Genomic DNA, 56,707 nt, shown 5'->3' with positions numbered 1-56,707 from the left:
TGTCGGGGCCGAAGATGGCGCCGTACACCGTGTGGAACTGGACGATGACCCATGAGACGGGTGTCGTGATGAAGCTGAAGAGGCTGGCAATCGTGTCCACTAATCATGCTCCTTGGGCATGGGACGAGGTCTCTGCGGCCGGGCTCGGGGGAAGCTCGGAAGCAGGCTTCTCGGGCTTCGCTTCGATGGCCGGTGCGGCGGAGGGCCCGCCCTTGCGTGCGCGCCAGGCGTTGCGCAGCCTTTCGTGCCACCGCGGGCGCTTACGCGGAGGGACATGGTCCACACCGCCGAGCGACCACGGATTGCACCGGAGGATGCGCCAGGCGGTGAGTGCCGTTCCCTTGACCGCACCGTGCCGGTCGATGGCCGTATAGCCGTAGTGGGAGCACGACGGGTAGTACTTGCACACCGGCCCCAGCAGTGGACTGATCGTCCACTGGTACAGCTTGATCAGAGCCAGCAGCGGGTACTTCATCGCGCGCCCCCTCCCAGCAGCCGCTCCAGGGCGGCGTCCAGGTCTCGGGCCAGCTGTGCGTGGTCTGCGTCACCCGCTCCGGGCAGCGCTCGTACGACTACCAGGCTACCGGGGGGGAACAGGGTGACTCGGTCACGCATCAGATGACGCAGTCTGCGCTTCACTTTGTTGCGCACGACCGCACCACCCACGGCCTTGCTCACGACGAAACCCGCACGCGTCGGGGGAGCGCTCTCCCCAGGCGCGTGCGGGTCCGTGGCACCGCTACGAAGGTGGACGACGAGGGTTGGGCGGCCTGCCCGGCGCCCTCGTCGTACCGCGGTCGCGAAGTCCTCGCGCCGCCTCAGCCGGTTCTCGGTGGGCAGCACGATGTCATGACCTGACCGGGATCAGGCGGACAGTTGGGCGCGACCCTTGCTGCGGCGGGACGCGAGGATCGCGCGGCCGGCACGGGTGCGCATACGCAGCCGGAAGCCGTGGGTCTTCGCGCGACGACGGTTGTTCGGCTGGAAGGTGCGCTTGCTCACTCGGGGGCTCCAGAAGAAATCGGTAGTGGCGGGGTGCCGTCCTGGCTGTCACCGTGCGCCCACGAGTAGCTCGCTTCACGCCCGAGTGCACCGCTTCCCGATCACCCAGGTGATCTGTGCCCATCGGAGGCAGGCGGCAGCAGCCATCGACAACTCGACCTGGTTACGGTACGCGCGGCCGGGCCGTCCGGTCAAACCGGGGCCAGCCGAGAGACACTGTCCACAGGCTGGGGACAACAACTTGAACCCTACCCGCCGCGCTGACTACCGTGGCTGGACTCCGATTCGTTCCCTTGTCCCACTCACCACCCGATTCAGATCCCTATCCGTCCCCCGGACCACACGTTCGTGGGACCTGTGAGAGAGCGTGCCCTGTGGCTGACGTACCTGCCGATCTTGCCGCAGTGTGGCCACGCGTACTGGAGCAGCTCCTGGGGGAGGGCCGCGGTCAGGGCGTCGAGGTGAAGGACGAGCACTGGATCCGGCGCTGCCAGCCGCTGGCGCTGGTCGCCGACACCGCGTTGCTCGCCGTACCGAACGAATTCGCGAAGGGCGTACTGGAGGGCCGTCTGGCGCCGGTCGTCAGCGAGACGCTGAGCCGCGAGTGCGGCCGGCCCATCCGGATCGCGATCACTGTGGACGACTCGGCGGGCGAACCGCCGGCGCCCCCCGCGCAGCAGGCGCCCGCGTCGCGTTACGAGGAGCAGGAACTGCCCTCGGGGCCGTACGAGGGCTACGGCCGCCACCGCGGGCCCGACCAGATGCCGGGCACCGAGCCGGGTGGCGAGCAGTCCCCGCAGGGCCGCCCGGACCAGCTCCCGACCGCCCGCCCGGCCTACCCGTCGGAGTACCAGCGCCCCGAGCCCGGCGCCTGGCCGCGCCCCGGGCAGGACGACTACGGCTGGCAGCAGCCGCGGCTCGGCTTCCCCGACCGCGATCCGTACGCGTCGCCGTCGTCCCAGGACGGTTACGGCTCCGGGGCGGACTCGTACGGCTCGCCGTCGCAGGACTACCGGCCGCAGGGCAGGGACCGGCCGTCGTACGGGCAGCAGCGCGGTGACTACGACGCCCCGCGCGCGCCCTACGAGCCGTCCCGCCCGGACTACGACTCCGGCCGGAGCGAGTACGACTCCTCCCGGACCGAGTACGACCAGCGCGACCCGGTCCGCCGTGAGCTGCCCGACCCGTCGGCGCACCGTGGCGGCCACGGCCGCCCGGACATGTCCGGCCCGCCCGCCGGGCAGCCGGCGAAGGGAAGCGGGCCCGGGGAGCCGACCGCGCGACTGAACCCCAAATACCTGTTCGACACGTTCGTCATCGGCGCGTCGAACCGGTTCGCGCACGCGGCGGCGGTCGCGGTCGCCGAGGCGCCGGCGAAGGCGTACAACCCCCTGTTCATCTACGGGGAGTCGGGGCTCGGCAAGACGCACCTGCTGCACGCGATCGGGCACTACGCGCGCAGCCTCTATCCGGGCACGCGCGTGCGGTACGTGAGCTCGGAGGAGTTCACCAACGAGTTCATCAACTCGATCCGCGACGGCAAGGGTGACAGCTTCCGCAAGCGGTACCGCGAGATGGACATCCTGCTCGTCGACGACATCCAGTTCCTGGCGGACAAGGAGTCGACGCAGGAGGAGTTCTTCCACACGTTCAACACGCTCCACAACGCCAACAAGCAGATCGTGCTGTCGAGCGACCGGCCGCCCAAGCAGCTGGTGACGCTGGAGGACCGGCTGCGGAACCGTTTCGAGTGGGGTCTGATCACCGACGTCCAGCCGCCCGAGCTGGAGACGCGGATCGCGATCCTGCGCAAGAAGGCGGTCCAGGAGCAGCTGAACGCGCCGCCGGAGGTGCTGGAGTTCATCGCCTCCCGGATCTCGCGGAACATCCGTGAGCTGGAGGGTGCGCTGATCCGGGTGACGGCGTTCGCCTCGCTCAACCGGCAGCCGGTGGACCTGGGCCTGACCGAGATCGTCCTGAAGGATCTGATCCCCGGTGGCGAGGATTCGACGCCGGAGATCACCGCGCCGGCCATCATGGCGGCGACCGCGGACTACTTCGGGCTGACGGTCGAGGACCTGTGCGGCAGCTCGCGGGGCCGCCAGCTGGTCACGGCCCGGCAGATCGCCATGTACCTGTGCCGCGAGCTGACGGACCTGTCGCTGCCGAAGATCGGCGCGCAGTTCGGCGGCCGCGACCACACGACCGTCATGCACGCCGACCGCAAGATCCGCGCGCTGATGGCCGAGCGGCGCTCGATCTACAACCAGGTCACCGAGCTGACGAACCGCATCAAGAACGGCTGAGGCGGCCAGAGGCGGGCAGGTCGCACGCCGAACCGGCACCGAGGGCGCCCCGGGAGCTGTCCCGGGGCGCCCTCCGGCGTTTCCCGGGAGCCGTCCCAGGGGGAGCCGTCCCGGCGGGGTCCCGCTGCGGAGCCGTAGCAGCAGGGCGTGTCTGACGCTCCGAGCCGTCGCGGCAGGGCCCGTCCTCGCCGCTCCGAGCCGTCGCGGCGGGGCCCGTCCTCGCCGCTCCGAGCCGTTCCAGCAGGGCCCGTCCTCGCCCGCTCCGGACCGTTCCGATAGGTGTGCCCCCGCCGCTCCGCACCGTTCAAGCCGGCACGCCCGGCGGCCGACGGCCCGCCCGCTCGGCCCGCTCGCTTCGCCCGCTCAAGGTGCGCGCTTCGGCGTCAGGAGGCCGCTCGTCGGGGGCCGACGGCCGGTGTTCCAGGGCTCCGCGAGCCGCGGACAGCCCGGTGGGCCGTTCCTCCCGTGTCATCCGGTGTTCGAATACTTGCCGGGTTACGGCCACTCTCCACAGATTCGGTGACTTTCTTCCGTCCACACCCTGGGGACTGCGGAGTTGTCCCAAACTGCGTCCACAGGGAGGCTGGCCCTGCGGCCTCCGCCCAGCTCAGAGGCCTGTGGATTCGTGGACAAAGAATCTCCACAGCCTGTGGATAACTTCAGGGGCCTCGACCTGTGGACGAGGTTGTCCACGGGCAACCCACAGGTCGAGGGTGGTTGTCCCCAGTGATCAGCCGCTTCTCCACATGGTTGTCCACTGTTCGGCAACCCGATGGCCCCGGTCACCACGTCGAGTGAAAGGCGTCACACGATGCTGCCGGATTGGGGTGTGGGAAACCCGGGTATTCCTGGGGACACAGCTGGGGAGAACTGCCCCCACCCTGTGGGCGCTGTGTGCAGAACTTTTTGTTCTCCACAGACAGGCCCGGTTGTCCACCGGCTCCACCCACAGGCCCGGTGGATAAAATTCGTGCTCTGAGCTGGGAAAACGGGGTTATCCACGGTATCCACAGGCCCTACTACTACTCCCGACTAGAGATAGCTGGGAAACCGCTTCGAAGCGGGGCCTGTGCACAACTCGCCGTCTCGAGCCCGGCTGCCCCCCGGACCGACTTGACCCCGACGGGCACCTACTGTCAGTGCCGTGCGTCAGACTGGTCCCCGGTGCTCCGCCCGTCGCAGTGGGCGGTGGCACCGAGTCGGAGGACTCAGTAGCAACAGCAGGAGGCGGCTTACGGTGAAGATCCGGGTGGAACGCGACGTACTCGCGGAGGCAGTGGCCTGGGCGGCCCGCAGCCTCCCGGCCCGTCCGCCGGCGCCTGTCCTCGCCGGCCTTCTGCTGAAGGCCGAGGACGGCCAGCTGAGCCTGTCGGGTTTCGACTACGAGGTCTCCGCCCGGGTGAACGTCGACGCGGAGGTCGAGGAGGAGGGCACCGTCCTCGTCTCCGGCCGCCTGCTGGCCGACATCTCCCGGGCCCTGCCCAACCGGCCGGTGGAGATTTCCACAGACGGTGTACGGGCGACCGTGGTCTGCGGCTCCTCCCGGTTCACCCTCCACACCCTTCCGGTGGAGGAGTACCCGGCGCTGCCTCAGATGCCGAACGCGACCGGCACCGTCCCCGGCGAGGTCTTCGCCGCCGCCGTGTCCCAGGTGGCCATCGCCGCCGGCCGCGACGACACGCTTCCGGTGCTCACCGGTGTCCGCATCGAGATCGAGGGCGACACGGTCACCCTGGCCTCCACCGACCGCTACCGCTTCGCGGTCCGCGAGTTCCTGTGGAAGCCGGAGAACCCGGACGCCTCCGCGGTCGCCCTGGTCCCCGCCAAGACGCTGCTGGACACCGCCAAGTCGCTCGGTGCCGGTGACAGCGTCACGCTGGCGCTGTCCGGCTCGGGTGCCGGTGAGGGCCTGATCGGTTTCGAGGGCGCGGGCCGGCGTACGACCACGCGGCTCCTCGAGGGCGACCTGCCGAAGTACCGGACGCTGTTCCCGACCGAGTTCAACTCCGTCGCCGTGATCGAGACCGCCCCCTTCGTGGAGGCCGTCAAGCGCGTGGCGCTGGTCGCCGAGCGGAACACCCCGGTGCGGCTGAGCTTCGAGCAGGGTGTGCTGATCCTCGAGGCCGGGTCCAGCGACGACGCACAGGCTGTGGAAAGGGTCGACGCCCAGCTGGAGGGCGACGACATCTCGATCGCCTTCAACCCGACGTTCCTGCTGGACGGCCTGAGCGCGATCGACTCCCCGGTCGCCCAGCTGGCGTTCACGACGTCCACGAAGCCGGCGCTGCTCAGCGGGAGGCCGTCGGTGGACGCGGAGGCCGACGACGCGTACAAGTACCTGATCATGCCGGTGCGCCTCAGCGGCTGAGCGGCCGGTGATCGTCCACAGGCCGGTGGGAAACCGTCCCGGCCTGTGGAAGGAATCCGCAGGTGAGGGGCGACGGATGAGCACGTATGCCCACAGCTGTGCGTGACCGGGCGGGTTTAGGCTCGGCTCGGCACTCCGGTGCCTGTCACGCCACACAGCGACCTAAGGAACACAACTGATGGAGCTCGGTCTCGTCGGCCTCGGCAAGATGGGCGGCAACATGCGTGAGCGGATCCGCCGCGCGGGCCACACCGTCCTCGGATACGACCGCAACGCCGACCTCGCGGACGTCCACAGCCTGGAAGAACTCGTGGGCAAGCTCAGCGGCCCGCGCGTCGTCTGGGTGATGGTCCCGGCCGGCGAGCCCACGCAGTCGACCATCGACCAGCTCGCCGAGCTGCTGGAGCCCGGTGACGTGGTCGTGGACGGTGGCAACTCCCGCTGGACGGACGACGAGAAGCACGCCGCGGAGCTGGCGGCCAAGGGCATAGGCTTCGTCGACTGCGGCGTCTCCGGCGGCGTCTGGGGCCTGGAGAACGGGTACGCGCTGATGTACGGCGGCGACGCCGAGAACGTCGCCAAGGTGCAGCCCGTCTTCGACGCGCTCAAGCCGGAGGGTGACTTCGGCGCGGTGCACGCTGGCCGGGTCGGCGCGGGCCACTTCGCGAAGATGGTCCACAACGGCATCGAGTACGCGATGATGCAGGCCTACGCCGAGGGCTGGGAGCTGCTGGAGAAGGTCGACTCCGTGGAGAACGTCCGCGAGGTCTTCCGCTCCTGGCAGGAGGGCACCGTCATCCGCTCCTGGCTGCTGGACCTCGCGGTCAACGCCCTGGACGACGACGAGCACCTGGAAGGCCTGCGCGGTTACGCACAGGACTCCGGTGAGGGACGCTGGACCGTGGAGGCCGCGATCGACAACGCGGTGCCGCTGCCCGCGATCACCGCCTCGCTGTTCGCGCGGTTCGCCTCCCGGCAGGACGACTCGCCGCAGATGAAGATGATCGCCGCGCTGCGCAACCAGTTCGGCGGCCATGCCGTAGAGAAGAAGTAGCGCCACAGAAGCAGGGAGGTCGGCGGAACGACCATGCACGTCACGCATCTTTCGCTGGCCGACTTCCGTTCCTACGCCCGGGCCGAGGTCCCGCTCGACCCGGGCGTCACCGCCTTCGTCGGCCCCAACGGGCAGGGCAAGACCAACCTGGTGGAAGCGGTCGGGTACCTGGCCACGCTGGGCAGCCACCGGGTGGCCTCCGACGCGCCCCTGGTCCGGATGGGCGCCGAGCGGGCGGTCGTCCGGGCGCAGGTCCGGCAGGGCGAGCGGCAGCAGCTGATCGAGCTGGAGCTGAACCCGGGCCGCGCCAACCGCGCCCGCATCAACCGCTCTTCGCAGGTCAGACCGCGGGACGTGCTGGGGATCGTCCGCACCGTGCTGTTCGCGCCCGAGGATCTGGCGCTGGTGAAGGGGGATCCCGGGGAGCGGCGGCGGTTCCTCGACGAGCTGATCACCGCGCGGTCCCCGCGGATGGCGGGCGTGCGCTCCGACTACGAGCGGGTGCTCAAGCAGCGGAACACCCTGCTGAAGTCGGCGGCGCTCGCGCGCCGGCACGGTGGACGGTCGATGGACCTGTCCACCCTGGACGTGTGGGACCAGCACCTCGCGCGCGTGGGCGCGGAGCTGCTCGCGCAGCGGATGGATCTCGTCGCCGCGCTGCAGCCGCTGGCCGACAAGGCGTACGAGCAGCTGGCTCCGGGCGGCGGCCCGGTGGCGCTGGAGTACAAGCCGTCGGCGCCGGGCGAGGCGCACGGGCGCGAGGAGCTGTACGCCCAGCTGACGGCGGCCCTCGCGCAGGCGCGCAAACAGGAGATCGAGCGGGGGGTCACGCTGGTGGGCCCGCACCGGGACGACCTGGTTCTCAAGCTGGGGCAGCTGCCGGCGAAGGGGTACGCCTCGCACGGCGAGTCGTGGTCGTACGCCCTGGCGCTGCGGCTGGCCTCGTACGACCTGTTGCGCGCCGAGGGCAACGAGCCGGTGCTCATCCTGGACGACGTCTTCGCGGAGCTGGACGCCCGCCGCCGGGAACGGCTGGCGGAACTGGTCGCCCCCGGTGAGCAGGTGCTGGTCACCGCCGCCGTGGACGACGACGTGCCGCACGTGCTGGCCGGCGCCCGGTACACGGTGGCCGACGGGACGGTGGAGCGCGTATGAGCCCCGACGGCCCGGCCCCGAAAAACCCGGGGAAGAACCCGGGAAGCCCGGAGAAGGCCCCGGGGAGGAACGAGCCGTCCGGCGTCGACCTCGCCCGCGTGGCGTTGCGCGCGGCGAAGGAGCAGGCACGCGCGCGTGGGGACGCGGCACGGCAGAAGAAGCAGGCCCGGCGGGGCGGTGGCCTGCGCTCCGGCGCGCGGGCCGACGGCCGTGACCCGCTGGCGCTCGGCGCGGCGATCAACCGGCTGATCACCGAGCGGGGCTGGGAGACACCCGCCGCGGTGGGCGGGGTGATGGGCCGCTGGCCGGAGATCGTCGGCCAGGACCTGGCCAAACACTGTGTGCCGCAGCGGTACGACGAGGACGAGCGGGTGCTGACGGTGCAGTGCGACTCGACGGCCTGGGCGACGCAGCTGCGGCTGCTCGCACCGGAGCTGGTGGCCCGGCTCAACAAGGACCTCGGGCAGGGCGCGGTCCGGCTGATCAAGGTGCAGGGCCCGGGCGGCCCCGCCCGCCGCTACGGCCCTCTGCGGGCGCCGGGCAGCACGGGCCCCGGCGACACCTACGGCTGAGCCGGCGGCAGGGACGTCGTAGCCGTCGTAGGGGCATGGGCGGGACGGCGCACAGGCCTCTGCGGACGCGGCGCGGGTGGCCACCCGGGCGGGGGCGCAGCGCAGCCGCACGCCCGCTCGCGCCCTCCGTGGACACGGATGACATGCGTCGGGGCTCCGGAGACCGCCCAGGCCGGCCGGCACCGGCCCGCCGGGGGCGCGGCCGGAGACCGGTACACACCCCCTGTGGATACGCCCGGCACCCGGGAGAAGTACTTCCGGAGCCCCGTCGACGCCGAGGTGACGTACCTCACGTGCGGGCCGCGCGCGCGGCCCCGTCGTACCCCCGGGCGCAGGCCCGGATCACCCCCGTACACAGGTGTGGATCGCCATCTGACCCGGGAGTAGCCAAGGGTTGACGGCTCAAAGCGCTGAGTGCCGCCGTGAGCCCCTTGGAGCCCCCATCCGTATATCGGGACCCGGCGGAGACCGGTTGAGGGCGGCACATGGGGGCTCAGGTACCGGCAAACCCCCATCGATGTCAGCGCTACCGGTAGACTGGAAGACAATCCCGCCCCCACGTGGGGACCGCCCGGGAAAAGCTGAGCAACGCTGATCAAGGCTTACCAACGCAACATGCCGCAGCCGCTCCGGCAACCTGCCGACGAGCCCGGCTCGTGCTGTGCCAGAAAGGGCGCTTCGTGGCCGATTCCGGCAACCCCAACGAGAACATCCCGTCCACCGACGCCGGCGTGAACCGCGAGGCCCCCCAGGTCCCCGCGAGCGGCGAGGCCCCCATCTCGGCCTCCTACGACGCCAGCGCCATCACCGTGCTCGAAGGGCTGGACGCGGTCCGCAAGCGGCCCGGCATGTACATCGGCTCCACGGGCGAGCGCGGTCTGCACCACCTGGTGTACGAGGTCGTCGACAACTCGGTCGACGAGGCGCTGGCCGGTTACGCGGACACCATCGACGTGACCGTCCTCGCCGACGGCGGTGTGCGTGTCATCGACAACGGCCGCGGCATCCCGGTGGGCATCGTGCCCTCCGAGGGCAAGCCGGCCCTCGAGGTCGTGCTGACCGTGCTGCACGCGGGCGGCAAGTTCGGCGGAGGTGGCTACGCGGTCTCCGGTGGTCTGCACGGCGTCGGTGTCTCCGTGGTGAACGCCCTGTCGTCCAAGGTCTCCGTCGAGGTCAAGACCGACGGCCACCGCTGGACGCAGGAATACAAGATGGGCGTCCCGACGGCCCCGCTCGTCCAGCACGAGGCGACGGAGGAGACCGGCACGTCGGTCACGTTCTGGGCGGACGCGGACATCTTCGAGACGACCGAGTACTCCTTCGAGACGCTGTCCCGGCGTTTCCAGGAGATGGCGTTCCTCAACAAGGGCCTGACGATCCGGCTCACCGACGAGCGCGAGTCGGCGAAGGCCGTCACGGGTGCGGACGAGGCCGGTGCGGACGAGAAGGCCGAGGTCAAGACCGTCACGTACCACTACGAGGGCGGCATCGTCGACTTCGTGAAGTACCTCAACTCCCGCAAGGGGGAGGCGGTCCACCCCACGATCATCGACCTGGAGGCCGAGGACAGGGACAAGAGCCTGTCCCTCGAGGTCGCCATGCAGTGGAACAGCGGTTACAGCGAGGGCGTGTACTCCTTCGCGAACATCATCCACACCCACGAGGGCGGTACCCACGAAGAGGGTTTCCGGGCCGCGCTGACCTCGCTGATCAACAAGTACGCGCGGGACAAGAAGCTGCTGCGCGAGAAGGACGACAACCTCACCGGCGACGACATCCGTGAGGGTCTGACCGCGATCATCTCGGTCAAGCTGAGCGAGCCGCAGTTCGAGGGCCAGACGAAGACGAAGCTGGGCAACACGGAGGCCAAGACCTTCGTGCAGAGGGCGGTCTACGAACACCTCAACGACTGGCTGGACCGCAACCCGGTCGAGGCCGCGGACATCATCCGCAAGGGCATCCAGGCGGCCACCGCGCGCGTGGCGGCCCGCAAGGCCCGCGACCTGACCCGCCGCAAGGGCCTGCTGGAGTCGGCGTCCCTGCCGGGCAAGCTGTCGGACTGCCAGTCCAACGACCCGACCAAGTGCGAGATCTTCATCGTCGAGGGTGACTCCGCCGGCGGCTCGGCCAAGTCCGGCCGCAACCCGCAGTACCAGGCGATCCTCCCGATCCGCGGCAAGATCCTGAACGTCGAGAAGGCCAGGATCGACAAGATCCTCCAGAACCAGGAGATCCAGGCGCTGATCTCGGCCTTCGGCACGGGTGTGCACGAGGACTTCGACATCGAGAAGCTCCGCTATCACAAGATCATCCTGATGGCGGACGCCGACGTCGACGGCCAGCACATCAGCACCCTGCTGCTCACCTTCCTGTTCCGCTTCATGCGGCCGCTGGTCGAGGCCGGGCACGTGTACCTCTCCCGTCCCCCGCTGTACAAGATCAAGTGGGGCCGGGACGACATCGAGTACGCGTACTCCGACCGCGAGCGCGACGCCCTGATCGAGATGGGCCGGCAGCGCGGCAAGCGCATCCGCGAGGACTCGATCCAGCGCTTCAAGGGTCTCGGCGAGATGAACGCCGAGGAACTGCGCGTGACCACCATGGACCAGGAGCACCGGGTCCTCGGCCAGGTCACCCTCGACGACGCCGCCCAGGCCGACGACCTGTTCTCGGTCCTGATGGGCGAGGACGTAGAGGCCCGCCGCGCGTTCATCCAGCGCAACGCCAAGGACGTCCGCTTCCTCGACATCTGAGTCGGTCTCAGCTGACCGCACCTGGAAGGATCTTCACCAGCAATGGCCGACGAGAACACCCCCGTCACCCCTGAAGAGGGCGAAGTCGCGATGCGTGTCGAGCCCGTCGGGCTCGAGACGGAGATGCAGCGCTCGTACCTCGACTACGCGATGTCCGTCATCGTGTCCCGCGCGCTGCCCGACGTCCGCGACGGCCTCAAGCCCGTCCACCGCCGCGTGCTGTACGCGATGTACGACGGCGGTTACCGCCCCGAGCGCGGCTTCTACAAGTGCGCCCGCGTCGTCGGCGACGTCATGGGCAACTACCACCCGCACGGCGACTCCTCGATCTACGACGCCCTGGTGCGCCTCGCCCAGCCGTGGTCGATGCGGATGCCGCTGGTGGACTCCAACGGCAACTTCGGCTCCCCGGGCAACGACCCGGCGGCGGCGATGCGCTACACCGAGTGCAAACTGGCGCCGCTGTCGATGGAGATGGTCCGCGACATCGACGAGGAGACCGTCGACTTCACGGACAACTACGACGGCCGCTCCAAGGAGCCGACCGTCCTGCCGGCCCGCTTCCCGAACCTGCTGATCAACGGCTCGGCCGGCATCGCGGTCGGCATGGCGACCAACATCCCGCCGCACAACCTGCGCGAGGTGGCGGCCGGCGCCCAGTGGTACCTGGAGAACCCCGAGGCCTCGCACGAGGAGCTGCTGGACGCGCTCATGGAGCGCATCAAGGGCCCGGACTTCCCGACCGGCGCGCTCGTCGTCGGCCGCAAGGGGATCGAGGAGGCGTACCGCACCGGTCGCGGCTCCATCACGATGCGCGCGGTGGTCGAGGTCGAGGAGATCCAGGGCCGCCAGTGCCTGGTGGTCACCGAGCTGCCGTACCAGACGAACCCGGACAATCTGGCGCAGAAGATCGCCGACCTGGTCAAGGACGGCAAGATCGGCGGCATCGCGGACGTCCGCGACGAGACGTCGTCCCGGACCGGACAGCGCCTGGTCATCGTGCTCAAGCGGGACGCGGTCGCCAAGGTCGTCCTGAACAACCTCTACAAGCACACGGACCTGCAGTCCAACTTCGGCGCCAACATGCTGGCGCTGGTCGACGGCGTGCCGCGCACGCTGTCCCTGGACGCGTTCATCCGCCACTGGGTGACGCACCAGATCGAGGTCATCGTCCGCCGGACCCGCTTCCGGCTGCGCAAGGCCGAGGAGCGGGCGCACATCCTGCGCGGTCTGCTGAAGGCCCTGGACGCCATCGACGAGGTGATCGCGCTGATCCGGCGCAGTGACACCGTCGACGTGGCGCGCACCGGCCTGATGGGCCTCCTGGAGATCGACGAGATCCAGGCCAACGCCATCCTCGAGATGCAGCTGCGCCGGCTGGCCGCCCTGGAGCGCCAGAAGATCGTCCAGGAGCACGACGAGCTCCAGGCGAAGATCAGCGAGTACAACGAGATCCTCGCCTCGCCGGTCCGCCAGCGCGGGATCGTCAGCCAGGAGCTGGCCGCGATCGTCGAGAAGTACGGCGACGACCGGCAGACCAAGCTGATCCCGTACGAGGGTGACATGTCCATCGAGGACCTGATCGCCGAGGAGGACATCGTCGTCACCGTCTCGCGCGGCGGCTACGTCAAGCGGACGAAGACGGACGACTACCGGGCGCAGAAGCGCGGCGGCAAGGGCGTGCGCGGGACGAAGCTGAAGGAGGACGACATCGTCGACCACTTCTTCGTCTCCACGACCCACCACTGGCTGCTGTTCTTCACCAACAAGGGCCGGGTCTACCGGGCGAAGGCGTACGAACTGCCGGAGGCCGGCCGGGACGCGCGCGGGCAGCACGTGGCGAACCTGCTCGCCTTCCAGCCCGACGAGGCGATCGCCGAGATCCTCGCGATCCGGGACTACGAGGCGGCGCCGTACCTGGTGCTGGCGACCAAGTCCGGGCTGGTGAAGAAGACGTCGCTGAAGGATTACGACTCGCCGCGCTCCGGTGGTGTCATCGCGATCAACCTGCGGGAGCGCGAGGACGGTAGCGACGACGAACTGATCGGTGCCGAACTCGTCTCCGCCGACGACGATCTCCTGCTGGTCAGCAGGAAGGCGCAGTCGATCCGGTTCACCGCCTCGGACGATTCCCTGCGCCCGATGGGCCGCGCCACCTCCGGTGTCAAGGGGATGAGTTTCCGGGAGGGCGACGAGCTTCTCTCGATGAATGTGGTGCGAGCCGGTACGTTCGTGTTCACTGCCACCGACGGTGGGTACGCGAAGCGGACCGCCGTCGACGAGTACCGCGTCCAGGGACGCGGCGGCCTCGGCATCAAGGCCGCCAAGATCGTGGAGGACCGTGGGTCGCTCGTCGGCGCGCTGATTGTCGAGGAGCACGACGAGATCCTCGCCATCACCCTCTCCGGCGGTGTGATTCGTACGCGAGTCAACGAGATCAGGGAGACGGGCCGTGACACCATGGGCGTCCAACTGATCAACCTGGGCAAGCGCGATGCCGTGGTCGGTATCGCACGTAACGCCGAGGCGGGACGCGAGGCGGAGGAAGTCGACGGCGACGTGGCCGTGGACGAGACCGCCGAAGGTGCCGCGACGACCGGCACGGACGAGGGCGAGGCGCCCTCGGCCGAGTAGCACGAGGAGAGAGTCATCGTGAGCGGAGCCACGGGCGCCGGGTCGGCCGGTACCTCCACGGGTACGGAAACGGACGGCGGCGGCCGTGGCTCCGCCGCGCGTGCGGGGGCTGAGAACGACCCGCACACGACGAACCTGAAGCCGGTGAAGGCTTCCGCGCCGGAGGCGTCCGGCGCGCACACATCGGAGCAGGAGCCCCAGGGGGGAACCGTGACGGACACCCGAGGCCCGGCCCGGGCCGGTGAGGCACAGCCGGCGTCGCCGCTTCCCGGCGAGCGGCATCCGGAGCAGACCGGCGGGCCCTACCACCCGCCGCAGGCGTATCCGGCGCAGACCCCCGCCGGTGCGACGCGCAAGCCGCGCACCGGCGTGCGGACGACGGCACCGCGCACCCGCAAGGCACGGCTGCGCGTGGCCAAGGCCGATCCGTGGTCGGTGATGAAGGTCAGCTTCCTGCTCTCCATCGCGCTCGGCATCTGCACGGTGGTCGCCTCGGCGGTGCTGTGGATGGTCATGGACGCGATGGGCGTGTTCTCGACGGTCGGTGGCACGATCTCGGAGGCGACCGGCTCCAACGAGGCGAACGGCTTCGACCTCCAGGCGTTCCTGTCCCTCCCCCACGTCCTGATGTTCACGATGGTCATCGCGGTCATCGACGTGGTCCTGGCCACCGCGCTCGCGACGCTCGGCGCGTTCATCTACAACCTGTCCGCGGGCTTCGTGGGCGGCATCGAGCTGACCCTGGCGGAGGACGAGTAACCGCCCGAGGCCGTCCGGCCCCACGGCCCCCGGCAACCGATTTTGGGACTGGCGCGGTCGTGCGCTAATCTTCAGGAGTCAGCGCGCGGGACATACACCGCAGAGCGCGGCGGGGCTATAGCTCAGTTGGTTAGAGCGCATCCCTGATAAGGATGAGGCCACAGGTTCAAATCCTGTTAGCCCCACATGCGAAAAGACCCCCAGTCGATATCGGCTGGGGGTCTTTGACTTTCCCGGACCGTGATGCGGCGGACGCCGGCGCACTTCGCCAGGCGGTCGACGGTCCGGGAGGAACCCACAGGGCCGATCATGCCGCCGTGCTCCGCGCGGGTCCGTAGGGGCGTGCGTGGGGAGCTGGGGTGCGTGGTGGGCTGGGCAGGTTCGGCCACACCTTCTGATAGCGCGCCGCATGTGGTCTCGATCGTGACCAGTCGTCTCTTGGTACGTCACGGCGGTTTTGACCGCGGTGACATGGGTCCGCGACGGTCGGCCGCACGTGAACTGAAGCGCATGTGAAAACCCCCGACCGGTCATGGTCGGGGGTTATCGGTTCGTGGGCCCGGTGATGGCCGGTCGGGTGGTCCGGCCGGGGGCGCGGGGGCGCGGGGGCCGGGACGCGAACGCCCGACCGCTGGCGACGGGGGATGCACCAGCGATCGGGCTATGGCCAAGGGTAACAAGGTTGTCGGTTCCGTGGGGGCAAGTCCGGGGGAATCCCGGCACGTTGGCCGATCATCGACCACACGGGGGGTCGTAGGAGAGGCGCGAGAGGTACTCGTGCCATTTGTGTTCGGTCAGGACGTTCCGGGTGACCGCGCAGATGTGCCGGATCGCGGCGTCGGCGTCCAGGCTCCACAGGCGGACCGTGTCGGCGCCGCTGGAGACGCCGAGGACCCGGGTCGCGGGGCTGAAGGACAGGAAGTTGCCCGTCTTGGCGTTGGGGCTCATCGACTGGCCGATCGGGGTCGCCGAGGCGGGGTCGGAGACGTTCCACAGCCGGACCGTGTTGTCGTTGCCGCCGCTGGCCAGGATGTGGCCGTCCGGGCCGAAGGTCAGCGATGTGACCGCCTCGGTGTGGCCGGTGAGGCGGGCGCCACGGGCGCTGGCCGCGGCCGGGTCGGTGACGTTCCACAGGCGCACGGTGTCGTCGTCGCTGCCGCTGGCCAGGGTGTGGCCGTCCGGGCTGTAGGCGAGGGCGTTGACGGGCCCGGAGTGCTCGGTGAGCGGGGTGCCCAGCGGTACGGGCCGGCCGGCGTCGGTGACGTTCCACAGCCGGATCGTGCTGTCGGCGCTGCCGCTGGCCAGGGTGTGGCCGTCGGGCGCGAAGACCAGGGTGTTGATGAAGCCCCGGTGACCGGTGAGCGGCTTGCCGAGGGGTACCGCGCGCGCGGGGTCGGTGACGTTCCACAGCCGGATGGTGCGGTCGTCGTAGGCGGTGGCCAGGGTGTGGCCGTCCGGGCTGTAGGCGAGCGCGTCGGGGCCCATGAAGCGGGTCCGCAGGCGCAGCGGCGGGCCGGCCGCGGCCGGATGGGCGGGGTCGGTGACGTTCCACAGGTACACCGCCTCGTCACCGGTGAGGACGGCGAGGGTGCGGCCGTCGGGGGAGAAGACGGGGGACCGCTGACCGCCGTCCGCCCGCATGAACGGCTCGCCGAGCGGGACGGGCCGGCCGGGCCGCGCCACGTTCCACAGCCGCAGCCGACCGTCCCGGGCGGCCGTGGCCAGGACCCGGCCGTCCGGCCGGAACGCACCGCTCCGGCCGATCATGTCGGAGGTGGGCACGGACCACAGGCGCACCTTTCCGTCCCCGCTGCCGGTGGCCAGGGTCCGTCCGTCGGGGCTGAACCCCAGGGCGTACATCTCACCGCTGCTGCCCGCGAGCGGCTCGCCGACCTGGGACGGTGACGCCGGATCGCTGACGTTCCACAGGCTCGCCGTGCTGTCGGCGCTCGCGGCGGCCAGCCGGCCGCCGTCGGGGCTGAACGCGACGGACCAGATCGGCCCGGTGTGACCGGTCAGCGGCGGCCCGGCCGCCGCCGCGTGGCCCGGGTCGGTGACGTTCCACAACCGGACCGTGTCGTCCGCGCTGCCGCTGGCCAGGGTGTGGCCGTCGGGGCTGAAGGCCACCGTGTGCACCAGGCCTGTGTGTCCCCGCAGTACCCCGGCCGGTTCGGGCCGGCGCGCGGTGGTCAGGTCCCACAGCCGGACCGTGTCGTCGTCGCCGCCCGTCGCGAGCGTCCGCCCGTCCCGGCTGAACGTCACACAGCGCACCGCGGCGCTGTGGCCGCGCAGCGTGGCCAGCGGGGTGGGCCGGTGCGGGTCGGCCAGGTTCCACAGCCGTACGGTGCGGTCCTCGCCGGCCGAGGCCAGCGTGTGCCCGTCCGGGCCGAAGGCGACCAGGTAGATGGTGCCCTCGTGCCCGGCGATCGGCTTGCCGAGCGGCACCGGGTGGGCGGGGTCGGTCACGTTCCACAGCCGGATCGTGCCGTCGTCGCCCGCGCTGGCCAGGGTGTGCCCGTCCGGGCTGAAGACGGCGCTGCTCACCCAGCTGGTGTGCCCGGTGAGGGGCTTGCCGAGCGGGACCGGGCGGTGCGGGTCGGCCACGTTCCACAGCCGGACCGTGCGGTCGTAGCTGGCGGTGGCCAGGGTGTGGCCGTCGGGGCTGAAGGAGGTGAGGTAGACGGCGCCGGTATGGCCGGTCAGGGGGGTGGCAAGGGGCGCGTTCACGATCGAGAGCAGGCGGCTGTACGTGCCCTCGTCACCGGGGCGCAACTGGTGGGCGACCAGGTCGAGCTGGGCGGCCAGGGACGGGTCCGTGTGCTGGACCCGGTCGGCCTCGGCGAGCACCTGCTCGAACACGGCGTCGTCGCGCTGCTTCCAGGCGATCACCGCGGAACCGGCCGCGAGCAGGGCCAGCACCACCAGCGCCGCCACCGCGGCCCGGCTCAGCCACACCGTGCGCCGGTGCAGCCGCACCGACGCGGCCAGGAATTCCACCGCGCTGCGGGTCAGACTGGTGTCCCCCGTCGCCCGGGCCCAGTTGCGGGTCTTCTCCAGCCGGGTCCCCCGGTACAGCAGCGAGCTGTCCCGGCCCGTGCTCTCCCAGGCCCGGCCGTCCTCCTCCAGCCGCTGGCGCACCAGGTGGTCGCCGCGGCCCTCGTCGATCCAGTGCCGCAGCCGGGGCCAGGCGTGCAGCAGCGCCTCGTGGGTGATCTCCACGGTTTCCGCGTCCAGCGTCACGAGCCGGGCCTGGACCAGGGCCTCCAGGGACTCCTCCGTCTTGCCGGGGTCCGCGGACTCCTCCGCCAGCTGCCGCCGGGTGCCGCGCCGGCGGGTGGCCTGGGTGTCCTCGCCGAGGCGGACCAGGCGCAGCAGGAGCAGCCGGGCGGCGGTACGGGCCGCGGGGTCCAGGCCGGACCAGGCGCGCTCGGCGGTCCCGGCCACCGCGCCCTGGATGCCGCCCGCCGCGCGGTAACCGGCCAGCGTCAGCCGTCCGGCCTTGCGGCGCTGCCAGGTGGCCAGCAGGGCGTGCGACAGCAGGGGCAGTACGCCCGCGTCGTGTGCCCCGCGCGGGCCGTCCGCGCTCACCTCGCGCACGATCAGCTCGGCGAGCCCCGGCTCCAGCTCCAGACCGACGGCCCGGGCCGGACCGGTGACCGCGTCGCGCAGCTCGGCGCTGGTCAGGGGGCTGAGCACCATGTGGCGGTGCTGGAGCGCCTCGGCGAGTTCCGGGTAGCCGAGGCACTGCTCGTAGAAGTCGGCGCGGATGCCCAGGACGACGCGAACGGGCGCCGGCTCGTCGGAGCCGGTGCCCGGGGTGCAGGCCGCGTGCAGGAGCTGGATGAAGGTGCGCCGCTCCGCCTCGTCGGGGCAGAGGGTGAACGCCTCCTCGAACTGGTCCACGATGACGACCGGCCGGATGTCCCCGGGTGTCTCGCGGCGCGCCCAGGCCGTGACCGCCGCGCGGACGGCCCGGGTGAGGTGCGGGGCGTCGGAACCGGGCGCCCCCGGGTCCTCCGTCGCCTCCTGCTCGGCCCGCCGCGCGTCGGCGGCGACGGGGGCGAGGTCGGGGATCCGGCGGACCAGCTCCCCCAGCGGGTCGGTGCCCGGGACGATCTGGAGGACGGCACCGGCCGGTTCGGCGTCCGCGGCGGGCGGCCCGGTGCCGGACGCGGTGGCGGCGGCGAGGGCGGTGGGCGGCTTCGTGACGGCGGTGGCGGTTGTGGCGGCGGCCGAAGGGGGCTTTTCGGAAGCGGTGGCGGAAGCCGTCCGGGAAGCGGTGGCCGGAGTGGTCCGGGGAGCGGCCGGGGACACGGTCCCCGCAGCGGTGGCGGTTGCGTCGGCCACCGGGGTCCCGCCGTCACGCGTCCCGCCCGTCCCGAGGGCCCCGGCGCGGACCGCGGGCACCAGGCCGGCGTTCAGCAGGGACGATTTGCCGGCTCCCGAGGCGCCGACCAGCATCACCAGCCCGCCCTCCCGTTCGGCGGCGCGCAACTGGTCCACGAGCGCGCGTGTACTGCGCTCCCGGCCGAAGAACCACCGGGCGTCCTCCTGCCGGTAGGGGGCCAGTCCCCGGTACGGGCACACGACTCCGGCCACGGGCGGGTCCTGGGCCGGCGGCCGCCGGTTCTTCTCGGTCTCGGGCGCGGGACCGTCACCGACCGGGCCGGCGAGCGCGCGTTCCCACAGCCGCTGCCAGTGCGCGAGGTCGTACAGGCCCGTGGAGACGGGTGTGGGGCGCAGTCGCCGCGCCTCCGGGATCAGGATCTGGAGGACCGCCGCCAGGGCGGCGAACTGGGCCGGTACGTTCCTGGCCCGGCGCCAGTCACTGATCCGCTGCGCCGACACCCGTACGGGACGGCCGCGTTCGTCGATCCGCCTGAGCCGTACGACGGCCTCGGCGACGCTCTTGAGGGGAGGGTTGCCGGCCTCCCGGTACAGCAGCGCGAGGCGTTCGGCGAAGGCTGTGCGTGCCCCTGAGTCGGAACTCAAGGTCCCACCCCTTACTTCCCCCCACCCCAGGACGTCCGGACCGGAAAACTCACCTTATACGGCTGACCTGGGCGGAAGGGCTGGAGTGGAGACCGGAGCCTCCTCGGAGGCGGTATCAGATGGCAGGATCCGAACCCGGTATCCGATCCGTCACACACCGTCCGGACAGGCCAACGGCCCCGCACCCGGAGAAGGCAGCCCATGGCGCCGAACGTTATCGGTCAACTTCCGCCACAGACTGGGAACGGCGACGACACCGGCGGGTGAAAGAACCCGCCGGCGCCTCTGAACCGGCTCCCTTCTTCGGCCCGCGCCGGTACGCCGTCGTGGCGCGGGCCGACAGCCCCGCACCGTTCGGCACCGGTCCCCACGAGGGGAGGGACCGGTGCCGGGCGGGCAGGGCGCGGAGCTGCCGAAGCGAGGTGCCGATGCGTGCGGGGACGGTTCGGCGGGTGCTCTGCCGGGCAGGGACGGGTCCGGGGGGACACCGAGCTCGCCGCTGACGGCTGGAGGACGTATGAAGGTCTCCGTCGACCGCTCGCTGTGCTACGGCTCGGCCGAGTGCGCGCACCGGGCACCGGCCGTGTTCGCGTTCGAGGACGGTTACGGCGTCGTGCGGCCCGGTGGTGCCCAGGCCGCCGCGGACCCGCAGAGCCTGGCAGCGGTCCGCGAGGCGGCCGAGAGGTGCCCCTCGCAGGCGATCGTCTGCACGGAGCAGGACGTCACGTCGTAGCCGGGGCGGAGGATGACGGTCCCGGCGCGGCGGGCGGATAGCTCCAGCCAAGGTCCGCCAGGGCGCGGGCCCTGGCCTCCGCGACCGCCGTGCGGGCCGCGCGCTCGACCGGATCCCCGTGCGGCGCCTGACCCGTGACCTGCCCCTCCCACTTGCGGTACAGCAGGCCGGTCTCCGCCGAGAACCAGCCGCGGCTCACCGCGCTCAGCGCCAGCAGCAGGCCGGTGTCCTCGGAGGCCGGCAGCGCCATCCAGCCGCCCAGTGCGGTCAGCAGCTCCCGCCGGACGCAGAGTGTCGCGGGATGGACCGGTGCGCGGAAGTCGTTGCGCCGCCAGAGGTCGAGGACGGCACCGCGTTCGAGCGGCCCGTCGTCCGGGTCGCCGGGGAAGCCGGCCGTGGAGCCGTCGGGCAGCAGGTCCAGGACACGGGACGTGGTCCACCCGATGGCGGGGTCGGCTTCCAGCACGGCCAGGTCGCGGGCGAGCGCGCCCGGTGCGAGGCGGTCGTCGGCGTCCAGGACCTTGACGTACGGGCCCTCGGCGCGCGCCAGCGCGATCGTGCGCGCGACTCCGGGGCCGCCGGGCCGTCCCTGGCGGAAGGTCACGCGTGCGTCGCCGTCCGGGACGTGCGGGCGGACCTCGGCCGTGAAGCCGTCCTCCTGGACGACCCACCGCCACTCCCAGCCGTCGGGGAGCCGCTGGTCGCACAGGGAGGCGTAGGCGTCCGGCAGGAAACGGGCGGACGGGCCGTGGACAGCGGTGACAACGGTGACGCGCCGGTTCACGGCGGCACTCACCTCCTTCCGGGGCCGCGGATGGGGTCGGGGCCGCGTGTGGGGCTCGGGTTCGGGTTCGGGGTCGCTGTCGGGGTCGGGGTCGGGGCCGGGGCCGGGGCCGTACAAGCATGGCGTACGGGCCGGGCACGCCGGCGATGCGGGGGCCGGAACAGCGCGAGACCCCCGGCCGATCCGGCCGGGGGTCTTCCGTGTCGACTGGTGCGTACGCAAGTCGCCGTGGTGTCGAGACGTTGCGGTACTGCGGCAGGAACGGATCAGCAGTTCAGGAACTGGGCCGCGTCATCGGTGTCCGTCGTCTCGGTGTGTGCCCCGGTGCGGGGGCGGTGCCGGCAGCGCGGGGCCTTCCCGTGGGCCTCGGCCCGGATGCGTTGCTTCATCGTGGGGGGCAGGGCCCTGCCGTGGGACCAGGCCCAGCGGCTCGTGGCCGGGATCATCGGTGCCGACTGCTGCGCGGTGCCGGTGCGGGGACTCTCGGTCCGGGGTCCGGCCGCGGCGGCGGTCGCGGAGCCGGCGGTGACGAGTCCGAGCGCCGTGCACAGCGCGAGGAAGGCGGTGACGATGGCGGTCCACAGCTTCATGACCTTGTTCTGGGTCATGGCCCCTCACTTTCGGGTTGGGCGATTTGCGTACTTTCCTCATGATGTGTATGAGGTTCGCGAAGTGGTGGACCAACGGCCGTGGCGCGTCGATGTTCCGATGAACACCACCCGGACGGGTGCACGGGGACGGAGAACCTCGGTGCTGCCCAAGGCGGGGAGTTGAGGCCCCGACGCAGGTCACCGATCGATATCGGTCGGTGTGTATAGTCGGGCGCCAGAGGTCCCTTACGTCAAGGAAAGACGAGGTCGCGCGGTGAAGAAGCTGCTCCTGGTCGCACTGGCCGCCATCGGCGGGCTCCTCGTGTACCGGCAGATCCAGGCGGATCGCGCCGAGCAGGACCTGTGGACGGAGGCGACTGACTCCGTGCCCACGGGTTCGTGAGTCCCCCACACCCCAGCTGAACCGACCCCGGCCGCCTTCGCGGTCGGGGTTTCGCGTTCTCGGGGTCCGGGTTCCGCGTCGCCGCGGGCGCTGTCCCGTGTTGCGGGGTGCCGGCGGGTGGGGTACGGCGGTCCGGCGGGGCCCGGGGGCGGTGGCGGGCTTTTCGGACGGCCGTACGCGTGCCCCGGACGGCGCAGGGCCGGCCGGGGCAGGATGGGACGCGGACGGCGGACGGCGGACGCGGACCATGACCGGGGGTGGCGGCACGTGCGAGGACGTACGGCGTGGTGGCGGCACGTGTTGAGGCCTGGGGCGTGGTGGTGGCACGCGCGCGTGCGGATCGCGTGGCGGCGGGGCGCGGATGTGCGTACGGCGGCACTGCGGCGGGGCGCCCGCCGGTGCGTGCCGGCAGCCGCCTGTGCCGGTCCCGCCTCGTCCGCCGTCCGTGCCGCCGTCTGCGCCGCCGTCTGCGCGGCCCTCGTGCTGCCGGCCGCGCCGCCGGCGGCAGCCGCCGGGCCGCACCCGGGGCCGTACGCCTTCGCTCCCGGCGCCCGGGCGGTCACGGGCGCGCGGAACGCCGCCGGGGCCGCACTGCTGGACCCCGGCCGCACCTACCGCGGCACCCTCCCGCGCAACGGCCGGCTCTACTACCGGCTCAAGCTGGCCGCCGCGGACACCGCGTACGTCCCCGTCACCGCCGTCCCGCCGGCGGACGCCACCGTCTCCGCCACCGACGGCATCCGCGTCTCGCTCAGGGACGCGCAGGGCACGGCCTGCTCCTACGCCTCCGCCCGTTTCGGCGCCGGACTCAGCCCGCGCCCGGTGACGGCTTCGGGGCAGCGCGAGACCGGGAAGTCGCTGTGCCAGGGCGCGGGCACCTTCCAGCTCCTCGTCGAACGCCTCGACGCCCGGGGCTCCGGCGCGGCGGCCCCGGCCGGCGCGTGGGATCTGGAGATCGCGCCCGCCACGGAACCGGCCCTGGCCCACCCCGGCGCCACCACCGCCCCCCGGGCCCGGGACTCCGACACCCCCGGGCCTCTCACCGCCGCGCCCCGCGACCGTTCCGGCGGCACCGGCTTCGCCGCGGCGCGTCCGCTGGGCGAGGGCGTCTGGCGGACCCGCCTGGAGCCCGGACAGACGCGGTTCTACAAGGTGCCGCTCGACTGGGGCCGCCAGCTGTACGCCTCCGCCGGCCTGGGTGACTCCCCGGGGCACGGATACGTCGGCGGCGCCCTGAACCTCTCCCTCTACAACCCCGTCCGCGGCTACGTCGACGACGCCTCCGTCGGTTACACCGGCACCGCCGGGCCCGCCGCCCTCCAGCCGCTGCCACCGGTGGAGTACGCCAACCGGTACGCCGTTCCCACCGCGGTGACCTCCGTCCGCTTCGCCGGTGACTACTACCTGGTGCTGCACCTCAGCGCGCGGATGACCGGCACGTTCGGGCCGGGGCCGTTCGAGGTGACCCTGCGGGTCCGGGTGGGCGGGCGGGCGCACCCGGGACCGGGGTACGCGGGGCGGCCCGTCCCGGACGGCGTCCTCACGGTCACCGGTCAGGACCGGACGGCCGCGCTGACCGGGGCCACCGGGGACGGCGGTGACCTCACGATGACGCTGGCCGCCGTCGGCGGGATCGGCGGGGGAACCGTGCTGCTGCTGTTCCTCGGCGGCTGGACGGTGACGGCCCGGCGGGCTCAGAGACGGGCCAGCGCCCAGAAACCGACCGCGTAGCAGACGAGCGCCAGCAGCAGGACCGGGAGCACGACGCGGGCCGGGGGACCGGGGCGTCGGGCCGCGCGCCGGCCACGGCGGCCCCGGGCGGGCCGCGGCGCGGGCGGGACCGGTGGGGGTGTCCGGGGCGGTGGCTGGGGATCGGGGGCGGTGTAGGCGGCGGTGCCGGAGCCGGTACGCGGATCCGGCGCCGGGGGTTGCCGAGGAGGGGGCAGGCGGAAGCTGCCGGTGTCCGACAGGGAGCCGGTGCCCGTCGGTCCGGTGCCCGTCGGCGTGCTCCCGTGCCGCGCGCCGGAACCGGTGCCGGTCACCGAGGACGCCGGGTGAGCCGCCTCCGGTACGGTCCGCGCACCCGCCCCCGGGACCGTTTCCAGGACCACACCGGAGGCCCGCACGAGGGGGCCGTCGGGTCCGAAGCCCGGAGGCAGCGGGCCGAGTTGGTCGAAGATCTCGATGAGTTCGTCGTCGGGGCCGGGCTCGGGCAGGAGTTCCGCGGCGGCGGCGAGCGCCTTGCGCGCCCCCGTGGCGGTGCGGAAACGGTCCTCGGGGTCCGGCTGGAGGAGCGTGGCGACGACCTGCCAGAGCGGTTCCGGGACGCCCTGGGGGGCACCGGGCGTCCCGTGTTCCAGGAAGTACTGCACGAGCGCCTTGGCGTCGGGCCGCGCGCCCTCCAGGAGGTACAGGGCGACCAGGCCGACGGCGAACAGGTCGGCGGAGAAGCCCGGTTCGGCGCCCAGCATCTGCTCGGGAGCGAGGTAACCGGGCGTGCCCACCACGAGGTTGGTCTCCGTCAGCCGGGGCTCACCCAGCCGCATGGCGATGCCGAAGTCGGACAGCCGCAGCCGCGGCCGGCCGGTACCGGTGGCCTCCAGGAGCACGTTGGCGGGCTTGATGTCCCGGTGGACGACGTCCTCGGCGTGCACGGCGGCGAGGCCGGACAGCAACTGGTCGAGCAGGGTGCACACGAACACGGGCGGGAGGGGCCCGTAGTCGCCCACGAGGTGGACCAGGGAGCCGCCGCCGACCAACTCCATGGTGAACAGCACCTTGTCGTCGTCGGCGGCCCAGCTGGCCGGGGCGAGGACGTGCGGATGGTCGATGCGCAGGGCCTGCTCGCGGACGAAGCGGAGCAGGGAGTGGGCGTCGCGCTGCTGGAGGACCTTGGCTGCCACGTACCGCCGCCGTCGGTGGTCCCAGGCCCGCCATACGGCGCCCACGCCACCGCGCCCGATCGGGTCGGCCAGCTCGTACCGGCCGGCGAAGACCTCACCCATGACAGCCGCCGCTCCTCCCCCTGGCCCTGTGAGGCCCCCGTGCCCCTCGCTCCCCTTCCCTACCCATGTGACGGCGGATACGCGCCTCCGCCTCCGCGCCTCCGCCCCCGCGCCCGCCCCGGCGCCTCCGCCTCCGCGCCTTCTCCCCCGGCGGACCTCTCGACCGGGGGCCCTGCCGGCGGACCGGGGTGTCAGTTCTGGTGGGACTGGTAGTGCGCGACGGCGTCGGAGGTGCGGCCGGCACCGTAGACGCGGAGGAACTCTGCCAGTTCCGGGTGGCTCGGGGCGAGGGTGTCCGCGGCGTCGATGATGTCGCCCGCGGCGGCCACCGAGCGGAGCAGCGACTGGATCTCGCGGACCACCCGCTTGACCGTGGGGGCGCCGGAACTGCCCGTGGTCTGCGTGGTGTTGCTGAGCACGGAGCCTCCCTGCGACTTCCTGATCTCGTCCATGCGCTCGGTCGCCTCGGCGGCGCTGACACTGCCGTCCGCGACCAGGGCCGCCAGTTCCTGGAGCAGCTGTACCCGCTGCACCACCGCGGGGTTGCCGATCTTCGCGCGCTGGCCGCTCATCAGCTGCGAAAGCATCGGGGCGGACAGTCCCAGGACCGCCGCGAGACGGGCCTGGTTCAGCCCGAGATCGTCGATGAGTTTACGGAAGAGCGCCCCCAACGGCTCCCCGTACCAGTTCCGCTGGAGCTCCCGCGCTCTCGTGGTGGCGTCCTGCTGTGCGGCGTCCATTGCGTCTCCCCATCGCTTCCCCTGAAAACCGCGGTTCGCTGTAGCGAACCACGTCGAGCATCCTACGGAGCGTGGTCATCCGCGGGGACCCCCAATCTTTTTGCGGGATACGGGGGGTGACCCGGTACTCTGGTCTGCGGCACCCGCCGGAAGGAGCTTCCTCCGGCCGGTCGCTGCCTCCCGGGGCCTTAGCTCAGTTGGTAGAGCGCCGTCTTTGCATGGCGGATGTCAGGGGTTCGACTCCCCTAGGCTCCACGCGAAATGACCCCTCCGACCTGCGGAAACGCAGGTCGGAGGGGTCTCTTTCCCCCGGCTCGGCGAGTATGCGGGTCCGTCGTCGGCCATGAGGAGACCCCTCCGGTCCGCTCTCGCGGGCCGGAGGGGTCTTCTGTCGTGTGCGGCGGTACCGCGCGGGTCAGGCCCGGTCGTCACCGTCCGTCTGCTCGTCCTGCGTCTGCTTGGCCTCGACCTCCGGGTCCAGTGGCGCGGCGCCCGTGCCGTCGACGGAGCTGAGGCGGCCCGTGTCGGGGACCTCCGTCGCCGCGGACGGTTCGACCAGCCAGTCGGGGTTGGCCTGCCTGTCCCACCACTTCCACGCGGCGAACGCGCCACCCGCCACGGCGCCGACCACCAGAAGCGTCTTCACGGTGCGGCCGGTCCGGGAGCGCCGTGCGTTGCGCCGGGCCAGCTTCTGGATCTGCTGGGCCGAGACCTGGCCGCGCAGCGCGGCCAGGGCGGCGGCGCCGCGGGCGGCGGCCTCGTCGCGGACCGGAGCGGTCGCGGCCACGGCCTGTTCGATCCGGGGAAGCGAGTACTCGGCGGCCTGCCGGGCGGCCTTGCGGGTGAGTGCGGCGGCGTCGTGCGCGGCCTGGTCGACCTTCGGCGGTACGTACGTCAGCGCCTGCTCCACACGTGGGGCGAGCCGGGCGTCGTACTGGACGCGGGCCTGTCCGGCGGCCTGCGACACCACGGGCGCCAGCCGTACGCGTGCCTCCTGCGCGTAATGCGAGGCACGTTCCTTGGCCGTGTCGGCGTAAGGCGCCACCACTTCCGCGGCGTGCAGCACGCTGTCCTTCGCCGAACCGGTCGCGGCGCGCACGCTCTCGATGCGGGTCACGGGTTCCTCCTCCTCGGTGGCGTACGGTATTTCGACTTTCCACCCTTTTACGGATCATGCCTGTCAACGGCGACCGCAGCATGTGCGGACGCGCATACGGGTGCCGACAACCCTCTCCCGGCGGAAGTCGCGGGCGTGCGGCGACGCGCGGGCGGGAGCGTGCAAGGATCGAGTCGTCGCAGCGCACGACGACGGAAGGCACCTCGTGGCTGAGCAGCTGTACGCCACCCTGAAGACCACCCTCGGCGACATCGGGGTGCGGCTCTTCCCGCACCACGCTCCCGTCACGGTGCGGAACTTCGTCGAACTGGCCCGGGGCGAACGCGAGTGGACGCACCCCGGCACCGGCGAGAAGAGCCGGAAGCCGCTCTACGACGGCACGGTCTTCCACTCCGTCATCAGCGGCTTCATGATCCAGGGCGGTGATCCCCTGGGCAACGGCATCGGCGGCCCCGGCTACGGGTTCGAGGACGAGTGCCACCCCGACCTGTCCTTCGGTGTCCCGTACCTCATGGCCATGGCCAACGCGGGTCCGGGCACCAACGGCTCGCAGTTCTTCATCACGGTCACCCCGAGCACCTGGCTGAACGGCAAGCGCACCATCTTCGGCGAGGTCACCGACCCGGCCGCGCGGAAGGTCGTCGACGCCATCGCCGGTGTGCCGACCGGGCGCAACGACCGTCCGCTCCAGGACGTCGTCATCGAGACGGTGGTCATCGAGACGCGCCAGGGCTGATTCCGGCATCCTGGACCACCTCTCTCCCTGGGCCCCCGGCTCCCTGGGAACCCGCTTTCCCGGAAAACCCGCGCGGGGAACCAACCGCGCCCCCCGTCCGTAAGGATGAGCGGGGCAGGATAGTGCCGTCAGGCAGGGACACGACGACCAAGGGGACCCGATGGAGCAGGCCGCAGGCAGCGCGCAGGACGCCGGGAGAGCGCCCGTGTGCTACCGGCACCCGGACCGCGAGACCGGCGTGCGCTGCACCCGGTGCGAACGCCCCATCTGCCCCGAGTGCATGGTCAGCGCCTCGGTCGGCTTCCAGTGCCCCGACTGCGTCCGGGGCGGTTCGGGTACGGGGCAGGCGCCGCGTGCGTCCCGGCCGCGGACGCTCGCCGGCGGCACGGTCACGTCCGACCCCCGGCTGCTCACCAAGATCCTGATCGGGATCAATCTCGCGGTGTTCATCGCCGTCCAGGCCGACCGGTCCCTGCTGGAGCACCTGGTCCTCATCGGCCAGTGGCCCCCCAGGCCGTTCACGCCGACCATGGGGGTCGCCGACGGCGAGTGGTACCGCTTCGTGACGTCGATGTTCGCGCACGAGGAGTACTGGCACATCGGCTTCAACATGCTGAGCCTGTGGTGGGTCGGCGGGCCGCTCGAGGCGGCGCTCGGCCGGACCCGCTATCTGGCGGTGTACTTCGTCTCCGGACTGGCCGGCGGCGCGCTCACCTACCTGATCGCCTCCCCGGCGACCGCGTCGCTGGGCGCCTCCGGTGCGATCTTCGGTCTCTTCGGCGCCACCGCCGTGCTGATGCGCCGGCTGAACTACGACATGCGGCCGGTCATCGCGATGCTGGTGATCAACCTGTTCTTCACGTTCCGGTTCAGCAACATCGCCTGGGAGGCGCACATCGGCGGCCTGGTCGCCGGCGTCGTGACGGGCTTCGCGATGGTGCACGCCCCGCGGGAGAAGCGGTCGCTGGTCCAGTACGGCACCTGTGCCGCCGTCCTCGCCGTGGCGGTGGCGGTGGTGCTGGTCAGGACCGCCCAGCTGACCTGACCGGGCCTGCGAACACCCGGCTACCGAACCGTTGTCCACAGAGGGTGGCGAGGGGGGTGCACACTGTGCGGGCACGGCTGTGCCCCCTGCCGCTCGGATGTGTTTCCGCAGGTAGGGCAGGGGGCGAACAGATGTTCTGTGAACTGTCGACCGGTCACACCGGCGTCAACGCGCGACGGGTTATCCACAGATCGTCGTTCTTTTTCCCCACTGTGGAAAACAGCTGTGGATAACTCAGTGGATAGTCGTGGGCAGAGCTATTCCGCCCGGGGAGCCGCCGCTACTTCCACTGCGTGGAGACGCCGAAGCCGGCGGCGATGAACCCGAAGCCGACCACGATGTTCCAGTTGTCCAGGCTGTCGATCGGCAGCGAGCCGTCGGTCACGTAGAAGACGACGATCCAGGCCAGCCCGATCAGGAACATGGCCAGCATGACCGGTGCGACCCAGGCACTGTTGGTGAGCTTGATGGCCTGCGCCTGCTTCGCCGCGGGCGGCGTGTAGTCGGCCTTCTTGCGGATACGTGACTTCGGCACGAGGGTCTCTCCTGTCGATGCGCTGCGTGGCCGCGCAGGGAACTGGGTCGGGCTCGGGGCAGCGTACAAGGGGCCAACATGCGACTCTGTGTGCTCCCCCGGGCGTCCGTTAGCGTAGTGCTTCCGTGGCGCCGAAGGAGATAAGGGTACGTTGAGCAATTCTGCCGACTTTCCCGGGACGGGATCAACGGGCCCCGGTCCGGCCCGCCGGCCGCGCCCCCGGCCCGTGCGGATCCTCACGGCGGCCGTCTTCGCCCTCGCCGGGCTCATCTTCTTCACCAGCTTCGACACCGCCAGGGGCACCGACATCCGGCAGGACGGCTCCCTGCTGAAGCTGTCCGACCTGATCCAGCAGCGCAGCCGCAAGAACAAGGGGCTGGACGAGTCCAACGCGGCCCTGCGCGCCGGTGTGGAGTCACTGGCCGAGAGCGACGACGGCAGCACCAGGGCCGACGACCGCAAGCTCGGCGCCCTGGAGAACGACGCGGGCACCCGCGGGCTCACCGGCAAGGCCGTCACCGTCACCCTGAACGACGCCCCGCCCAACGCCACCGCCAAGCTCCCCGGCTACCCCGAGCCCCAGCCCGACTACCTGGTCATCCACCAGCAGGACCTCCAAGCCGTGGTGAACGCGCTGTGGCAGGGCGGCGCCCGGGGCATCAAGGTCATGGACCAGAGGCTGATCTCCACCAGCGCGGTGCGCTGCGTCGGCAACACCCTCATCCTCCAGGGCCGCGTCTACTCACCGCCGTACCGGATCACGGCGGTCGGGGACCCGGGGCGGCTGAAGCAGGCGCTCGCGGCGAGCAAGGCGATCCAGACCTACATGGTGTACGTCAACGTCTACGGCCTCGGCTGGAAAGTCGCCGACGACGGCACCGTGACCCTTCCCGGCTACTCCGGCACGGTGGACCTGCACTACGCCAAGCCCGTGCGGTGACCGGCCCGCGCCGGGAACCCGGCGGGCGCCTCCCGGATCCCACCGGGTCCGCGGAGGCAGCCGAACCGGAGGCGCCGCGCCGCTAGTCTGGTGACGTACGGCGTGGGTCTGGTGCCGTAGGGAACACGGAAGGGACGGCAGGGGACGGCATGTACGGCTGGATCTGGCGGCATCTGCCGGGCAACGCGTGGGTGAGGGCGCTCGTCTCGCTCGTACTGGTCCTGGCCGTGGTCTACGTCCTGTTCCAGTACGTCTTCCCGTGGGCCGAGCCGCTGCTGCCCTTCAACGATGTGACGGTGGACAACCAGTGAGTGCGCGGATTCTCGTCGTCGACAACTACGACAGCTTCGTCTTCAACCTCGTCCAGTACCTGTACCAGCTGGGCGCCGAGTGCGAGGTGCTGCGCAACGACGAGGTGTCGACCGCGCACGCCCAGGACGGCTTCGACGGCGTCCTGCTCTCCCCCGGCCCCGGCACGCCCGAGGAGGCCGGCGTGTGCGTGGACATGGTCCGCCACTGCGCCTCGACCGGCGTACCTGTCTTCGGTGTCTGCCTCGGCATGCAGTCCATGCAGGTGGCGTACGGCGGTGTGGTCGACCGGGCGCCCGAGCTGCTGCACGGCAAGACCTCGCCGGTCGAGCACGGGGGCAAGGGTGTCTTCGCGGGCCTGCCCTCGCCCTTCACCGCGACCCGCTACCACTCCCTGGCCGCCGAGCCGGCGACCGTCCCGGCCGAGCTGGAGGTGACGGCCCGCACGCACGACGGCATCATCATGGGCCTGCGTCACCGCGAACTCCCGGTGGAGGGCGTGCAGTTCCATCCCGAGTCGGTGCTGACCGAGCACGGCCACCGGATGCTGGCCAACTGGCTCGCCGAGTGCGGCGACCAGGGCGCCGTGGCGAGATCGGCGGGGCTCGCCCCGGTGGTGGGCAGGGCCACGGCGTGACCGCGCTGCGCCCCGAGCGCGAGGACCTGTACGGCGGCGGCAGACCGTACGAGTCCTCCGGCGGTGCGCGGCCGCACACGGGACACCGGCAGGATCCGCCGACGGCCCCGATGCCCCGGCTGACGGAGGCCGGCCCGCCGCGTGGCGAGAACCTCGTCGCGCCGCCGCCTCCGGCCGACGCGGAGACGATGGCGCTGCGGATCCCGGTACCGGCGGACACCGTCCCTCGGAACGCGCCCCTGCGGCCGCCTGGCGCCTCTGCCGCCCCTCCTGCCACCGGAGCCGCACCGGGCGGCCGGGCGGCTCGCAGAAAGGCCGCCAAGCGCCGCGGCGGGCGCCACGGCGGGACCCGGGGGGCGGCGGCTCCGCCGGCGGAGCGGGACCCGGGGCGCCCCCGGTCCCGGGTGGAGGCCCGGCGGCAGGCGAAGGCGCGCAGACCGGGCCCGGCCGTCCTCGTGAGCCGGGCCGTCGGCGAGGTGTTCATCACCACCGGCGTGCTGATGCTGCTGTTCGTCACCTACCAGCTGTGGTGGACCAACGTGCGCGCGCACGCGCAGGCCGGCAGCGAGACGCACCAGCTCCAGGACGACTGGGCCAGCGGCAAACGCAAGCCGGGCGTCTTCGAACCGGGCCAGGGCTTCGCCATCCTGCACATCCCCGCCCTCGACGTCGTCGCGCCCATCGCGGAGGGCGTCAGCAACAAGAAGGTGCTCGACAAGGGCATGGTCGGGCACTACGGCGGGCAGAGCGCGCTCCGGACGGCGATGCCCGACGCCCGGACCGGCAACTTCGGTCTCGCCGCGCACCGCAACACCCACGGTGAGCCGTTCCGGTACATCAACCGGCTCAAGGCCGGCGACGCGGTCGTGGTCGAGACACAGGACACGTACTTCGTGTACAAGGTGACCTCGATGCTTCCGGTGACCCCGCCGTCCAACACGAGCGTGCTGGACCCCGTCCCGCCGGGCTCCGGGTTCACCCGGCCCGGCCGCTACATCACCCTCACCACCTGCACGCCGGAGTTCACCAGCAAGTACCGGCTGATCGTCTGGGGCAAGATGGTCGAGGAACGCCCGCGCAGCAAGGGCAAGCCGGACGCGCTCATCGAGTAGGGCTCATCGAGTAAGGGCAGACGAACTGTGGCAGCGACCACCGACGAGACCGAAGACACCACGGACGCGTCCGAACCGGACCCGGATCCGGCCGCGCGCCGCCGGCGCCCCGGCCGGATCGCGACAGCGGTCAGCGTCTTCGGTGAACTCCTCATCACCGCGGGCGTGCTGCTCGGCCTGTTCGTCGTCTACTCGCTGTGGTGGACCAACGTCATAGCGGACCGCAAGGCGGACCGGCAGGCCGACCGGGTCCGCGAGCACTGGGCGCAGCAGAGGGACACCGGCCCGGGCGCGCTCGACACCAAGGAGGGCATCGGCTTCCTGCACGTGCCGGCGATGAAGAACGGCGAGGTGCTGGTCGAGAAGGGCACGGGCACGGACGTCCTCAACGACGGTGTGGCCGGCTACTACACGGACCCGGTCAGATCCTCGCTGCCCACGACCGGCAGGACCGGCAACTTCGCCCTCGCCGCCCACCGCGACGGCCACGGCGCGAAGTTCCACAACATCGACAAGCTGCGCGAGGGCGACCCGGTCGTCTTCGAGACCCGGGACAACTGGTACGTCTACAAGGTCTACTCGATCCTGCCCGAGACCTCGAAGTACAACGTCAAGGTCCTGTCGTCCGTCCCCAGGGAGTCCGGCCGGAAGAAGCCCGGCCACTACATCACCCTGACGACCTGCACCCCCGTCTACACCTCCCGCTACCGCTACGTCGTCTGGGGCGAACTGGTCCGGGTGCAGAAGGTCGACGCCCGGCGGACCCCGCCGGCGGAACTGCGCTGACGCGCCCTCCCGGTGACACCGGGAACGACGTGGGCCCCTGCCGGGATGTCCCGGCAGGGGCCCACGTGCGAGCGCGGGGCGTCAGCCGGTGGTGCCACCGAAGAAGTTGGTGCCGCCGTTGCCGCCGCCGCCGTTGCCGTTCCCGCCGCCGTTGTTGTTGCCGAAGCCCAGCGTCGTCAGGGTGACGGTGGTGCTCCCCGGGTCGTCGACCTGGTCGTTCTGCTTCGGGTCCTGGGCGGCGACGATCGCGGTGTCGCTGCCGTCGCTGCCGCTCGCGAACTGGATGTTCGTGAAGCCGGCGGCGTTCAGCAGTTGCCGGGCCACGGCGACCGTGCGGCCCCGGACGTCCGGGACCGGCGTCTTCTGCGGTGCCTGCGCCTTGCCGACGTTGATCACCACGTTGGTGTTCTTGACGACCTGCTGACCCGCCGCCGGATTGGTGTTCTGCACCTTGCCGTTCTGGGCGGGGTCGGTGACCGCGGTGTCGTTGCAGGTCGGCGCGAGGCCCTTGGCCTGGAGTTCGGCCTTCGCCTCGTCACAGGACTTGCCGGTGACGTCGGGCACGGTGATCTTCTCCTCGGCCCTGGCGACCGTGAGCGTGATCGTGGAGCCCTTCTCCTTGCTGGTGCCGCCCTCCGGGTCCTGGGTGATGACCACACCGGGCGTGCGGTCCGACACCTGGGTCTTCTTGTCGACGTCGAAGCCCTTGGACTTGAGTTCGGCCTCCGCCTGGTCGAACTGGGCACCGCGCACGTCCGGCACGGTCACCTTCGGCGCGCCGGTGGAGATCACCAGGGTCACCGTGCTGTCCTTGGCGACCTTCCCGCCCGCATCCGGGTTCTGGGTGCACACGTTGCCCGTGGCCTGGTCGTCGCAGGACTTCTTGGTGACCGATACCTGGAGCCCGGCGTTGTCGGCCATCTTCCGGGCCGTCTTCTCCGGCTGGCCCACGAACGTCGGTACGACGACCTTGCCGTTGTCCGCGTTCTGGCCGCTGAAGGCCCACTTGCTGATCAGGATGGCGCCGACCAGCACCAGCAGGCCCGCCACCACCAGCAGGATCGTGGAGGTGTGCGACTTCTTCTGCTGGCGGCGGCGGTCCGGGCGGTCGTCGTAGCCGTAACCGCCGCCGTCGTCGGGGTTCATGGGTGGGAGCATGCTGGTCGCGCCGGCGCCCGCGTCCGACCGCAGGGCCGTCGTCGCCTGGTCGTCGGGGTAGCCGCCGTAGCCCACCGCGCCCATCGCGGCCGTGGCCGCGACCGGCTGGCCGTCCAGGCACGCCTCGATGTCGGCGCGCATCTCGTCGGCCGACTGGTAGCGGTAATCGGGGTCCTTGACCAGCGCCTTCAGGACGATGGCGTCCATCTCGGGGGTGATCTCGGGGTCGAAGACCGAGGGAGCCTGGGGTTCCTCGCGGACGTGCTGGTAGGCGACGGCCACGGGGGAGTCGCCCACGAACGGCGGACGGACCGTCAGCAGCTCGTACAGGAGGCAGCCGGTCGAGTAGAGGTCGGAGCGGGCGTCGACCTGCTCGCCCTTGGCCTGCTCGGGCGAGAGGTACTGGGCCGTGCCGATCACCGCGGCCGTCTGGGTCATGGTCATCCCGGAGTCGCCCATGGCGCGGGCGATACCGAAGTCCATCACCTTGACCTGGCCGTTGCGGGTCAGCATGACGTTGGCCGGCTTGATGTCCCGGTGGACGATGCCGCTGCGGTGCGCGTACTCCAGGCCCTGGAGGATGCCGATGGTCATCTCCATCGCGCGCTCGGGCAGCAGCTTGCGGCCGGAGTGCAGCAGCTCGCGGAGCGTGGAACCGTCGACGTACTCCATCACGATGTACGGGATGGAGACCCCGTCGATGTAGTCCTCGCCCGTGTCGTAGACCGCGACGATCGCGGGATGGTTGAGCGAGGCGGCCGACTGGGCCTCCCGGCGGAACCGGGCCTGGAAGGACGGATCACGCGCGAGGTCCGCGCGCAGCGTCTTCACCGCAACGGTGCGGCCGAGGCGGGTGTCATGCGCGAGGTAGACCTCCGCCATGCCACCGCGGCCGAGCACCTGGCCCAGCTCGTACCGGCCGCCGAGGCGACGCGGCTCTTCCATAGCTACCTACCAGCCCTCTCCGTCGGTCCCCGGCCGCACGGTCTGCGTGCGGCCGGAGGCTGCCGTCCGGGCCTACCGTACCCGGATCGCTCTGTGTGACCTGGCCAAGCCCATAACCCGATACGGGACCGGTACCGCAACGTGCGGTGATGTGAGGACGGTGTGAGCGGCATCACCCGGCGGTGATCGGGGCGGTCACTTCTTGGAGTTGATGACCGCTTCCATGACGCTCTTCGCGATCGGCGCGGCCAGGCCGCCGCCGGAGATGTCGTCGCGGTTGGCGCCCTCGTCCTCGATGACCACGGCCACGGCCACGGGGCTGCTGTGGTCGCTGAGCTTGGCGTAGGAGATGAACCAGGCGTACGGGTTCTCGCTGTTCTCCACACCGTGCTGGGCGGTACCGGTCTTGCCGCCGACGATCGCCCCGTCGATCTTCGCGCGGGTACCGGTGCCCTTCTCGACGACCGTCTCCATCATCGACTGCAGGATCTGCGCGTTCTCGGGCGACAGCGGCCGGCTCAGCTCCTCCGGCTGGGTCTTGGCGACCGGGTCCAGGTTGGGGGACTGCAACGAGTCGACCATGTACGGCTTCATCAGCTTGCCGTCGTTGGCGACCGCCGAGGCGACCATGGCCATCTGCAGCGGGGTGGTCGCGGTGTTGTACTGGCCGATGGAGGACAGCGCGGTCTGCGACGCGTTCATGCCGTCGGAGAACACCGAGGCGCTGGACCGCACCGGGGTGTACTGCTGGGAGTCGAAGCCGAACTTCTTCGCCTCGGCGAGCATCTTGTCGTTGCCGAGGTCGGCGCCGATCTTGCCGAAGACGCTGTTGCAGGAGTACTGGAGCGCGACCCGCATGGTCGCGTTCTCGCACGGGATGTTGCCCTCGTTCTTCAGCTGGGTGGTGGTGCCCGGCATGATCCACGGCAACGGTGAGTCGGTCTTCTGGTCGGCCGAGGTGTACTTGCCGTTCTCCAGCGCCGCCGCGGCCGTGACCACCTTGAAGGTGGAGCCCGGCGGATACGTCTCGCGCAGCGCCCGGTTCAGCATCGGGTCGGCCGGGTTGTACTTCTTCTGGAGCTTCTTCCAGGCCGCCGCGTCGTCGTTGCTGTTCCCCGCGAAGGACGAGGGGTCGTACGACGGGTAGGAGGCCAGCGCCAGTATCTTGCCCGTCGACGGCTCCAGGGCGACGACCGCGCCCTTGCCGCCCTGCCGGCGCAGGCCGTCGAACGCGGCCTTCTGCGCGGCGGCGTTCAGCGTGGTGACGACGTTGCCGCCCTGCTGCTGCTTGCCGGTGATCATGTCCAGCGTCTTGCGGAAGAACAGCCGGTCGTCGTCGCCGGTGAGGATGCCGTCGTCGATGGACTCCAGCTGGGTGGCGCCGAAGGCCTGCGAGGCGTACCCGGTGACCGGCGCCCACATGGCGCCGTTCTTGTAGGTCCGCTTGTACTTCAGGTCGTTCAGGCCGGTCTTACCGGCCGCGCTGGACCCGGTGATGGGGTCGCCGCCCACGATGATGTCACCGCGAGGGGTGGCGTAGCGGGCGATGGTGACGCGGCGGTTCTGCGGGTCGTCCTTCAGCTTGTCGGCCCTGAGGTACTGGAGGTAGTTGTCCCGCAGCAGCAGGGTCAGGACGAGGAGGCCGCAGAAGATCGCGATCCGGCGCAGGGGCTTGTTCATGACGGGCGGACCACCTGGGTCATCTCGGCGTCGGGGTTGGCGGCGGGGGCGGGCGCCGGGCGGCGGGCGGTGTCGCTGATGCGGATGAGGATGCCGATCAGCGCCCAGTTCGCCAGTACGGAGGAACCGCCGTACGCCATGAACGGCATGGTCATACCCGTCAGCGGGATGAGGCCCATCACACCGCCGGCCACGACGAACACCTGGAGCGCGAAGGCGCCGGAGAGGCCGATGGCGAGCAGCTTGCCGAACGGGTCGCGGGCGGCGAGGGCGGTGCGCACGCCGCGTTCCACGATCAGGCCGTAGATCAGCAGGATCGCCATGATGCCGGCCAGGCCCAGCTCCTCGCCGAAGGTGGCGAGGATGAAGTCGGAGTTCGCGGCGAACCGGATCAGGTCCGAGTGGCCCTGACCCCAGCCACTGCCGAGGGTGCCGCCCGAGCCGAACGCCCACAGCGCCTGTTGCAGCTGCTCGGAGTGTCCGGCGACGCCCTGGCGGCTGAGCGTGTACTCCCTCATCGGGTCGAGCCAGGACTGGACGCGGCTCTTCACGTGGGGCTCGATGCTCGCCACACCGACCGCGCCCGCCGCGGACATCAGCAGACCGAACACGATCCAGCTGGTCCGCTCCGTGGCGACGTACAGCATGACCACGAACATTCCGAAGAACAGCAGCGAGGTGCCGAGGTCGGTCTCGAAGACGAGGATGAGGATCGAGATCGCCCAGACGACCAGGATCGGGCCCAGGTCGCGTCCACGCGGCAGGTACAGGCCCATGAAGCGGCGGCTGGCGAGGGCCAGGGCATCGCGCTTCACCATCAGGTAACCGGCGAAGAAGATCGCGAGGACGATCTTCGCGAACTCACCCGGCTGGAGGGAGCCGAGGCCCGGGATGTTGATCCAGATCTTGGCGCCGTAGATGTTGGCGCCGAGGCCCGGCACCAGCGGCAGGATGAGCAGGACCAGGGCACCGAACATGGAGATGTACGTGTACCGCTGTAGGACGCGGTGGTCCTTGAGGAAGATCAGCACGACGACGAAGAACGCGATGCCCAGCGCGGTGTACAGCAGCTGGCGGGGTGCGGCCTGGAAGTAGTCGGGCAGGGAGTGCAGCAGCTTCGACTGGTCCAGCCGCCAGATGCACACCAGCCCGAGGCCGTTGAGCAGCGTGGCCAGCGGCAGCAGCAGTGGATCGGCGTACGGCGCGAACTTCCGGACGCCGATGTGGGCCACGCCGGCCAGCAGCCCCAGCCCGAGCCCGTAGCTCAGCAGCCCGGCGGGGACCTGGTCGTCGATGGCGAGGCCCACGTTGGCGTAGGCGAACACGGGGATGACCACCGCGAAGACCAGCAGGGCCAGCTCGGTGTTGCGCCGGCTCGGGGCGCCGATCGCGCCGATCGTGGACGTGTGATGCGTCGGCGAATTCGTAGTACTGCTCATCGTGTGACAGGGCCTCTCACGGCTTGCCTACTGCTTACCGCACAGCGAGACGACCTTCTGCTCGTCCTCCGAGAGAGTGGGGCCGGGGCTGGGGGTCGCGGACGGGGACGTGGACGGAGACTTCGAAGGGGACGTCGGGGACGGCTTCGAGGCCGACGGGTTCGGGGTCGTGGTCGGTGTCGGGGCCTTGGTGAAGGCGGTGCGTGTGACGGTGCCCGTGCCGCCACCGGTCCGGCCGGTGCCGTTCGTGGTGCTCCGCGCCTCCGCGGCGGCCTTGCGCTCGGCCTGCTTGCGGCACGCGGACGCCTGCACGGCCAGCTCCTGGACCTTCGTCCGGGCGTCCGTGAGACCGCCCTCCGTGATCGTGGCCTTGACCTGCTTCTGCTGGTACGGCGGCAGGTACTTGAGTTCGATCTCGGGGTGGTCCCGCTCCACCTTCGACAGCGACACCCAGGCCAGGTCCTGGCTGATCCCGCGGTACAGCGCGACGTGCTCGTCCTTCGCGCCGACGTAGTACTGCGTCTGCGTCCAGCGGTAGCCGCCGTAGAGGCCGCCGCCGACGACGGCGAGGGCGAGGACGCCGTACAGGGATCTCTTCAGCCACCGGTGCTTCCCGCGCGGCTTGGTGAAGTCGTCGTCGGCGTAGTCGTCGAAGCTGCCGTCCGGGACGTAGCCGGCGCTGTCGCCGGAGCCGGGCGGGCCGAACTCGCCGCCGCCGTGCCGCTGGCTCTGGCGGCCCAGGTGGGAGGCGCGGCCGGCCGGCGTCTGCATGATGCCGTTGTCGTGCAGGTGGTGCTGGTTCTCGGCGACGGCACCGACCACGACCGGCTGGTCGGACAGCTGGCCGGCGAGGGTGTCACCGGTGTCCAGGTCGAGGACGTCGGCGACGATGACCGTGATGTTGTCCGGACCGCCGCCGCGCAGCGCGAGCTGGATCAGCTCCTGCACGGTCTCCTGCGGGCCCTGGTAGCTGGCGAGGGTCTCCTCCATCGTCTGGTGGGAGACGACCCCGGACAGTCCGTCGGAGCAGATCAGATAGCGGTCGCCCGCCCGGACCTCGCGCACCGACAGATCCGGTTCGACGTGCTCGCCGCTGCCGAGGGCGCGCATCAGCAGGGAACGCTGTGGGTGGGTGGTGGCCTCTTCCTCGGTGATCCGGCCCTCGTCGACGAGACGCTGCACCCAGGTGTGGTCCTGCGTGATCTGCGTGAGCACGCCGTCGCGGAGCAGATACGCGCGCGAGTCGCCGACGTGCACCAGGCCGAGCCGCTGCCCGGTCCACAGCAGGGCGGTGAGGGTCGTGCCCATGCCCTCCAGCTGCGGGTCCTCCTCGACCATGGAGCGCAGCTGGTCGTTGGCGCGCTGCACGGCCACACCGAGGGAGGTGAGGAGGTCGGAGCCGGGCACGTCGTCGTCGAGGGTGACCAGGGTGGAGATCACCTCGGAGGACGCGACCTCGCCCGCCGCCTGGCCGCCCATGCCGTCGGCGATGGCGAGCAGGCGCGGACCGGCGTAACCGGAGTCCTCGTTGCCCTCGCGGATCATGCCCTTGTGCGATCCGGCGGCAAAGCGCAGTGACAGACTCATGCGCACCTCGCCCGTCGGCTCCGGGTACAGCCGGTCGTGTCGAGCCACACTGCCCACCCTCCGGTCGGGAGCGCGCCGGAGACCGGGTGGCGGCCTGCCGCTGCGTGCTCGCTCCGCTCGCGCTTACTCATGACGTAGCACTACTTCCGCAGCTCGATTGCGGTCTTGCCGATGCGGATCGGCGCGCCCAGCGGGATCGGTGTGGGGGTCGTCAGCCGGGACCGGTCCAGATAGGTGCCGTTGGTGGAGCCGAGATCCTCGATGATCCACTGGCCGTTCTGGTCCGGGTAGATCCTGGCATGGCGGCTGGAGGCGTAGTCGTCGTCCAGCACGATGGTGGAGTCGTGCGCCCGGCCCAGGGTGATGGTCTGGCCCTGCAACGCGACGGTGGTACCCGTGAGGGTGCCCTCGGTGACTACCAGCTTGGAGGGGGCGTTGCGGCCACGCCTGCCGCCCCCCTGCTGCCCGCGCTGGGGCGGGGGCGCGGCGGCGGCGGCCTGCTGCCGGGGGGCCGTCTGCTGCGGGCGCCCGGCCTCCCTGCGCGATCCGCGCTGAGTGACGCGCGTACCGAACAGGTCGCTCCGGATGACCTGCACGGCCACGATCACGAACAGCCACAGTACGGCCAGGAAACCCAGCCGCATGACCGTGAGGGTCAGCTCTGACATTGCCCCCGCTTCACCCTTCGGCTTGCCTATAGATAACGGTGGTGCTGCCCACGACGATCCGCGAGCCGTCGCGGAGCGTAGCGCGGGTGGTGTGCTGCCCGTCCACCACGATGCCGTTGGTGGAGCCGAGATCCTGGATCGTCGAGGGCGTTCCGGTCCGGATCTCGCAGTGCCGGCGGGAGACGCCGGGGTCGTCGATCCGCACGTCGGCGTCGGTGCTGCGGCCCAGCACCAGCGTCGGGCGGGAGATCTGGTGGCGGGTGCCGTTGATCTCGATCCAGTAGCGGGTGCGCGCGCCGCTCATCGGGGCGGCGGCGGGTCGCTGGGTGGCGGGCTGCGGGTAGCCGTAGCCGCCGGGCCGGGCGCCGGGCGGCGGTGCGGCCGGCATCGGGGGAGGTCCGGCGGGCGAGGGGCCGTAGCCGCCCGGGGCGCCGGCGCCCGTGGGGCCGGGCCGCCCGGCCGGTGCGGCGGGCGCCTGGCCCTGCTGGTTGCTGGAGGAGGCGAGGGTGCGCGAGCGCACCCGGTACAGGCCGGTGTCCAGGTCCTCGGCCTTCTCCAGGTTGACCTTGATCGGTCCCATGAAGGTGTAGCGCTGCTGCTTGGCGTAGTCGCGCACCATTCCGGCCAGCTCGTCGCCGAGCTGCCCGGAGTAGGGGCTGAGGCGCTCGTGGTCGGGCGCGCTCAGCTCCACGATGAAGTCGTTGGGTACGACCGTCCGGTCGCGGTTCCAGATGGTGGCGTTGTTGTCGCACTCCCGCTGGAGCGCTCCGGCGATCTCCACGGGCTGGACCTCGGACTTGAAGACCTTGGCGAAGGTGCCGTTCACCAGACCTTCGAGACGCTGCTCGAACTTCTTCAGGACTCCCATGGGGCACCTCCTCCGTCCCTGCCGCTGTCTTGCCCTGCTGTGTGCCGCTGCCTTGCCGGTACTTCCGGTACTGCTCGCTGATCGTATCTACGCGCCCGCCAATCAGCCGGTTCCCCCAGCGGCTCCCCTTCGAACTCCTGGCGCGTGTCCTGCTGGCATGGATCGTAGAGGCGGGCGAAGACCAGTGTCCCGCACCCGGCTGTGGACCCGGCCCGCCTCCTGGTGAGATGGCCGGGACCGGTACGAGGTTGATACGTGAACCGCGTCTCCTTGGTACCCGCGCCGCCGCGTGACAGCCGCGGGCGCGCCGCGACGGGACCCGGGGGCCGGCGGCGGGGGCGCCCGGGAAGGGATGTGAATCCACCCCGTCCCACGTGCTAATGTTCTGCGTGTCGGAAGGGGCCAGCCCGCAAGGGCCGGACACGGAAGACACACCCAATGCGCGGGTGGCGGAATAGGCAGACGCGCTGGATTCAGGTTCCAGTGCCCGCAAGGGCGTGGGGGTTCAACTCCCCCCTCGCGCACAACGAGAACCGATGAAACGGGTCTCCACCGGTGACGGATGTCACGGTGGAGGCCCGTTTCTCGTTGTACCGCCGTGTGAGGCGTCGCACAGCCACGGAGCCGGCCGGGAACGGTGCCGGCCGCGGCCGGTGCCCGGTGAGCTATCTCACGGGGTCTCAAGAGGCGGCGGTCGGCTGATGTGTTCCCGTCACCGGTTGTACGGTCTCCCCCGAGTCGGTGTGGGTACCGACGCCTGTTCGCCAGGCGTGCGGGAGTGCGGGGGGAGGCGGTCGTGGTGACCGGAACCGGTGTGGTGGCTGCGTCAGAGGGGGGCGAGGCGGCGAGCCGGGGTGCGCGTTCGCTGCCCCGGGTGCGCGGGTTCGCCCAGTGGCCGCCGCAGGGATCGCCGAAGAAGGAGGGCAAGGCCCTCAGGGCGAGCGTGCCGCGCGACGCGCACCGCACACTCGGTCTGGACTCCGCCCGCCCCGACGCGGTGAGCGCGGTGGCCGAGTCGAACGCGGGGCGGCTGCCCGTGCTGACCCCGATACGGGTGGGCCGGATGGCGGCCACCCCGTTCGCCTTCCTGCGCGGCTCGGCCGGGCTCATGGCGTACGACCTGGCCCGCACCCCCGTGACCGGGATCGCCACCCAGCTCTGCGGTGACGCGCACGCGGCCAACTTCGGCCTGTACGGCGACGCCCGCGGTGGCCTGGTCATCGACCTCAACGACTTCGACGAGACCGTGCACGGACCCTGGGAGTGGGACCTGAAGCGGCTCGCGGCCTCCCTGGTGCTCGCCGGGCGCGAGGCCGGTGCCGACGAGGACACCTGCCGCGCGGCGGCACGGGACGCGGCCGGTGCCTACCGGCGCACCATGCGCCTGCTGGCCGCACTGCCCGTCCTGGACGCCTGGAACGCCATCGCCGACGAGGAACTGGTCTCCCACACCGACGCCCACGACCTGCTGGGCACGCTGGAACGGGTCTCGGAGAAGGCGCGGGCCAACACCAGCGGCCGGTTCGCGGCCAAGTCGACCGAGACGGTGGCGGACGGCGGCCGCCGGTTCGTGGCCGCCCCGCCGGTGTTGCGCGAGATCCCGGACGCCGAGGCGGCAGCCGTCGCCGCGTCCCTGGAGTCGTACGTCGGCACCCTCGGCGAGGATCGGCACCCGCTGCTCGCCCGGCACGCGGTCCACGACGTGGCCTTCCGCGTGGTCGGCACCGGCAGCGTCGGCACCCGCTCCTACGTCGTGCTGCTGCTGGACCACCGCGGCGAACCGCTGGTGCTCCAGGTGAAGGAGGCCCGTCCGTCCGCGCTCGTCCCCCACCTGGCCACCGCCGGTTTCGAGGCGCCGCCGGTGGCGCACGAAGGGCGCCGGGTGGTCCTCGGGCAGAAGCGGATGCAGGTGGTGAGCGACGTCCTGCTGGGCTGGACGACCGTCGAGGGGCGGCCGTACCAGGTGCGGCAGTTCCGCAACCGCAAGGGCAGCGTCGACCCGGCCGCGCTCGCCGCCGACCAGATCGACGACTACGGCCGCATGACCGGCGCCCTGCTGGCCCGCGCCCACTCCCACAGCGCCGACCCGCGGCTGATCGCCGGGTACTGCGGGAAGAACGAGGAACTGGACGAGGCGGTGGCCGGCTTCGCCGTCGCCTACGCCGACCGCACCGAGGCGGACCACGCCGACCTGGTCGCGGGCATCCGGGCGGGACGGATCGCTGCCGAGTCGGGGGTGTGAGCGGGGTGTGAGGGGTGTGAGGGGAACGGACCGGATCCCGCCGCGGCAAGCGCGATCAGGGCTTCCCCTGGGGGCTGTCTCCCCGTGCAGGAGAGCCACTGCGGGGGAGGGCCCCTGTGGGGCCCCGTGTCATCGGGTGCGTCCCGGCCCACCGGCTCCCGGTGCGTGCCGGTCCGCGCGGGGCGCAGCGGCTAGTCTGGGCGGGTGACGACCCCGGAAGCCGACCAGTCCCAGTCGCCGCGTCCCGAAGAACGGCTGGAGCAGGCCGTACGGGCCGCCGAGCAGGCGTTGATCGAGTTCGAGATCGCCGTGGAGACCTACCGCGTCGAGGTCGAGAACTTCTCCCGCCTGCACGAGCAGCGCCTCGGCCCGCTCTACCTGCGTATCGAGGAACTCGACGCGGAGATCGCCGAGGCGAAGGCCGCCCGCACCCAGGACCCCGAGGACATCCGGCGGGCCGCGGAGGCCCGCGCCCACGTCCTGCCCATCCCGGGCGTGGAGGAGCTGCTGCACGGCTGGATGGACGGTGACGGCCTCTTCCCGGAGGCCGCCGCCATGCTCACCGACCAGGCGGTACGGCCCCCGCAGCGGGTACGGCCCAGCGAGGAGGCCCGCAAGCTCTACCGCGAGCTGGCCCGCAAGGCCCACCCCGACCTGGCCCAGGAGGACGAGGAGCGCAAGCGGCGCGAGGAGTTCCTCTCCCGGGTCAACGCAGCCTACGCCCGCGGCGACGCGCCCCTGCTCAGGGAGCTGGCCGCGGAATGGGCGGCCGGCCCCGTGCCGCCCGAGCGGCGGCCCAGCCCCGCCGAGGAGCTGTACGCCCGCCTGGAGTGGCTGGCCCAGCGCAAGGAACTGCTCACCCTCGTCGCCCGCGAGCTGGAGGACGGCGCCATCGCCGGCATGCTCCGCCTCGCGCCCGACGACCCGGACGGCCTGCTCGACGAGGTCGCCGGCCGGCTGCGCGCCGACATCGCCGAGCGGGAGGCGGAACTGGCGGACCTGCTCGGGCAGGCCTGAGCCGAACCGTCCTGGGCCGCCCGGTCCTGTCCTTCGGGTAGCGTCGGCGTCATGAATATCGGAGCTGGCGTGCCCACGGTCCCGGTCACCGACCTCAAGGACGGTGACTTCCTCCTGGACGTCCGCGAGGACGACGAGTGGCAGGCGGGTCACGCCGAGGGAGCGCTGCACATTCCCATCAGTGAGTTCGTGGCCCGGTACGGCGAGCTGACCGAGGCCGCCCCGCAGGACGGCCGCGTCCACGTCATCTGCCGCTCGGGCGGCCGCTCGGCCCAGGTGACCATGTACCTGGTCCAGCAGGGCATCGACGCGGTGAACGTCGACGGCGGCATGCAGCACTGGCACGCCACCGGCCGCCCGGTGGTCACCGACGACGGCAAGCCGGGCTTCGTCCTGTAACCGGCCCGGTCAGCGTGGCCGTGGCGCCGGGCGTGGCCCAGCCGTGGGCCCGGTGCCGCGGCGCCGGGCGTGGCCAGCCGCGGTCCGGTGCCGCGGGTTCGCCGGTCCCGGGCGCGCCGGTCCGGGTGCGCCGGTCGCGGTGGCGCGGGTTCGGGTTCGCCGGCCGCGGTGCGGCGCCGGTCAGCGGTCGAAGTCCAGCTCCACCTTCTCCGTCAGCGGGTGCGACTGACAGGCCAGCACGTACCCGGCCTCCGTCTCCTCCTTCTCCAGCGCGAAGTTGCGGTCCATGCGGACCTCGCCCGAGACCAGGAAGGCCCGGCACGTCCCGCACACCCCGCCCTTGCAGGCGTAGGGCGCGTCGGACCGGTTCCGCAGCACCGTCTCCAGCAGTGACTCGCCCTCCCGCACCGGCCATGTGCCGCCGCGTCCGTCCAGCCGCGCGGTGACGGTGCTGTGCGCGGGGGCCGAGGCGGTGAACACCGTGGCGCTCCCCGCGTCCACGTGGAAGATCTCCTGGTGGATCCGCGACCGGTCCACGCCCAGTTCGCGCAGTGCCCGCTCCGCGTCCTCGACCAGCCCGTACGGCCCGCACAGGAACCAGCCCGCCACCCGCTCCGCCGGCAGCAGCGCGGGCAGCAGCCCCACGAGCCGCTCCCGGTCCAGCCGGCCCGACGGCAGGCCCGCCTGCTGCTCCTCCCGGGAGAGCACGGTCACCAGCTGGAACCGCTCGGGGTAGCGGTCCTTCAGGTCGGCGACCTCCTCCAGGAACATCGTCGAGGCGGCCGTGCGGTCGCTGCGTATCAGGCAGAAGCGGGCCGCGGGCTCGCGCGCCAGCAGTGTGGTGACGATGGACAGCACCGGGGTGATGCCGCTGCCGCCGACCACCGCCGCGTACAGCCCCGGCGCCGGGTCCAGGGTGAAGCGGCCCGCCGGGGTCATGACCTCGAGTTCGTCACCGACGGCGATCTCCTTCAGGGCGTACGAGGAGAAGGCACCGCCCTCGACCAGCCGCACCCCCACCCGCAGGGTGTCCGGGCCGCCGCCGGCCGGGTCGGGCGCGGGGGAGCAGATCGAGTAGGTGCGCCGGATCTCCGTGCCGTCGACCCGGCGGCGCAGCGCGAGATGCTGGCCGGGCCGGTGCCGGTACTCCTCGCGCAGCCCGGGCGGGACGCTGAGGGTGAGGGCGACGGAGTCGTCGGTGAGCGGGTCGACCGCGGCCACCGGGAGCGGGTGGAAGCGTGCCATCACAACTCCTTGAAGTGGTCGAACGGTTCACGGCAGGCCAGGCAGCGGCGCAGCGCCTTGCAGGCGGTGGACGAGAACCGGCTCAGCAGCTCGGTGTCGGCCGAGCCGCAGTGCGGGCAGCGGACGGGCTCCGCCGCGCTGTGCGTGCCGGTCTCCGTGCCGTGCGTGCGGGTCGGGCCGAGTGCCAGCGGGACCGGGCCGGAGGCGGCGTGCGGGCGCGGGGGCGCGATGCCGAACTCCTGGAGCTTGCGCCGTCCTTCGGGGGTGATGTCGTCGGTCGACCAGGCGGGCGTGAGCACGGTGCGGACGGTCACCTCGCGCATCCCGTGGGCGCGCAGGGCCCGTTCGATGTCGAGGCTCATCGCCTCGACGGCCGGGCAGCCGGTGTAGGTCGGGGTCAGATCGACATCCACCGTGTCCGCGCCGTGCACGCGTACCGCGCGCAGTACACCCAGCTCCCGCAGGGTGAGCACGGGCAGTTCGGGATCGGGCACCGCGCCGGCCAGCTCCAGCAGCTCCGCCTCCAGGGCGGTCGCGGTCACCATGACGCCCCCGGATGACTGCGGTGCAGGTGCTGCATCTCGGCGAGCATCCGCCCGAACGATTCGGTGTGCAGGCCCTGCCGGCCGGCGCCGGCCACCCAGGCCCCGGCGCGCGGTCCCTGGGGGACGGTGAGGGTGGCCCGGCCGAGCACGTCGCCGACGTACTCCAGCCAGCGGGTCTGAAGCGCCGGCCAGTCGGCGTGCAGGCCCTCCACCGGCTGGAACATCTCCCCGGTGAACCGCCACAGCGCGTCGCAGGCCCGCTGCATCCGCTCATGGCTGGTCGGCGTGCCGTCACCGAGCCGCAGCGTCCACTGCTCGGCGTGGTCGCGGTGGTAGGCGACCTCCTTGACCGCCTTGGCGGCGAGCGGCGCGAACGGGCCGTCCCCGGTCGCCAGTTCCCCGTAGAGCAGCTGCTGGTAGACGGAGAAGTACAGCTGGCGGGCGATGGTGTGCGCGAAGTCGCCGTTCGGCTGCTCGACGAGCTGGAGGTTGCGGAAGGCGCGCTCCTCGCGGAGGTAGGCCAGGTCGTCCTCGTCACCGGCGAGTGACAGCAGCACCCGCGCCTGGCCGAGCAGGTCCAGGGCGATGTTGGCGAGGGCGACCTCCTCCTCCAGGACCGGGGCGTGCCCGGCCCACTCCCCCAGGCGGTGGGAGAGCACCAGGGCGTCGTCGCCGAGGGCGAGCGCGGCGGTCACCGGGACGGCGGCCGGGCCGGCGGGGGTCACCGGGTCGGGGGCGGGGCCGGTGGCGGTCACAGGTGCTTCACCCCTTCCGGGATCGCGTAGAAGGTCGGGTGCCGGTAGGGCTTGTCGGCGGCCGGCTCGAAGAACGGGTCCTTCTCGTCCGGCGACGACGCGGTGATCGAGGCGGCCGGCACCACCCAGATCGAGACGCCCTCGCCGCGCCGGGTGTACAGGTCGCGGGCGTTGCGCAGGGCCAGCTCGGCGTCGGGGGCGTGCAGGCTGCCGGCGTGGGTGTGGGAGAGGCCGCGCCGGGAGCGCACGAAGACCTCCCACAGCGGCCAGTCGGTGGTGCTCATGCTCGCGTCGCTCCCGTCTCACCGGCGGTGCCGGTGTGCTTGGCCGCGTAGGCCGCGGCCGCTTCCCGTACCCATGCGCCCTCGTCGTGGGCGCGCCTGCGCTGGGTGATCCGCTGTTCGTTGCACGGGCCGTTGCCCTTGAGGACGTCCCAGAACTCGGTCCAGTCGATCGCGCCGAAGTCGTGGTGTCCCCGCTCCTCGTTCCACCGCAGGTCCGGGTCGGGGAGGGTGAGGCCCAGGGATTCGGCCTGCGGGACGCAGATGTCGACGAAGCGCTGGCGCAGCTCGTCGTTGGAGTGGCGCTTGATCTTCCACTCCATCGACTGCGCGGAGTGCTGGGACTCGTCGTCGGGCGGGCCGAACATCATCAGTGACGGCCACCACCAGCGGTCCACCGCGTCCTGCGCCATCGCGTGCTGCTCGGGGGTGCCCTTGCTCAGGGCCAGAAGCAGTTCATAGCCCTGGCGCTGATGGAAGGACTCCTCCTTGCAGATCCGTACCATCGCGCGCGCGTACGGACCGTAGGAGCAGCGGCACAGGGGGACCTGGTTGGTGATCGCGGCGCCGTCCACCAGCCAGCCGATCGCGCCGACGTCGGCCCAGGTCAGCGTCGGGTAGTTGAAGATCGAGGAGTACTTCTGGCGGCCGGAGTGCAGCTTGCCGAGCAGCTCGTCGCGGCTGGTGCCGAGGGTCTCGGCGGCGCTGTACAGATACAGGCCGTGGCCGGCCTCGTCCTGGACCTTGGCCATCAGGATCGCCTTGCGCCGCAGGGAGGGCGCGCGGGTGATCCAGTTGGCCTCCGGCTGCATGCCGATGATCTCGGAGTGCGCGTGCTGGGCGATCTGCCGGACCAGCGTCGCCCGGTAGGCGTCGGGCATCCAATCCCGCGGTTCGATGCGTTCGTCGGCGGCCACGGCCGCGTCGAAGGCGCCCTGGTAGGCCGCCGTGTCGACGGTGCGGGCGCCGTCCGCTTCCGTACGGGCCGTGCGCTGCGCGGCTGCTGTGGCCATGTGGTCCCCCTGACCTCGGGCTCGGCGGTGGGCACTGTCCCGATCGGGGCCGTCATCCGTGTCCCGACCGATCGTTCGGTTCGTGCGCATCCATGGTGTGCCGGGCCGCCACGGGGTGTCAACCGCTGTGGAGAACTCGGCCGGGCGCCTGTGGACGACGGCCGCGAGCAGGCCGGGAACCGGTCTGGGCGGGGCCGGGGGCGCTCCGTGAGGCCGGCCCGGACGAGGCCGGACGCGCACCGCGTGGCGGGACCCACCCGCGCCGGCCCGTACCCGGGGCTGTGCCCGGTGCCCGGGGCTGAGTACCGTTCCGTCGAGCGCCCAGACGTGGCGCTCGTGCGGCATGCGGCGCCTGTGCCGGCCGCGGCGCCACCGGGCCGTCCCGCCGGGCCGGGCGACCGGGCCGCGACGCATGACCGAGCGGACAACCGACCGAGCGGGACGACCGAGCCGACCGCATGAGCCGAAACGGGGGACGGGACCACATGGACGCGTACGACGAGGACCCGAGGGGCCCATTGGCCCCGGACGGGTCGGCCGGGACGCGTCTCCCGGAAGAGCCGCCGCGGCACGTGCCGCCCCCACCCCGTGCCGGGGTCGCCGCGCTCTCCCCCCGCTACCAGGTCGGCGCGGCCGTGGCGCTCGCGGTGGTCGCCGTCGCCGCCTGCGTGCACGTGCTGATGGTGTTCCTCAGCCTCGCGCCCGCCAACACGGTGACCAAGCAGCACGGCAAGGCGATAGAGGAGTGGCTCTATCCGGAGTTCGAGCAGAACTGGAAGCTGTTCGCGCCGAACCCGCTCCAGCAGAACATCGCCGTCCAGGTGCGCGCCCAGGTGCGTCTGCGTGCCGGCGGCGTGCGCACCACCGGCTGGACCGACCTCTCCGCCCAGGACGGCGCCGCCATCGACGGCAACCTGGTGCCCAGCCACACCCAGCAGAACGAGCTGCGCCGGGCCTGGGACTACTTCGCGGCCACGCACGGCGCCGACAACCGTCCGGTGGGCCTGCGCGGCTCCCTCTCCGAGCAGTATCTGCGGCGGATCGTGGTGATGCGCCTGTACCGCGACGATCCGACGAGCCGGGAAGGTGTGATCCAGCGCGTGCAGGTCCGCTCCAGCACGACCAACGTCCAGCCGCCGGCGTGGAGCCGTGAGCGGGTCTCCGACAAGCCCGTCCACCGTCAGATGCCCTGGTGGTCCCTGACGGCCGACGAGGCGGCGGGGGGCGTGCGGTGAACGAGCTGTCCGTGGCACTGTCCCGCGGTGTCGCCCGGGTCACCGAGGCGGCCCTCGGCCCCTACCAGAGCGCCGTGATCCGGATCGGCTTCTCGCTGACCTGGCTGCTCTTCCTGCTGCGCGAGTTCCCCCACCGCCGGGAGCTGTACGGTCCCACCGGACCGTGGGGCTGGAACCTCGCCAAGCAGCTGACGGCCGACAACCACGCCTTCACGGCGCTGCTGTGGTCCGACAGCCGGCTCTGGTTCGAGTGCTGCTACACGCTGGCGATCCTCGCGAGCGCCGCCCTGCTGCTCGGCTGGCGCACCCGGACCGCCTCCCTGCTGTTCATGGTGGGCGTGCTGTCCCTCCAGAACCGCAGCGTCTTCGTCGGCGACGGCGGTGACAACGTCCTGCACCTGATGTCCTTCTACCTGGTGTTCACGCGCTGCGGCCAGGTGTGGTCCCTCGACGCGCGGCGCGCGGCCCGCGCCGAGGCGGCACGCGCGCGTGGCGAGCGCTTGCCCGCCGACCGGGTGGGGCCGGTGCTCTGGGCGGTGCTCGGCGCGGCACTCGGCACGGTCACGCTGACCGGCCGCTTCGACAACGGCTGGTTGATCCCCGCGCTGCTGTGGACGGCCTGGGCGGCGCTCGGCCTGTGGTGGGCCGCGGGCCGCCGACAGGCCTGGGAGCAGCCCCGCATCCTGCTGGACGTCATCGCCAACGTCCTGCACAACGGAGCCCTGGCCGTGATCATGGCGGAGGCCTGCCTGATCTACGCCACGGCCGGCTGGTACAAGATCCAGGGTTCGCGCTGGCAGGACGGTACCGCCGTCTACTACCCGCTCCACCTGGACTACTTCTCCCCCTGGCCCGGACTCGCCGACCTGATGTCCTCCAGCGGAACGATCATGATGGTGGCGGCCTACGGGACCGTCATGGTGCAGGTCGCCTTCCCGTTCACCCTGTTCAACCGGCGGGTCAAGAACGTCCTGCTGGTGCTGATGATGACCGAGCACGCGGTGATCGCGGTCGTCCTCGGCCTGCCGTTCTTCTCACTGGCGATGATCGCGGCGGACGCGGTGTTCCTGCCGACGGGCTTCCTGCGCCGGCTGGGCGGGCTGGTGGCACGCGCGCGGGAACGGCTCGTGCGGCGCGGCGGCCGTGCGGTGCCCCCGCCACGCTCCCCCGAGGAGGCCGCACCGGGCCGCGTAGGGTTCGGCGCATGACCGATCCCCTGGCCCGCTGGCGCGCGCACGAGCAGGACGCCGTGCTGCTCGACGGCTTCCACGCCCTGAAGCACGCGCTGCGCTTCGGGGCCGAGGTGCCGGTCGCGGTCACCACCGACCGGGAGGCCGCGCTCGCTCTCGCCGAGGAGCTGGCCGGGGACGTACGGGACACGCTGGCCGCCCTGCTGACGGAGGTGTCCGGACCGGCGTACGCCGGCCTCGTCCCACGCCCGCATCCCACCGGCGTGGCCGCACTCGCCGTACGGCCCTCGCGCGCGGCCGGCCTCCGGGCGCTCGCCCGCACGCCCCGCCCCGCGCCCGTCGTGGTCCTGGACAACCCCCGCAACCTGGGCAACGCCGGTGCCGTGATCCGGCTGGCCGCCGGCTTCGGGGCCACCGGTGTGGTCACCACGGGCACGCTCGACCCGTGGCACCCGGCCGTGGTGCGCGGCGGCGCGGGCCTGCACTTCGCCACCACCGTGGAACACCTCGACGTCGCCGACCTGCCCACCGGCCCGCTGTTCGCCCTCGACCCGGAGGGCGAGGACATCCGCGGCACCCGGCTGCCCGACGACGCCGTCCTGGCCTTCGGGTCGGAACGCACCGGTCTCTCCGCGGAGCTGCGGGCCCGCGCCGACCACCTGCTGCGCCTCCCGATGCGCCCCCAGGTCTCCAGCTACAACCTGGCCACCAGCGTGGCGATGACGCTCTACCACTGGAGCGCGAACGGCACCCCCGGGGACGCGCGCTAGCCGGGTGCGCGCGCTAGCCGGGTGCCCCGTGCGGGCCCCGCTGTGCGCGCAGGGCCCCCGGGCCGCCCGTCCGCTGCGACGGCCCGCGGCACCCGGCAGGTGAGGGGGCGCTTCACGCCTCCCGGCGGACCTCCACCACCCGGAAGCGCCCGGCCACGAACGCGCCGTCGCACAGAGCCGCGTTCGCCGCCGGGTTGCCGCCCGAGCCGTGGAAGTCGGAGAACGCGGCGGTCTGGTTGACGTAGACCCCGCCGGTGAGGTTCAGGGAGAGCTGGGCCGCCTCCTCCAGGCATGCCTCCTCGACGGCGCGCTCGGTGTCGGCGTCGGTGGTGTACGCGCCGACCGTCATCGCGCCCTTCTCCCGGACCGTGCGGCGCAGCAGCTCGACCGCGTCCGTCACCGAGTCGACGGCGACGGCGAAGGAGACGGGGCCGAAGCACTCGCTCATGTAGGCCGCCTCGTCGTCCGGCTTGGCGCCGTCCAGCTTCACGATGACGGGGGTGCGGACCACCGCGTCCGGGAACTCCGGGTTGGTGATCTCGCGGGAGGCCAGGGCGACCTCGCCGAGGCCGGCCGCCGCCTCCAGGCGGGCCTTGACGTCCGGGTTGACGATCGCGCCGAGCAGGGCGTTCGCGCGCGCGTCGTCACCGAGCAGGCCGTCCACCGCGCGGGCGAGGTCGGCGGTGACCTCGTCGAAGGTCCTGGGGCCCTGGTCGGTGGTGATGCCGTCCCGGGGGATCAGCAGGTTCTGCGGGGTGGTGCACATCTGGCCGCTGTACAGGGACAGCGAGAACGCCAGGTTGGACAGCATGCCCTTGTAGTCGTCCGTGGAGTGCACGATCACCGTGTTGACGCCGGCCTTCTCCGTGTAGACCTGCGCCTGGTGGGCGTTGGTCTCCAGCCAGTCGCCGAAGGACGTCGACCCGGTGTAATCGATGATCCTGATCTCGGGACGGGTGGCGAGGGTCTTGGCGACGCCCTCGCCGGGACGCTCGGCGGCCAGCGCGACCAGGTTCGGGTCGAAGCCGGCTCCGGCCAGCACGTCCCGGGCGACCTGCACGGTCAGCGCGAGCGGCAGCACCGCGCGCGGATGCGGCTTGACCAGGACCGCGTTGCCGGTGGCCAGGGAGGCGAACAGACCCGGGTAGCCGTTCCAGGTGGGGAAGGTGTTGCAGCCGATGACCAGGCCGATGCCGCGCGGGACCGCGGTGAACCGCTTGGTGAGCGTCAGCGGGTCCCGCTTGCCCTGCGGCTTGCTCCACTCCGCCGCGTCGGGCGTGCGGACCTGCTCCGCGAACGCGTACGCCACCGCCTCCAGGCCGCGGTCCTGGGCGTGCGGGCCGCCCGCCTGGAACGCCATCATGAACGCCTGACCGCTGGTGTGCATCACGGCGTGCGCGAACTCGTGCGTCCGGTCGCTGATCCGCTTGAGGATCTCCAGGCAGACCACCGCCCGCACCTCCGGGCCGGCGTCCCGCCACGCCCGCTGTCCGGCCCGCATGGCCGGCAGCAGCACATCGATGTCCGCGTGCGGGTAGGTCACGCCCAGCTCGACGCCGTACGGCGAGACCTCGCCGCCCACCCAGTCGTCCGTGCCGGGCTGGCCGAGGTCCAGCCGGGTGCCCAGCAGGGCGTCGAAGGCGGCCTTGCCCGCCGCCGCGTCCAGGCTGCCGTGCTCGCCGTACGCCTTGGGGTGCTCGGGGTGCGGGGACCAGTACGCGCGCGTGCGGATCGTTTCCAGGGCCTGGTCGAGAGTGGGCCGGTGCTTCGCGGTCAACTCGTGCGCGGTCAGTTCGGCGGCCATGCGGGACCAACTCCTCGTCTGGAGAACTCTTCGTCGAGTTCACGACCTGGCAGAAAGAGCAGCGGGATGGTGCAGTCAGAGCTAGAGTAACCGAACGATCGGTCGGGACAAGGGGGTCCGCCGTATCTGTGGAAAAGCCCGTGCGGGAGGATCGCGCACATGACAGCAATCGACCTCAGCAGCCCCGTGGCCGTCGTCGGCACCGGCACCATGGGCCAGGGAATCGCCCAGGTCGCGCTGGTCGCCGGCCATCCCGTGCGGCTGTACGACGCCGTCCCCGGGCGCGCCCGCGAGGCGGCCGACGCGATCGGCGCACGCCTCGACCGGCTGGTGGCCAAGGGCCGGCTCACCGACGCCGGCCGGCACGCGGCCCGTGCCCGTCTCCGGCCCGCGGAGACCCTCACGGAGCTGGCCGACTGCGCGCTCGTCGTGGAGGCCGTCCTGGAACGGCTCGACGTGAAACAGCGGCTCTTCGGTGAGCTGGAGGACATCGTCGCCGAGGACTGCCTGCTCGCCACCAACACCTCCTCGCTGTCGGTGACGGCCGTGGGCGGCGCCCTGCGCCACCCCGGACGCTTCGTCGGCCTGCACTTCTTCAATCCGGCGCCGCTGCTGCCGCTGGTCGAGGTGGTCTCCGGAGCCGCCACCGACGTCACGTCGGCCACGCGCGCGTACGAGACCGCCCGCGCCTGGGGCAAGACCCCGGTGGCCTGCGCGGACACCCCGGGCTTCATCGTCAACCGCATCGCCCGGCCGTTCTACGCCGAGGCGTTCGCGGTCCACGAGGCCCAGGCCGCCGACCCCGCGACCGTCGACGCGGTCCTGCGCGAGTGCGGCGGGTTCCGGATGGGCGCGTTCGAGCTGACCGACCTCATCGGCCAGGACGTCAACGAGTCCGTCACGCACTCGGTGTGGCAGTCCTTCTTCCAGGACGTGCGCTTCACCCCCTCCCTGGCCCAGCGGCGGCTGGTGGAGTCGGGCCGGCTCGGCCGCAAGAGCGGCTACGGCTGGTACGACCACGCCGAGGGCGCCGAGCGGCCCCGTCCGCACACCGCGGGCCGGGAGCAGCCGCCCGCCCACGTCGTCGTCGAGGGCGGCCTGGGCCCGGCGGCCGGGCTGATCGAGCTGATCCGCGAGGCGGGCATCGAGGTCCGCGCGGAGGACGCGTACGACGGCACCCGGCTGGTGCTCCCCGGCGGCGGCCGGCTGGTCCTCGCCGACGGCCGGACCTCCGTGGAGTCACGGGACGTCGTCCACTTCGACCTCGCCCTGGACTACCGCACGGCCACCCGCATCGCCCTCTCCGCCTCCCGGGACACCTCGCCGCAGGCCCTCGCCGAGGCCACCGGCCTGTTCCAGGCGCTCGGCAAGGAGGTCAGCGTCATCGGCGACGTGCCCGGCATGATCGTCGCCCGCACCGTCGCCCGGATCGTCGACCTCGCCCACGACGCCGTCGCCAAGGGAGTGGCCACCGAGGAGGACATCGACACCGCGATGCGCCTGGGCGTCAACTACCCGCTCGGCCCCTTCGAGTGGGACCGCAGGCTCGGCCCCGGCTTCGCCTTCGACCTCCTGCACGAGATGCACGACCGCGACCCCTCCGGACGGTACGCGCCCTCCCTCGCGCTGTACCGCCACGCGCACGCCACCGACCAGCGGGAGGGCACCTCATGACCACGGCCAGGCGCGACACGTACACCCCCGAGACGCTGCTCGCCGTCGCCGTCCGCGTCTTCAACGAGCGCGGCTACGACGGCACCTCCATGGAGCACCTCTCCAAGGCGGCCGGGATCTCCAAGTCGTCGATCTACCACCACGTCAGCGGCAAGGAGGAGCTGCTGCGCCGCGCCGTCAGCCGCGCCCTGGACGGCCTGTTCGCCATCCTGGACGAGGAGCACGCGCGCGTGGGGCGCCCCGCCGACCGGCTGGAGCACGTCGTGCGCCGCATGGTCGAGGTGCTCATAGCCGAACTGCCCTATGTGACGCTCCTGCTGCGCGTGCGCGGCAACACCGCCACCGAGCGGTGGGCGCTGGAGCGCCGCCGCGACTTCGACCACCGGGTCGCCGAGCTGCTCAAGGCGGCCACCACCGAGGGGGACGTGGGCGGCGACGTGGAGGTCCGCCTGGCCACCCGGCTGGTCTTCGGGATGATCAACTCGATCGTGGAGTGGTACCGGCCGGACCCGCGGGGCGCGAGCGCCCGCGACGTGTCCGACGCCGTCGTCCGGCTGGTGTTCTCGGGGCTGCGCCGGAGCTGACCTCAGCCGTCCGGCTCCAGGTCCTCCTCCTCGAAGACCAGCAGGGTGCGGGTGCTGAGCACCTCGGGGATCGCCTGGAGCCGGGTGAGCACCAGCTCGCGCAGCGCCTTGTTGTCGGGCGTGTGCACCAGCAGCAGCACATCGAAGTCACCGCCCACCAGCGCGATGTGGGAGGCGCCGGGCAGCAGCCTGAGCTGCTCGCGGACCGTGCGCCAGGAGTTCTGGACGATCTTCAGGGTGATGTAGGCCGATGTGCCGTGGCCCGCGCGCTCGTGGTCCACGCGCGCGCTGAAGCCCCGGATGACCCCGTCCTCGACGAGCCGGTTGATGCGGGCGTAGGCGTTGGCGCGCGAGACGTGGACGCGTTCGGCGACGGACCGTATCGAGGCCCGGCCGTCGGCCTGGAGGATCTTCAGGATGTCCTGGTCGATGGCGTCGAGCGGGCGGGCCGGCAGCAGGGCCCCCTCCTGCGGCCCGTCGGCCATTTGTTCAGGTCCCATGTCCCCCCGCTCGGTCGCCGTGGACGTCCTGCGTTCATTGC

General features: G+C 71.7%; 50 protein-coding genes, 3 tRNA genes and 1 pseudogene (1 of these 54 only partly in view). 30 read left to right on the top strand and 24 right to left on the bottom strand.

What is annotated here, in order from left to right; genetic code table 11:
* The 4 genes in view from yidC to rpmH are tightly spaced (at most 21 nt apart) and all read right to left on the bottom strand, a layout consistent with a single transcriptional unit that may run on beyond the window.
* A protein-coding gene (yidC, locus tag ACGFT1_RS10360) for a membrane protein insertase YidC (protein WP_373908586.1) crosses the window boundary here: on the bottom strand, nt 1-100 show its beginning. 1,181 nt of this gene lie to the left of the window's left edge; the window shows 100 of its 1,281 coding nt (coding positions 1-100); its start codon is at nt 98-100; its stop codon lies off the left edge, out of view.
* A gap of 3 nt (nt 101-103) precedes the next feature.
* Nucleotides 104-475 carry a membrane protein insertion efficiency factor YidD gene (yidD, locus tag ACGFT1_RS10355; RefSeq protein ID WP_356819082.1) on the bottom strand — a complete coding sequence of 124 codons (372 nt, stop codon included), beginning with the start codon at nt 473-475 and terminating at the stop codon, nt 104-106.
* Nucleotides 472-843 (bottom strand): ribonuclease P protein component, encoded by a 372-nt coding sequence (gene rnpA, locus ACGFT1_RS10350; RefSeq protein WP_356819080.1) that lies wholly within the window; start codon nt 841-843, stop codon nt 472-474. The genes yidD and rnpA overlap by 4 nt, the downstream gene beginning before the upstream one ends.
* Before the next feature lie 21 nt (nt 844-864).
* Nucleotides 865-1,002: a 50S ribosomal protein L34 gene (rpmH, locus tag ACGFT1_RS10345; RefSeq protein WP_356819078.1), complete on the bottom strand. Its 138-nt coding sequence runs from the start codon at nt 1,000-1,002 to the stop codon at nt 865-867.
* A gap of 374 nt (nt 1,003-1,376) precedes the next feature.
* Between rpmH and dnaA the strand changes: the two genes are divergently transcribed.
* The 10 genes and pseudogenes from dnaA to ACGFT1_RS10295 form a co-directional block, all read left to right on the top strand.
* Nucleotides 1,377-3,308, top strand: a complete 1,932-nt coding sequence (gene dnaA / locus ACGFT1_RS10340; protein WP_373908585.1) for a chromosomal replication initiator protein DnaA — start codon at nt 1,377-1,379, stop codon at nt 3,306-3,308.
* A 1,237-nt stretch (nt 3,309-4,545) separates the two neighbouring features.
* A complete protein-coding gene (dnaN, locus tag ACGFT1_RS10335; protein ID WP_361989627.1) occupies nt 4,546-5,676 on the top strand; it encodes a DNA polymerase III subunit beta in 1,131 nt (376 codons plus the stop codon).
* Nucleotides 5,677-5,854: 178 nt separating this feature from the next.
* A complete protein-coding gene (gene gnd, locus ACGFT1_RS10330; RefSeq protein ID WP_373908584.1) occupies nt 5,855-6,730 on the top strand; it encodes a phosphogluconate dehydrogenase (NAD(+)-dependent, decarboxylating) in 876 nt (291 codons plus the stop codon).
* 33 nt (nt 6,731-6,763) lie between these two features.
* Nucleotides 6,764-7,885 carry a DNA replication/repair protein RecF gene (recF, locus tag ACGFT1_RS10325; protein WP_373908583.1) on the top strand — a complete coding sequence of 374 codons (1,122 nt, stop codon included), beginning with the start codon at nt 6,764-6,766 and terminating at the stop codon, nt 7,883-7,885.
* On the top strand, nt 7,882-8,457 hold the full coding sequence (locus ACGFT1_RS10320; protein WP_373908582.1) for a DUF721 domain-containing protein: 576 nt from the start codon (nt 7,882-7,884) through the stop codon (nt 8,455-8,457). Before recF ends, ACGFT1_RS10320 begins: the two co-directional genes overlap by 4 nt.
* 656 nt (nt 8,458-9,113) lie before the next feature.
* Nucleotides 9,114-11,210, top strand: a complete 2,097-nt coding sequence (gyrB, locus tag ACGFT1_RS10315) for a DNA topoisomerase (ATP-hydrolyzing) subunit B (protein ID WP_373908581.1) — start codon at nt 9,114-9,116, stop codon at nt 11,208-11,210.
* A 42-nt stretch (nt 11,211-11,252) separates the two neighbouring features.
* On the top strand, nt 11,253-13,844 hold the full coding sequence (gene gyrA / locus ACGFT1_RS10310) for a DNA gyrase subunit A (protein ID WP_373908580.1): 2,592 nt from the start codon (nt 11,253-11,255) through the stop codon (nt 13,842-13,844).
* An 18-nt stretch (nt 13,845-13,862) separates the two neighbouring features.
* Nucleotides 13,863-14,603, top strand: a complete 741-nt coding sequence (locus ACGFT1_RS10305) for a DUF3566 domain-containing protein (RefSeq protein WP_373908579.1) — start codon at nt 13,863-13,865, stop codon at nt 14,601-14,603.
* A 111-nt stretch (nt 14,604-14,714) separates the two neighbouring features.
* Nucleotides 14,715-14,788, top strand: a tRNA-Ile gene (locus ACGFT1_RS10300).
* Nucleotides 14,789-15,045: 257 nt separating this feature from the next.
* Nucleotides 15,046-15,108: pseudogene (locus tag ACGFT1_RS10295) on the top strand (SCO3870 family protein); the annotation flags it as partial.
* Between the two features lie 227 nt (nt 15,109-15,335).
* Here ACGFT1_RS10295 and ACGFT1_RS10290 read toward each other — a convergent pair.
* Complete coding sequence (locus ACGFT1_RS10290) at nt 15,336-19,595, bottom strand: hypothetical protein (protein WP_373908578.1); 4,260 nt, start codon at nt 19,593-19,595, stop codon at nt 15,336-15,338.
* Nucleotides 19,596-20,112: 517 nt separating this feature from the next.
* Between ACGFT1_RS10290 and ACGFT1_RS10285 the strand changes: the two genes are divergently transcribed.
* Nucleotides 20,113-20,328, top strand: coding sequence for a ferredoxin (locus tag ACGFT1_RS10285; protein WP_373908577.1), 216 nt, complete (start codon nt 20,113-20,115; stop codon nt 20,326-20,328).
* On the opposite strand, the gene ACGFT1_RS10280 is transcribed toward ACGFT1_RS10285, so the two are convergent.
* Both ACGFT1_RS10280 and ACGFT1_RS10275 read right to left on the bottom strand, forming a co-directional pair.
* Nucleotides 20,318-21,124 (bottom strand): glycosyltransferase family 2 protein, encoded by an 807-nt coding sequence (locus tag ACGFT1_RS10280; RefSeq protein WP_373908576.1) that lies wholly within the window; start codon nt 21,122-21,124, stop codon nt 20,318-20,320. The genes ACGFT1_RS10285 and ACGFT1_RS10280 overlap by 11 nt on opposite strands.
* 254 nt (nt 21,125-21,378) lie before the next feature.
* Entirely contained in the window at nt 21,379-21,720 is a 342-nt protein-coding gene (locus ACGFT1_RS10275; RefSeq protein ID WP_373908575.1) for a DUF6344 domain-containing protein, read from the bottom strand.
* Nucleotides 21,721-21,976: 256 nt separating this feature from the next.
* Between ACGFT1_RS10275 and ACGFT1_RS10270 the strand changes: the two genes are divergently transcribed.
* Nucleotides 21,977-22,105 (top strand): DLW-39 family protein, encoded by a 129-nt coding sequence (locus tag ACGFT1_RS10270; RefSeq protein WP_003999697.1) that lies wholly within the window; start codon nt 21,977-21,979, stop codon nt 22,103-22,105.
* 333 nt (nt 22,106-22,438) lie between these two features.
* The gene (locus ACGFT1_RS10265; RefSeq protein WP_373908574.1) at nt 22,439-23,836 is read left to right on the top strand and encodes a hypothetical protein; all 1,398 of its coding nucleotides are present in this window, start codon (nt 22,439-22,441) and stop codon (nt 23,834-23,836) included.
* Here the strand turns inward: ACGFT1_RS10265 and ACGFT1_RS10260 are convergent.
* Both ACGFT1_RS10260 and ACGFT1_RS10255 read right to left on the bottom strand, forming a co-directional pair.
* Nucleotides 23,800-25,110 (bottom strand): serine/threonine-protein kinase, encoded by a 1,311-nt coding sequence (locus ACGFT1_RS10260; RefSeq protein ID WP_373908573.1) that lies wholly within the window; start codon nt 25,108-25,110, stop codon nt 23,800-23,802. The genes ACGFT1_RS10265 and ACGFT1_RS10260 overlap by 37 nt on opposite strands.
* A gap of 191 nt (nt 25,111-25,301) precedes the next feature.
* Nucleotides 25,302-25,850, bottom strand: coding sequence for a helix-turn-helix domain-containing protein (locus ACGFT1_RS10255; RefSeq protein WP_373908572.1), 549 nt, complete (start codon nt 25,848-25,850; stop codon nt 25,302-25,304).
* Nucleotides 25,851-26,032: 182 nt separating this feature from the next.
* Between ACGFT1_RS10255 and ACGFT1_RS10250 the strand changes: the two genes are divergently transcribed.
* Nucleotides 26,033-26,105 (top strand) — tRNA-Ala (locus tag ACGFT1_RS10250).
* A 160-nt stretch (nt 26,106-26,265) separates the two neighbouring features.
* Here ACGFT1_RS10250 and ACGFT1_RS10245 read toward each other — a convergent pair.
* Nucleotides 26,266-26,967, bottom strand: coding sequence for a DUF5324 family protein (locus ACGFT1_RS10245; protein WP_373908571.1), 702 nt, complete (start codon nt 26,965-26,967; stop codon nt 26,266-26,268).
* Nucleotides 26,968-27,172: 205 nt separating this feature from the next.
* Here ACGFT1_RS10245 and ACGFT1_RS10240 point away from each other — a divergent pair, with 205 nt between their 5' ends.
* Nucleotides 27,173-27,703, top strand: a complete 531-nt coding sequence (locus tag ACGFT1_RS10240; RefSeq protein ID WP_373908570.1) for a peptidylprolyl isomerase — start codon at nt 27,173-27,175, stop codon at nt 27,701-27,703.
* A gap of 160 nt (nt 27,704-27,863) precedes the next feature.
* On the top strand, nt 27,864-28,748 hold the full coding sequence (locus ACGFT1_RS10235) for a rhomboid family intramembrane serine protease (protein ID WP_373908569.1): 885 nt from the start codon (nt 27,864-27,866) through the stop codon (nt 28,746-28,748).
* A 280-nt stretch (nt 28,749-29,028) separates the two neighbouring features.
* Here ACGFT1_RS10235 and crgA read toward each other — a convergent pair whose 3' ends face one another.
* The gene (gene crgA, locus ACGFT1_RS10230) at nt 29,029-29,283 is read right to left on the bottom strand and encodes a cell division protein CrgA (protein WP_356819045.1); all 255 of its coding nucleotides are present in this window, start codon (nt 29,281-29,283) and stop codon (nt 29,029-29,031) included.
* Nucleotides 29,284-29,434: 151 nt separating this feature from the next.
* Here crgA and ACGFT1_RS10225 point away from each other — a divergent pair, with 151 nt between their 5' ends.
* The 5 genes from ACGFT1_RS10225 (at nt 29,435) to ACGFT1_RS10205 (ending at nt 33,067) form a co-directional block, all read left to right on the top strand.
* Nucleotides 29,435-30,223 (top strand): DUF881 domain-containing protein, encoded by a 789-nt coding sequence (locus ACGFT1_RS10225; protein ID WP_373908568.1) that lies wholly within the window; start codon nt 29,435-29,437, stop codon nt 30,221-30,223.
* Between the two features lie 149 nt (nt 30,224-30,372).
* The gene (locus ACGFT1_RS10220) at nt 30,373-30,534 is read left to right on the top strand and encodes a hypothetical protein (RefSeq protein WP_356819042.1); all 162 of its coding nucleotides are present in this window, start codon (nt 30,373-30,375) and stop codon (nt 30,532-30,534) included.
* Nucleotides 30,531-31,169, top strand: a complete 639-nt coding sequence (locus ACGFT1_RS10215) for an aminodeoxychorismate/anthranilate synthase component II (RefSeq protein ID WP_373908567.1) — start codon at nt 30,531-30,533, stop codon at nt 31,167-31,169. Before ACGFT1_RS10220 ends, ACGFT1_RS10215 begins: the two co-directional genes overlap by 4 nt.
* Complete coding sequence (locus ACGFT1_RS10210; protein WP_373908566.1) at nt 31,166-32,281, top strand: class E sortase; 1,116 nt, start codon at nt 31,166-31,168, stop codon at nt 32,279-32,281. Before ACGFT1_RS10215 ends, ACGFT1_RS10210 begins: the two co-directional genes overlap by 4 nt.
* A 27-nt stretch (nt 32,282-32,308) precedes the next feature.
* Entirely contained in the window at nt 32,309-33,067 is a 759-nt protein-coding gene (locus ACGFT1_RS10205; protein ID WP_373908565.1) for a class E sortase, read from the top strand.
* A gap of 81 nt (nt 33,068-33,148) precedes the next feature.
* Here ACGFT1_RS10205 and pknB read toward each other — a convergent pair whose 3' ends face one another.
* The 6 genes from pknB to ACGFT1_RS10175 all read right to left on the bottom strand — a co-directional run bounded on the left by pknB (nt 33,149) and on the right by ACGFT1_RS10175 (nt 41,412).
* Nucleotides 33,149-35,170, bottom strand: coding sequence for a Stk1 family PASTA domain-containing Ser/Thr kinase (pknB, locus tag ACGFT1_RS10200; RefSeq protein ID WP_373908564.1), 2,022 nt, complete (start codon nt 35,168-35,170; stop codon nt 33,149-33,151).
* Between the two features lie 195 nt (nt 35,171-35,365).
* A complete protein-coding gene (locus tag ACGFT1_RS10195) occupies nt 35,366-36,850 on the bottom strand; it encodes a peptidoglycan D,D-transpeptidase FtsI family protein (RefSeq protein ID WP_373908563.1) in 1,485 nt (494 codons plus the stop codon).
* Nucleotides 36,847-38,289: an FtsW/RodA/SpoVE family cell cycle protein gene (locus tag ACGFT1_RS10190; protein WP_373908562.1), complete on the bottom strand. Its 1,443-nt coding sequence runs from the start codon at nt 38,287-38,289 to the stop codon at nt 36,847-36,849. The genes ACGFT1_RS10195 and ACGFT1_RS10190 overlap by 4 nt, the downstream gene beginning before the upstream one ends.
* Nucleotides 38,290-38,316: 27 nt before the next feature.
* A complete protein-coding gene (locus tag ACGFT1_RS10185) occupies nt 38,317-39,876 on the bottom strand; it encodes a Stp1/IreP family PP2C-type Ser/Thr phosphatase (RefSeq protein ID WP_373908761.1) in 1,560 nt (519 codons plus the stop codon).
* Nucleotides 39,877-40,016: 140 nt separating this feature from the next.
* Nucleotides 40,017-40,544: an FHA domain-containing protein gene (locus ACGFT1_RS10180; RefSeq protein ID WP_373908561.1), complete on the bottom strand. Its 528-nt coding sequence runs from the start codon at nt 40,542-40,544 to the stop codon at nt 40,017-40,019.
* A gap of 10 nt (nt 40,545-40,554) precedes the next feature.
* Nucleotides 40,555-41,412 (bottom strand): FhaA domain-containing protein, encoded by an 858-nt coding sequence (locus ACGFT1_RS10175; RefSeq protein WP_373908560.1) that lies wholly within the window; start codon nt 41,410-41,412, stop codon nt 40,555-40,557.
* A 440-nt stretch (nt 41,413-41,852) separates the two neighbouring features.
* Here ACGFT1_RS10175 and ACGFT1_RS10170 point away from each other — a divergent pair.
* From ACGFT1_RS10170 to ACGFT1_RS10155, 4 genes are all read left to right on the top strand, one after another.
* A tRNA-Leu gene (locus ACGFT1_RS10170) sits at nt 41,853-41,936 on the top strand.
* Between the two features lie 275 nt (nt 41,937-42,211).
* Entirely contained in the window at nt 42,212-43,654 is a 1,443-nt protein-coding gene (locus ACGFT1_RS10165) for a DUF2252 domain-containing protein (protein ID WP_373908760.1), read from the top strand.
* 204 nt (nt 43,655-43,858) lie between these two features.
* The gene (locus ACGFT1_RS10160; protein ID WP_373908559.1) at nt 43,859-44,671 is read left to right on the top strand and encodes a hypothetical protein; all 813 of its coding nucleotides are present in this window, start codon (nt 43,859-43,861) and stop codon (nt 44,669-44,671) included.
* A 69-nt stretch (nt 44,672-44,740) separates the two neighbouring features.
* A complete protein-coding gene (locus ACGFT1_RS10155) occupies nt 44,741-45,070 on the top strand; it encodes a rhodanese-like domain-containing protein (RefSeq protein ID WP_356819377.1) in 330 nt (109 codons plus the stop codon).
* A 180-nt stretch (nt 45,071-45,250) separates the two neighbouring features.
* Here the strand turns inward: ACGFT1_RS10155 and ACGFT1_RS10150 are convergent, their stop codons facing one another.
* From ACGFT1_RS10150 to paaA, 5 genes are read right to left on the bottom strand one after another with little or no spacing between them, the layout of a single operon-like run.
* Entirely contained in the window at nt 45,251-46,315 is a 1,065-nt protein-coding gene (locus tag ACGFT1_RS10150; protein WP_373908558.1) for a 2Fe-2S iron-sulfur cluster-binding protein, read from the bottom strand.
* Entirely contained in the window at nt 46,315-46,860 is a 546-nt protein-coding gene (gene paaD, locus ACGFT1_RS10145; protein WP_373908557.1) for a 1,2-phenylacetyl-CoA epoxidase subunit PaaD, read from the bottom strand. Before paaD ends, ACGFT1_RS10150 begins: the two co-directional genes overlap by 1 nt.
* Nucleotides 46,854-47,555, bottom strand: coding sequence for a 1,2-phenylacetyl-CoA epoxidase subunit PaaC (gene paaC / locus ACGFT1_RS10140; protein ID WP_373908759.1), 702 nt, complete (start codon nt 47,553-47,555; stop codon nt 46,854-46,856). Before paaC ends, paaD begins: the two co-directional genes overlap by 7 nt.
* A 56-nt stretch (nt 47,556-47,611) precedes the next feature.
* On the bottom strand, nt 47,612-47,899 hold the full coding sequence (paaB, locus tag ACGFT1_RS10135; protein WP_356819018.1) for a 1,2-phenylacetyl-CoA epoxidase subunit PaaB: 288 nt from the start codon (nt 47,897-47,899) through the stop codon (nt 47,612-47,614).
* Complete coding sequence (gene paaA, locus ACGFT1_RS10130; protein ID WP_373908556.1) at nt 47,896-48,909, bottom strand: 1,2-phenylacetyl-CoA epoxidase subunit PaaA; 1,014 nt, start codon at nt 48,907-48,909, stop codon at nt 47,896-47,898. The genes paaB and paaA overlap by 4 nt, the downstream gene beginning before the upstream one ends.
* A gap of 485 nt (nt 48,910-49,394) precedes the next feature.
* Between paaA and ACGFT1_RS10125 the strand changes: the two genes are divergently transcribed.
* Genes ACGFT1_RS10125 through ACGFT1_RS10115 form a run of 3 tightly spaced genes read left to right on the top strand, consistent with a single transcriptional unit; the run spans nt 49,395 to nt 52,104 of the window.
* Nucleotides 49,395-50,144 (top strand): DUF5819 family protein, encoded by a 750-nt coding sequence (locus tag ACGFT1_RS10125; RefSeq protein ID WP_373908758.1) that lies wholly within the window; start codon nt 49,395-49,397, stop codon nt 50,142-50,144.
* Nucleotides 50,141-51,352 (top strand): HTTM domain-containing protein, encoded by a 1,212-nt coding sequence (locus ACGFT1_RS10120; protein WP_373908555.1) that lies wholly within the window; start codon nt 50,141-50,143, stop codon nt 51,350-51,352. The genes ACGFT1_RS10125 and ACGFT1_RS10120 overlap by 4 nt, the downstream gene beginning before the upstream one ends.
* Complete coding sequence (locus ACGFT1_RS10115) at nt 51,349-52,104, top strand: TrmH family RNA methyltransferase (RefSeq protein ID WP_373908554.1); 756 nt, start codon at nt 51,349-51,351, stop codon at nt 52,102-52,104. The genes ACGFT1_RS10120 and ACGFT1_RS10115 overlap by 4 nt, the downstream gene beginning before the upstream one ends.
* A gap of 112 nt (nt 52,105-52,216) precedes the next feature.
* Here ACGFT1_RS10115 and paaN read toward each other — a convergent pair whose 3' ends face one another.
* Complete coding sequence (gene paaN / locus ACGFT1_RS10110) at nt 52,217-53,908, bottom strand: phenylacetic acid degradation protein PaaN (protein ID WP_373908553.1); 1,692 nt, start codon at nt 53,906-53,908, stop codon at nt 52,217-52,219.
* A 159-nt stretch (nt 53,909-54,067) separates the two neighbouring features.
* Between paaN and ACGFT1_RS10105 the strand changes: the two genes are divergently transcribed.
* Both ACGFT1_RS10105 and ACGFT1_RS10100 read left to right on the top strand, forming a co-directional pair.
* Nucleotides 54,068-55,582 (top strand): 3-hydroxyacyl-CoA dehydrogenase, encoded by a 1,515-nt coding sequence (locus tag ACGFT1_RS10105; protein WP_373908552.1) that lies wholly within the window; start codon nt 54,068-54,070, stop codon nt 55,580-55,582.
* Complete coding sequence (locus ACGFT1_RS10100) at nt 55,579-56,166, top strand: TetR/AcrR family transcriptional regulator (protein ID WP_373908551.1); 588 nt, start codon at nt 55,579-55,581, stop codon at nt 56,164-56,166. The genes ACGFT1_RS10105 and ACGFT1_RS10100 overlap by 4 nt, the downstream gene beginning before the upstream one ends.
* Nucleotides 56,167-56,168: 2 nt before the next feature.
* On the opposite strand, the gene ACGFT1_RS10095 is transcribed toward ACGFT1_RS10100, so the two are convergent.
* A complete protein-coding gene (locus ACGFT1_RS10095) occupies nt 56,169-56,666 on the bottom strand; it encodes an Lrp/AsnC family transcriptional regulator (RefSeq protein ID WP_373908550.1) in 498 nt (165 codons plus the stop codon).
* Nucleotides 56,667-56,707: the final 41 nt, after the last annotated feature.

The organism is Streptomyces sp. Y20, from assembly GCF_043195475.1.
Lineage (GTDB): Bacteria > Actinomycetota > Actinomycetes > Streptomycetales > Streptomycetaceae > Streptomyces.
Note: the sequence above shows the minus strand (reverse complement) of the source record. Positions and strands in the feature narration are given on the sequence as shown.

Bases quoted from the DNA above. Each gene is read 5' to 3' on its own strand.
- yidD (WP_356819082.1), bottom strand. From the start codon at position 475: ATGAAGTACCCGCTGCTGGCTCTGATCAAGCTGTACCAGTGGACGATC.
- gnd (WP_373908584.1), top strand. From the start codon at position 5,855: ATGGAGCTCGGTCTCGTCGGCCTCGGCAAGATGGGCGGCAACATGCGT.
- recF (WP_373908583.1), top strand. From the start codon at position 6,764: ATGCACGTCACGCATCTTTCGCTGGCCGACTTCCGTTCCTACGCCCGG.
- ACGFT1_RS10320 (WP_373908582.1), top strand. From the start codon at position 7,882: ATGAGCCCCGACGGCCCGGCCCCGAAAAACCCGGGGAAGAACCCGGGA.
- gyrA (WP_373908580.1), top strand. From the start codon at position 11,253: ATGGCCGACGAGAACACCCCCGTCACCCCTGAAGAGGGCGAAGTCGCG.
- ACGFT1_RS10285 (WP_373908577.1), top strand. From the start codon at position 20,113: ATGAAGGTCTCCGTCGACCGCTCGCTGTGCTACGGCTCGGCCGAGTGC.
- ACGFT1_RS10275 (WP_373908575.1), bottom strand. From the start codon at position 21,720: ATGACCCAGAACAAGGTCATGAAGCTGTGGACCGCCATCGTCACCGCC.
- ACGFT1_RS10260 (WP_373908573.1), bottom strand. From the start codon at position 25,110: ATGGGTGAGGTCTTCGCCGGCCGGTACGAGCTGGCCGACCCGATCGGG.
- ACGFT1_RS10255 (WP_373908572.1), bottom strand. From the start codon at position 25,850: ATGGACGCCGCACAGCAGGACGCCACCACGAGAGCGCGGGAGCTCCAG.
- ACGFT1_RS10235 (WP_373908569.1), top strand. From the start codon at position 27,864: ATGGAGCAGGCCGCAGGCAGCGCGCAGGACGCCGGGAGAGCGCCCGTG.
- ACGFT1_RS10220 (WP_356819042.1), top strand. From the start codon at position 30,373: ATGTACGGCTGGATCTGGCGGCATCTGCCGGGCAACGCGTGGGTGAGG.
- pknB (WP_373908564.1), bottom strand. From the start codon at position 35,170: ATGGAAGAGCCGCGTCGCCTCGGCGGCCGGTACGAGCTGGGCCAGGTG.
- ACGFT1_RS10195 (WP_373908563.1), bottom strand. From the start codon at position 36,850: ATGAACAAGCCCCTGCGCCGGATCGCGATCTTCTGCGGCCTCCTCGTC.
- ACGFT1_RS10190 (WP_373908562.1), bottom strand. From the start codon at position 38,289: ATGAGCAGTACTACGAATTCGCCGACGCATCACACGTCCACGATCGGC.
- ACGFT1_RS10185 (WP_373908761.1), bottom strand. From the start codon at position 39,876: ATGAGTCTGTCACTGCGCTTTGCCGCCGGATCGCACAAGGGCATGATC.
- ACGFT1_RS10180 (WP_373908561.1), bottom strand. From the start codon at position 40,544: ATGTCAGAGCTGACCCTCACGGTCATGCGGCTGGGTTTCCTGGCCGTA.
- ACGFT1_RS10175 (WP_373908560.1), bottom strand. From the start codon at position 41,412: ATGGGAGTCCTGAAGAAGTTCGAGCAGCGTCTCGAAGGTCTGGTGAAC.
- ACGFT1_RS10150 (WP_373908558.1), bottom strand. From the start codon at position 46,315: ATGGCACGCTTCCACCCGCTCCCGGTGGCCGCGGTCGACCCGCTCACC.
- paaD (WP_373908557.1), bottom strand. From the start codon at position 46,860: ATGGTGACCGCGACCGCCCTGGAGGCGGAGCTGCTGGAGCTGGCCGGC.
- paaB (WP_356819018.1), bottom strand. From the start codon at position 47,899: ATGAGCACCACCGACTGGCCGCTGTGGGAGGTCTTCGTGCGCTCCCGG.
- paaA (WP_373908556.1), bottom strand. From the start codon at position 48,909: ATGGCCACAGCAGCCGCGCAGCGCACGGCCCGTACGGAAGCGGACGGC.
- ACGFT1_RS10125 (WP_373908758.1), top strand. From the start codon at position 49,395: ATGGACGCGTACGACGAGGACCCGAGGGGCCCATTGGCCCCGGACGGG.
- ACGFT1_RS10115 (WP_373908554.1), top strand. From the start codon at position 51,349: ATGACCGATCCCCTGGCCCGCTGGCGCGCGCACGAGCAGGACGCCGTG.
- paaN (WP_373908553.1), bottom strand. From the start codon at position 53,908: ATGGCCGCCGAACTGACCGCGCACGAGTTGACCGCGAAGCACCGGCCC.
- ACGFT1_RS10105 (WP_373908552.1), top strand. From the start codon at position 54,068: ATGACAGCAATCGACCTCAGCAGCCCCGTGGCCGTCGTCGGCACCGGC.
- ACGFT1_RS10100 (WP_373908551.1), top strand. From the start codon at position 55,579: ATGACCACGGCCAGGCGCGACACGTACACCCCCGAGACGCTGCTCGCC.
- ACGFT1_RS10095 (WP_373908550.1), bottom strand. From the start codon at position 56,666: ATGGGACCTGAACAAATGGCCGACGGGCCGCAGGAGGGGGCCCTGCTG.